The sequence below is a fragment of the Arthrobacter sp. TMN-50 genome, assembly GCF_054511125.1.
In genome coordinates this window covers 1-56,185 of the sequence record NZ_JBTNDG010000002.1, presented here as the reverse complement: position 1 = coordinate 56,185, position 56,185 = coordinate 1, and the positions used below count along the sequence as shown (strand labels likewise).

Annotated in this window: 57 protein-coding genes, 1 tRNA gene and 1 pseudogene (1 of these 59 cut by a window edge); 16 read left to right on the top strand and 43 right to left on the bottom strand. The window is 60.2% G+C overall.

The window, feature by feature from the left end:
* The 3 genes from ACX80A_RS04130 to ACX80A_RS04120 all read left to right on the top strand — a co-directional run.
* Window positions 1-520 carry the 3' portion of a hydroxypyruvate isomerase family protein gene (locus ACX80A_RS04130; protein WP_459258410.1) on the top strand. 275 nt of this gene lie to the left of the window's left edge, so 520 of the gene's 795 nt are visible here — the last part of the coding sequence; its start codon lies beyond the left edge, outside the window; the stop codon is at window positions 518-520.
* A gap of 120 nt (window positions 521-640) precedes the next feature.
* Window positions 641-1,795 (top strand): glycerate kinase, encoded by a 1,155-nt coding sequence (locus ACX80A_RS04125; RefSeq protein WP_459258409.1) that lies wholly within the window; start codon window positions 641-643, stop codon window positions 1,793-1,795.
* Between the two features lie 92 nt (window positions 1,796-1,887).
* Window positions 1,888-2,733, top strand: a complete 846-nt coding sequence (locus ACX80A_RS04120) for an HpcH/HpaI aldolase/citrate lyase family protein (RefSeq protein WP_459258408.1) — start codon at window positions 1,888-1,890, stop codon at window positions 2,731-2,733.
* Between the two features lie 18 nt (window positions 2,734-2,751).
* On the opposite strand, the gene ACX80A_RS04115 is transcribed toward ACX80A_RS04120, so the two are convergent.
* The 11 genes from ACX80A_RS04115 to ACX80A_RS04065 all read right to left on the bottom strand — a co-directional run bounded on the left by ACX80A_RS04115 (window position 2,752) and on the right by ACX80A_RS04065 (window position 13,907).
* Window positions 2,752-3,756, bottom strand: coding sequence for a 2-hydroxyacid dehydrogenase (locus ACX80A_RS04115; RefSeq protein WP_459258407.1), 1,005 nt, complete (start codon window positions 3,754-3,756; stop codon window positions 2,752-2,754).
* On the bottom strand, window positions 3,749-4,915 hold the full coding sequence (locus ACX80A_RS04110) for a mandelate racemase/muconate lactonizing enzyme family protein (protein WP_459258406.1): 1,167 nt from the start codon (window positions 4,913-4,915) through the stop codon (window positions 3,749-3,751). The genes ACX80A_RS04115 and ACX80A_RS04110 overlap by 8 nt, the downstream gene beginning before the upstream one ends.
* Entirely contained in the window at window positions 4,912-6,003 is a 1,092-nt protein-coding gene (locus tag ACX80A_RS04105) for a tartrate dehydrogenase (RefSeq protein ID WP_459258405.1), read from the bottom strand. Before ACX80A_RS04105 ends, ACX80A_RS04110 begins: the two co-directional genes overlap by 4 nt.
* Window positions 6,004-6,022: 19 nt before the next feature.
* On the bottom strand, window positions 6,023-6,460 hold the full coding sequence (locus ACX80A_RS04100) for a tripartite tricarboxylate transporter TctB family protein (RefSeq protein ID WP_459258404.1): 438 nt from the start codon (window positions 6,458-6,460) through the stop codon (window positions 6,023-6,025).
* Between the two features lies 1 nt (window position 6,461).
* On the bottom strand, window positions 6,462-8,009 hold the full coding sequence (locus tag ACX80A_RS04095; RefSeq protein WP_459258403.1) for a tripartite tricarboxylate transporter permease: 1,548 nt from the start codon (window positions 8,007-8,009) through the stop codon (window positions 6,462-6,464).
* Window positions 8,009-8,986 carry a tripartite tricarboxylate transporter substrate binding protein gene (locus ACX80A_RS04090; protein ID WP_459258402.1) on the bottom strand — a complete coding sequence of 326 codons (978 nt, stop codon included), beginning with the start codon at window positions 8,984-8,986 and terminating at the stop codon, window positions 8,009-8,011. Before ACX80A_RS04090 ends, ACX80A_RS04095 begins: the two co-directional genes overlap by 1 nt.
* A gap of 39 nt (window positions 8,987-9,025) precedes the next feature.
* Window positions 9,026-10,132 (bottom strand): tartrate dehydrogenase, encoded by a 1,107-nt coding sequence (locus ACX80A_RS04085; RefSeq protein WP_459258401.1) that lies wholly within the window; start codon window positions 10,130-10,132, stop codon window positions 9,026-9,028.
* A 70-nt stretch (window positions 10,133-10,202) separates the two neighbouring features.
* A complete protein-coding gene (locus ACX80A_RS04080; RefSeq protein WP_459258400.1) occupies window positions 10,203-11,099 on the bottom strand; it encodes a LysR family transcriptional regulator in 897 nt (298 codons plus the stop codon).
* A 76-nt stretch (window positions 11,100-11,175) separates the two neighbouring features.
* On the bottom strand, window positions 11,176-12,258 hold the full coding sequence (locus tag ACX80A_RS04075) for a fatty acid desaturase family protein (RefSeq protein ID WP_459258399.1): 1,083 nt from the start codon (window positions 12,256-12,258) through the stop codon (window positions 11,176-11,178).
* A 182-nt stretch (window positions 12,259-12,440) separates the two neighbouring features.
* Window positions 12,441-13,055 carry a flavin reductase family protein gene (locus ACX80A_RS04070; protein ID WP_459258398.1) on the bottom strand — a complete coding sequence of 205 codons (615 nt, stop codon included), beginning with the start codon at window positions 13,053-13,055 and terminating at the stop codon, window positions 12,441-12,443.
* A 9-nt stretch (window positions 13,056-13,064) separates the two neighbouring features.
* Window positions 13,065-13,907, bottom strand: coding sequence for an SDR family oxidoreductase (locus ACX80A_RS04065; RefSeq protein ID WP_459258397.1), 843 nt, complete (start codon window positions 13,905-13,907; stop codon window positions 13,065-13,067).
* A 365-nt stretch (window positions 13,908-14,272) separates the two neighbouring features.
* Between ACX80A_RS04065 and ACX80A_RS04060 the strand changes: the two genes are divergently transcribed.
* Window positions 14,273-15,184: an SDR family oxidoreductase gene (locus tag ACX80A_RS04060; protein WP_459258396.1), complete on the top strand. Its 912-nt coding sequence runs from the start codon at window positions 14,273-14,275 to the stop codon at window positions 15,182-15,184.
* A 162-nt stretch (window positions 15,185-15,346) separates the two neighbouring features.
* Here ACX80A_RS04060 and ACX80A_RS04055 read toward each other — a convergent pair whose 3' ends face one another.
* Window positions 15,347-15,940 carry a vitamin K epoxide reductase family protein gene (locus tag ACX80A_RS04055; RefSeq protein ID WP_459258395.1) on the bottom strand — a complete coding sequence of 198 codons (594 nt, stop codon included), beginning with the start codon at window positions 15,938-15,940 and terminating at the stop codon, window positions 15,347-15,349.
* A gap of 134 nt (window positions 15,941-16,074) precedes the next feature.
* Window positions 16,075-17,034: a TIGR04086 family membrane protein gene (locus ACX80A_RS04050; RefSeq protein ID WP_459258394.1), complete on the bottom strand. Its 960-nt coding sequence runs from the start codon at window positions 17,032-17,034 to the stop codon at window positions 16,075-16,077.
* Between the two features lie 111 nt (window positions 17,035-17,145).
* On the opposite strand from ACX80A_RS04050, the gene ACX80A_RS04045 reads away from it, so the two are divergent.
* Window positions 17,146-17,646 (top strand): DUF456 domain-containing protein, encoded by a 501-nt coding sequence (locus ACX80A_RS04045; RefSeq protein ID WP_459258393.1) that lies wholly within the window; start codon window positions 17,146-17,148, stop codon window positions 17,644-17,646.
* 36 nt (window positions 17,647-17,682) lie between these two features.
* Window positions 17,683-19,323 (top strand): amidohydrolase, encoded by a 1,641-nt coding sequence (locus ACX80A_RS04040; RefSeq protein ID WP_459258392.1) that lies wholly within the window; start codon window positions 17,683-17,685, stop codon window positions 19,321-19,323.
* A gap of 12 nt (window positions 19,324-19,335) precedes the next feature.
* Here the strand turns inward: ACX80A_RS04040 and ACX80A_RS04035 are convergent, their stop codons facing one another.
* The 4 genes from ACX80A_RS04035 to ACX80A_RS04020 all read right to left on the bottom strand — a co-directional run bounded on the left by ACX80A_RS04035 (window position 19,336) and on the right by ACX80A_RS04020 (window position 23,803).
* Window positions 19,336-21,126 (bottom strand): glycoside hydrolase family 15 protein, encoded by a 1,791-nt coding sequence (locus ACX80A_RS04035; RefSeq protein WP_459258391.1) that lies wholly within the window; start codon window positions 21,124-21,126, stop codon window positions 19,336-19,338.
* Window positions 21,127-21,135: 9 nt separating this feature from the next.
* A complete protein-coding gene (locus ACX80A_RS04030; protein WP_459258390.1) occupies window positions 21,136-21,264 on the bottom strand; it encodes a hypothetical protein in 129 nt (42 codons plus the stop codon).
* Window positions 21,265-21,483: 219 nt separating this feature from the next.
* Complete coding sequence (locus tag ACX80A_RS04025; protein WP_459258389.1) at window positions 21,484-22,065, bottom strand: hypothetical protein; 582 nt, start codon at window positions 22,063-22,065, stop codon at window positions 21,484-21,486.
* Window positions 22,066-22,270: 205 nt separating this feature from the next.
* Complete coding sequence (locus ACX80A_RS04020) at window positions 22,271-23,803, bottom strand: DHA2 family efflux MFS transporter permease subunit (protein ID WP_459258388.1); 1,533 nt, start codon at window positions 23,801-23,803, stop codon at window positions 22,271-22,273.
* Window positions 23,804-25,039: 1,236 nt separating this feature from the next.
* On the opposite strand from ACX80A_RS04020, the gene ACX80A_RS04015 reads away from it, so the two are divergent.
* Entirely contained in the window at window positions 25,040-25,936 is an 897-nt protein-coding gene (locus ACX80A_RS04015) for a hypothetical protein (RefSeq protein ID WP_459258386.1), read from the top strand.
* A gap of 226 nt (window positions 25,937-26,162) precedes the next feature.
* Window positions 26,163-26,627, top strand: a complete 465-nt coding sequence (locus tag ACX80A_RS04010) for a hypothetical protein (RefSeq protein ID WP_459258385.1) — start codon at window positions 26,163-26,165, stop codon at window positions 26,625-26,627.
* A 40-nt stretch (window positions 26,628-26,667) separates the two neighbouring features.
* On the opposite strand, the gene ACX80A_RS04005 is transcribed toward ACX80A_RS04010, so the two are convergent.
* Window positions 26,668-26,832 (bottom strand): hypothetical protein, encoded by a 165-nt coding sequence (locus tag ACX80A_RS04005; protein WP_459258384.1) that lies wholly within the window; start codon window positions 26,830-26,832, stop codon window positions 26,668-26,670.
* A complete protein-coding gene (locus ACX80A_RS04000) occupies window positions 26,829-27,047 on the bottom strand; it encodes a hypothetical protein (protein ID WP_459258383.1) in 219 nt (72 codons plus the stop codon). Before ACX80A_RS04000 ends, ACX80A_RS04005 begins: the two co-directional genes overlap by 4 nt.
* 200 nt (window positions 27,048-27,247) lie before the next feature.
* Here ACX80A_RS04000 and ACX80A_RS03995 point away from each other — a divergent pair, with 200 nt between their 5' ends.
* A complete protein-coding gene (locus ACX80A_RS03995; RefSeq protein ID WP_459258382.1) occupies window positions 27,248-29,305 on the top strand; it encodes an N-6 DNA methylase in 2,058 nt (685 codons plus the stop codon).
* A 1,101-nt stretch (window positions 29,306-30,406) separates the two neighbouring features.
* Here ACX80A_RS03995 and ACX80A_RS03990 read toward each other — a convergent pair.
* The 7 genes from ACX80A_RS03990 to ACX80A_RS03960 form a co-directional block, all read right to left on the bottom strand.
* Window positions 30,407-30,727 (bottom strand): histone-like nucleoid-structuring protein Lsr2, encoded by a 321-nt coding sequence (locus ACX80A_RS03990; RefSeq protein WP_459258381.1) that lies wholly within the window; start codon window positions 30,725-30,727, stop codon window positions 30,407-30,409.
* 585 nt (window positions 30,728-31,312) lie between these two features.
* A complete protein-coding gene (locus ACX80A_RS03985; RefSeq protein ID WP_459258380.1) occupies window positions 31,313-31,441 on the bottom strand; it encodes a hypothetical protein in 129 nt (42 codons plus the stop codon).
* 233 nt (window positions 31,442-31,674) lie between these two features.
* Window positions 31,675-32,685, bottom strand: coding sequence for a hypothetical protein (locus ACX80A_RS03980; RefSeq protein ID WP_459258379.1), 1,011 nt, complete (start codon window positions 32,683-32,685; stop codon window positions 31,675-31,677).
* Between the two features lie 2 nt (window positions 32,686-32,687).
* Entirely contained in the window at window positions 32,688-32,963 is a 276-nt protein-coding gene (locus tag ACX80A_RS03975; protein WP_459258378.1) for a hypothetical protein, read from the bottom strand.
* A gap of 326 nt (window positions 32,964-33,289) precedes the next feature.
* Window positions 33,290-33,445, bottom strand: coding sequence for a hypothetical protein (locus tag ACX80A_RS03970; protein ID WP_459258377.1), 156 nt, complete (start codon window positions 33,443-33,445; stop codon window positions 33,290-33,292).
* Window positions 33,438-34,592 carry an AAA family ATPase gene (locus ACX80A_RS03965; protein ID WP_459258376.1) on the bottom strand — a complete coding sequence of 385 codons (1,155 nt, stop codon included), beginning with the start codon at window positions 34,590-34,592 and terminating at the stop codon, window positions 33,438-33,440. The genes ACX80A_RS03970 and ACX80A_RS03965 overlap by 8 nt, the downstream gene beginning before the upstream one ends.
* Window positions 34,585-35,406, bottom strand: coding sequence for a bifunctional DNA primase/polymerase (locus tag ACX80A_RS03960; protein ID WP_459258375.1), 822 nt, complete (start codon window positions 35,404-35,406; stop codon window positions 34,585-34,587). The genes ACX80A_RS03965 and ACX80A_RS03960 overlap by 8 nt, the downstream gene beginning before the upstream one ends.
* A 430-nt stretch (window positions 35,407-35,836) precedes the next feature.
* On the opposite strand from ACX80A_RS03960, the gene ACX80A_RS03955 reads away from it, so the two are divergent.
* The 3 genes from ACX80A_RS03955 (at window position 35,837) to ACX80A_RS03945 (ending at window position 37,789) form a co-directional block, all read left to right on the top strand.
* The gene (locus ACX80A_RS03955; protein WP_459258374.1) at window positions 35,837-36,379 is read left to right on the top strand and encodes a hypothetical protein; all 543 of its coding nucleotides are present in this window, start codon (window positions 35,837-35,839) and stop codon (window positions 36,377-36,379) included.
* A 178-nt stretch (window positions 36,380-36,557) separates the two neighbouring features.
* The gene (locus ACX80A_RS03950) at window positions 36,558-37,646 is read left to right on the top strand and encodes a tyrosine-type recombinase/integrase (RefSeq protein ID WP_459258373.1); all 1,089 of its coding nucleotides are present in this window, start codon (window positions 36,558-36,560) and stop codon (window positions 37,644-37,646) included.
* Between the two features lie 70 nt (window positions 37,647-37,716).
* Window positions 37,717-37,789: transfer RNA gene (locus tag ACX80A_RS03945), tRNA-Ala, on the top strand.
* 160 nt (window positions 37,790-37,949) lie between these two features.
* Here the strand turns inward: ACX80A_RS03945 and ACX80A_RS03940 are convergent.
* The 13 genes from ACX80A_RS03940 to ACX80A_RS03880 all read right to left on the bottom strand — a co-directional run bounded on the left by ACX80A_RS03940 (window position 37,950) and on the right by ACX80A_RS03880 (window position 49,242).
* Window positions 37,950-39,146, bottom strand: coding sequence for a tyrosine-type recombinase/integrase (locus ACX80A_RS03940; RefSeq protein WP_459258372.1), 1,197 nt, complete (start codon window positions 39,144-39,146; stop codon window positions 37,950-37,952).
* The gene (locus tag ACX80A_RS03935; protein ID WP_459258371.1) at window positions 39,147-39,362 is read right to left on the bottom strand and encodes a helix-turn-helix domain-containing protein; all 216 of its coding nucleotides are present in this window, start codon (window positions 39,360-39,362) and stop codon (window positions 39,147-39,149) included. It lies immediately after the preceding gene.
* Window positions 39,363-39,797: 435 nt separating this feature from the next.
* Complete coding sequence (locus ACX80A_RS03930; RefSeq protein ID WP_459258821.1) at window positions 39,798-40,307, bottom strand: GNAT family N-acetyltransferase; 510 nt, start codon at window positions 40,305-40,307, stop codon at window positions 39,798-39,800.
* Window positions 40,308-40,443: 136 nt separating this feature from the next.
* Window positions 40,444-40,662 carry a hypothetical protein gene (locus ACX80A_RS03925; protein ID WP_459258370.1) on the bottom strand — a complete coding sequence of 73 codons (219 nt, stop codon included), beginning with the start codon at window positions 40,660-40,662 and terminating at the stop codon, window positions 40,444-40,446.
* Between the two features lie 76 nt (window positions 40,663-40,738).
* Window positions 40,739-41,188, bottom strand: a complete 450-nt coding sequence (locus ACX80A_RS03920) for a class I SAM-dependent methyltransferase (protein ID WP_459258369.1) — start codon at window positions 41,186-41,188, stop codon at window positions 40,739-40,741.
* A gap of 15 nt (window positions 41,189-41,203) precedes the next feature.
* Complete coding sequence (locus tag ACX80A_RS03915; protein ID WP_459258368.1) at window positions 41,204-41,461, bottom strand: MFS transporter; 258 nt, start codon at window positions 41,459-41,461, stop codon at window positions 41,204-41,206.
* 175 nt (window positions 41,462-41,636) lie between these two features.
* A complete protein-coding gene (locus tag ACX80A_RS03910) occupies window positions 41,637-41,933 on the bottom strand; it encodes a GNAT family N-acetyltransferase (RefSeq protein ID WP_459258820.1) in 297 nt (98 codons plus the stop codon).
* A 707-nt stretch (window positions 41,934-42,640) separates the two neighbouring features.
* Window positions 42,641-44,419: a PDDEXK nuclease domain-containing protein gene (locus ACX80A_RS03905; RefSeq protein WP_459258367.1), complete on the bottom strand. Its 1,779-nt coding sequence runs from the start codon at window positions 44,417-44,419 to the stop codon at window positions 42,641-42,643.
* Window positions 44,420-44,508: 89 nt separating this feature from the next.
* The gene (locus ACX80A_RS03900) at window positions 44,509-45,570 is read right to left on the bottom strand and encodes a hypothetical protein (RefSeq protein WP_459258366.1); all 1,062 of its coding nucleotides are present in this window, start codon (window positions 45,568-45,570) and stop codon (window positions 44,509-44,511) included.
* Between the two features lie 450 nt (window positions 45,571-46,020).
* Window positions 46,021-46,194 carry a CsbD family protein gene (locus ACX80A_RS03895; protein ID WP_459258365.1) on the bottom strand — a complete coding sequence of 58 codons (174 nt, stop codon included), beginning with the start codon at window positions 46,192-46,194 and terminating at the stop codon, window positions 46,021-46,023.
* A gap of 150 nt (window positions 46,195-46,344) precedes the next feature.
* Window positions 46,345-46,605: a GlsB/YeaQ/YmgE family stress response membrane protein gene (locus ACX80A_RS03890; RefSeq protein ID WP_459258364.1), complete on the bottom strand. Its 261-nt coding sequence runs from the start codon at window positions 46,603-46,605 to the stop codon at window positions 46,345-46,347.
* Window positions 46,606-46,756: 151 nt separating this feature from the next.
* A complete protein-coding gene (locus ACX80A_RS03885) occupies window positions 46,757-47,788 on the bottom strand; it encodes a CNNM domain-containing protein (protein WP_459258363.1) in 1,032 nt (343 codons plus the stop codon).
* A complete protein-coding gene (locus tag ACX80A_RS03880; RefSeq protein ID WP_459258362.1) occupies window positions 47,785-49,242 on the bottom strand; it encodes a hemolysin family protein in 1,458 nt (485 codons plus the stop codon). The genes ACX80A_RS03885 and ACX80A_RS03880 overlap by 4 nt, the downstream gene beginning before the upstream one ends.
* Before the next feature lie 213 nt (window positions 49,243-49,455).
* Here ACX80A_RS03880 and ACX80A_RS03875 point away from each other — a divergent pair, with 213 nt between their 5' ends.
* Window positions 49,456-50,499, top strand: coding sequence for an App1 family protein (locus ACX80A_RS03875; RefSeq protein WP_459258361.1), 1,044 nt, complete (start codon window positions 49,456-49,458; stop codon window positions 50,497-50,499).
* A 510-nt stretch (window positions 50,500-51,009) separates the two neighbouring features.
* Window positions 51,010-51,426, top strand: a complete 417-nt coding sequence (locus ACX80A_RS03870; RefSeq protein ID WP_459258819.1) for a DUF7793 family protein — start codon at window positions 51,010-51,012, stop codon at window positions 51,424-51,426.
* A 768-nt stretch (window positions 51,427-52,194) separates the two neighbouring features.
* On the opposite strand, the gene ACX80A_RS03865 is transcribed toward ACX80A_RS03870, so the two are convergent.
* The 3 genes from ACX80A_RS03865 to ACX80A_RS03855 form a co-directional block, all read right to left on the bottom strand.
* The gene (locus ACX80A_RS03865) at window positions 52,195-52,605 is read right to left on the bottom strand and encodes a restriction endonuclease (protein WP_459258818.1); all 411 of its coding nucleotides are present in this window, start codon (window positions 52,603-52,605) and stop codon (window positions 52,195-52,197) included.
* A gap of 122 nt (window positions 52,606-52,727) precedes the next feature.
* Complete coding sequence (locus ACX80A_RS03860) at window positions 52,728-53,123, bottom strand: hypothetical protein (protein ID WP_459258360.1); 396 nt, start codon at window positions 53,121-53,123, stop codon at window positions 52,728-52,730.
* A gap of 435 nt (window positions 53,124-53,558) precedes the next feature.
* A complete protein-coding gene (locus ACX80A_RS03855) occupies window positions 53,559-54,107 on the bottom strand; it encodes a maleylpyruvate isomerase family mycothiol-dependent enzyme (protein WP_459258359.1) in 549 nt (182 codons plus the stop codon).
* Between the two features lie 155 nt (window positions 54,108-54,262).
* On the opposite strand from ACX80A_RS03855, the gene ACX80A_RS03850 reads away from it, so the two are divergent.
* Window positions 54,263-54,436 carry a hypothetical protein gene (locus ACX80A_RS03850; protein WP_459258842.1) on the top strand — a complete coding sequence of 58 codons (174 nt, stop codon included), beginning with the start codon at window positions 54,263-54,265 and terminating at the stop codon, window positions 54,434-54,436.
* A 116-nt stretch (window positions 54,437-54,552) separates the two neighbouring features.
* Here ACX80A_RS03850 and ACX80A_RS03845 read toward each other — a convergent pair.
* Window positions 54,553-54,663: pseudogene (locus tag ACX80A_RS03845) on the bottom strand (DUF6444 domain-containing protein); the annotation flags it as partial.
* Window positions 54,664-54,819: 156 nt separating this feature from the next.
* On the opposite strand from ACX80A_RS03845, the gene ACX80A_RS03840 reads away from it, so the two are divergent.
* Window positions 54,820-55,821 (top strand): hypothetical protein, encoded by a 1,002-nt coding sequence (locus ACX80A_RS03840; protein WP_459258358.1) that lies wholly within the window; start codon window positions 54,820-54,822, stop codon window positions 55,819-55,821.
* Window positions 55,822-56,185 lie beyond the last annotated feature (364 nt).

Below are 56,185 nucleotides of genomic sequence, written 5' to 3'. Positions count from 1 at the left end.
GCCGGTGGTCGTCGGCATCGGTCAACGACTGGGCTGCAGACACTTCAATGCCCTTTACGGCAACCGGATCGACGGCGTGAGCGCCGAGGAACAGGACGCACTGGCCATCGACAACCTTGTTCTTGCCGCCAACGCTGTCGCCAAGATCGGCGGGACCGTCCTCCTTGAGCCGATCAGCGGAGCCGACCGGTACCCGCTGAAGACCGCGCAGGATGCCTTGGACGTGATCGCGGAAGTGCATGCCCGGGGCGCCGCCAATATTCAACTTCTCGCCGATTTTTACCACCTGTCAGCGAACGGGGACGACGTCGGCGCGGTAATCGAGGCCCACGCCCAGGACTTCGGACACCTCCAGATCGCCGACGCTCCCGGTCGTGGGGTCCCCGGCAGCGGAGACCTGCCACTGGCCGACTGGATTGAGCGCAGCCGGGCCCTCGGCTACCAGGGTCCGGTTGGTCTCGAGTACAAGACCCCCGCAGCAGAGGCATTCGTCTGGGTCACCACCGCACGCGTCACGTAAGGATCAGGTGACGCTCCCGAAGCCGTGCGTGCCAAGGCTTTCCGCCCTGATCAGCGTCATACGGGAGCCGTTGACCCGCCCCAGCCGCCCGAGGGGCACCACCAGTGATGTAATGACCGTATGCGCATAGTAATTGCACCGGACAAGTTCAAGGGGTCGCTGTCCGCCCCCGAGGTTGCCGACGCCGTGGCCGTCGGGCTGCGCGCGGCAGCGGGCCCCGATGCTCTCCTGTCGATCGAACAGGTGCCAGCAGCCGACGGCGGTGAGGGGACTCTCGACGCCGCCGTCGCTGCCGGGTTCTCCCTTCACAGCACCACAGTGACCGGGCCAACCGGCGAGCCCCTGGAGGCGCCCATCGCGATCCGTGGCACGCAGGCCGTCATCGAAATGGCGCTCGCATCCGGCCTCGCCGTGTTGCCCGGCGGCATCCTCAATGCCCGCGGCGCCACCAGTCGTGGAACCGGCGATCTCATTCGCTTCGCCCTCGACCGTGGCTGCACTGACATTGTCCTCGGGGTCGGCGGCAGCGCCAGCACCGACGGAGGGGCAGGCGTGCTGACTGGTCTGGGGGCCAGGCTGCTCGACGACGAGGGCCGCAACCTTCCGCCCGGCGGTGCAGCGCTCGCGTCCCTCGCCCGGATCGATTTGACCGGCCTGGACCCACGCCTGCCAGCCGCCTCGATCACCCTGGCGTCCGACGTCGACAACCCGCTTCTGGGAGCCACCGGTGCGGCAGCGGTGTTCGGACCGCAGAAGGGAGCCACACCTACCGATGTCGAGGAACTCGATGCGGCCCTGGCCCGTTTCGTCAGCATTCTCGGCGCAGTGGCGGGTCCAATGGTCGATGAGATGGTCACTGCCCCGGGCGCCGGAGCGGCAGGAGGAGTCGGGTTTGCGGCGCTCGCCATCCTCAACGCGCGGCGCCGGCCGGGAATCGACGTCGTACTGGAGTTGGCCGGGTTGGCCGGAAAGTTACGCGGCGCCGACCTGGTGATCACCGGCGAAGGAAGCCTTGATGAACAGAGCCTCGGAGGTAAGACCCCGCTGGGGGTCGCTAATGCCGCAGCGGCGGCCCGCGTCAGGGCTATCGCGGTGTGCGGCAGGACCGTGCTGACCCCCGAGCAGTTGGTATCCGCTGGGTTCGAGCGCACGTTCGCGCTGACAGACCTGGAGCCGGACGTCGACCTGTGCATTGCGAACGCAACACCACTACTACAGCAGGTTGGGCGGGAAATCGCTGCCCACCTCGGGCTGACCCTGGAGCGCACTCAGTAGCCGCCGGTTCTCCAAGACTTTTGTTCGTAGTGTTTGCGACGACTACGGTGCTGCGGTGGATTATGACTCCAACGGTTCAGTAGTGTTCTGGTATGGCTTCCTTACGAAACAGCCGCGCTGCTGCGCTCCCCGCCAAGCTTTCCCGGTCCTGGCTCCTAGCCTCTGCGGCATCCGAGGCCAACTTTGCGCCCGCTCTGACCTCCGAGGCGGATTCGGTGGTGTTCGATATGGAAGATGCGGTGCCTGCCGATGGTAAAGCGGAGGCGCGTGAGCGCGTAGTCGAGGCGCTCTCCACTGGGATGACCGCGTGGGTCAGGGTCAACGGCATCGAAACCGACTTCTGGGCTGACGATCTAGCGGCGCTGTCCAAAGCCCCCGGGTTGCGCGGCGTGATGCTCGCCATGACCGAGAAGCCCGAGCAGGTCACCCACACCGCGATGCGGCTTCAGGCCGGCACTCCGGTGCTCGCCCTGGTCGAATCGGCCCTGGGAATCGAGAACGCAACGGCGATCGCCAGCGCACCCGGCACCTTCCGGTTGGCATTCGGTGTCGGCGACTTCCGCCGGGACACGGGAGCTTCGGACGAGCCAATGGCCCTGGCCTACGCACGCGCCAAGCTGGTGGTGGCCTCCCGGGTGGGACAGCTTCCCGGCCCCATCGACGGGCCAACGGTCGGTGCGTTGGGCGACACCCTGCTGGAAGCCTGTAAAGTGACGGCGTCCATGGGAATGACCGGGAAGTTGTGCCTTTTGCCTGACGCCACGGACACGATCAACAAGGGACTGTCCCCGAGCGAGTCCGAAATTGTGTGGGCCCATGAACTCCTCAGCGCTCACGCCGCTGGCGCGGTGGTAGGGGATGGGTCCTACCTGCCCCGACTGGCCCGCGCACAGAAGATTTCCTCCCTGGCCGATTCCTACGGACTGTGGAACGCCTAGATCAGCTACGGCGGCGCGTCAGCCGGTGATTCGTCCGGCTGCAACACACTCCGGTACCGGCGTCAGTGCTGGCTGACCGTTGAGGACGCTGATGATATTGGCCACGGCTAGGTCCACCATTTTTTCCCGCGTCGCCTCGGTTGCCGAGCCTACATGCGGCAATGAAACTATCCGTGGATGACGCAGCACCGGCTCGGACGGATCACGCAGCGGCTCCGTTTCGAAAACGTCGAGTCCGGCTGAATGGAGGGCCCCGCGGTCGAGCGCTTCGATCAGGGCAGCAGTATCGACGATTGGCCCGCGTGCGGTATTCACCAGGGTCGCGGTTGGCTTCATCGCGGCAAGTTCCGCCCGGCCGATCAGGCCCCTGGTTTCAGGGGTCAGGGGTACGTGCAGCGACAGCACGTCCGAACGCTCAAGCAACTCATCCCACGAAACCGCTGTCGACAGTTCGTTGGTGCCGGTCCGGGACAGACTGTGCAGCACGTTCATGCCGAACCCCGCGGCACGGCGGGCCACTGCCTGCCCGATCTGGCCGAACCCAGCCAGTCCAAGCGTTGCCCCAGACACGTCCAGGCCGAGATGCTCGTCCAGGCCCGTTCGCTTCCAGTTTCCGGCCCGCAGGTCATCGGAGGCGAACACCAGCCGCCTCCGGGCCAGAAGAATCAGCGCAAACGCAGTATCCGCTGTCGTCTCGTGCAACACCCCGGGGGTGTTGGTAATGACGACGCCGTGATCCACCGCGGCCTCGACGTTGATTGCGTCATATCCGGCATTCGGCAGCGCCACCACCAGGAGGTTCGGAGCCGCTTCGAAAAAGGCGCGGTCCACTCTGGCGAAGGACCCCAGCAGACCATCCGCGTGGGCGGCGAACTTCCGCAGTCGCTCCCCGAACGGAACGACGTCGTCGTCGTGCCACACGATCACATCGGCATGCTCGCGAAGCCGGTTCAGCCCATTACCCGGCAGGGTGGACCGGGTGACCGCGACGAGCGGACGGCGACCACCCGGGCGGTCAGTCACTGAGCGCCCGCATCACAACGTAAAGGTCGGCCTTCCCTTCGAACCCGATGCCGGGAAGGTCGGGCATGGTGATGTGGCCATCCACCACTTCCACGCCGTCGGGGAAGCCGCCAAAGGGTTGGAACAGGTCGGGATACGACTCGTTGCCGCCCAGTCCCAACCCAGCCGCGATGTTGAGCGACATCTGGTGGCCACCATGTGGAACGCAGCGCGAGCGGGACCAGCCGTGTTCATCAATCATCGAGAGGGTCCGCAGGTACTCGACCAGGCCGTAACTGAGGGCGCAGTCGAACTGTAGCCAGTCCTTCTCCGGGCGCAGGCCGCCGTACCGGAGGAGGTTGCGTGCGTCCTGCATCGAGAACAGGTTCTCCCCGGTGGCGAGGGGCTTCGCATACACGGCGGCAACCTCTGCCTGTGCGTCGAAGTCCAGCGGATCCACCGGTTCCTCGTACCAAAAGAGATTGTAGGCGGACAAGGCTTCGGCATAGACCACTGCTGTCTTCCGGTCGAACCTTCCATTGGCGTCCACGGCCAGGCGCTGATGGGGCTCGAGCATCCCGAGAACCGCCTCAATCCGTTTCAGGTCCTCCGCCAGCGGGGCGCCACCAATCTTCGCCTTCACCACCGTGTAGCCGCGGTCCAGGTAGCTGCGCATCTCGTCCAGGAGCCCCTGAACTCCACGTCCCGGCTGATAGTAACCACCGGCCGCATACACGAATACCTTCGGATCGGGGGTGCCGGTTCCGTGCCGTTCAGCCAATAAGTGGAACAGGGGTTTCTGCTCGACTTTGGCCACTGCGTCCCACACCGCCATGTCCAGCGCGCCAACGGCCACGGACCGCTCGCCGTGGCCACCGGGTTTCTCATTGGACATCATCACATCCCAGATTCGGCTGGGGTCCAGGTTGTCGCCGGTGTTATCCAGCAAGTCGACGGGGTCGGCTTCCATGATCCGGGGGATGAACCGTTCCCTCATCATCGCGCCCTGCCCGTACCGGCCATTCGAATTGAACCCGTATCCCACTACGGGGCGTCCATCCTGCACCACATCGGTGATGACGGCTACCAGGCTCAGCGTCATTTTGCTGAAGTCAATGAACGCGTTGCGGATGGAGGAGCTGATGGGGAGGGTCTGCTCCCGGATTTCGACTATTCTCATCCGTTCACTCCCGCCGGTGACAGGGTTTGTAACGCTTTCGCCAGGGCTTCGGAGACCTCTTCCGTAGTTGCCGAGCCGCCGAGGTCTGGTGTCCGTATGTCGGTTTCCTCAAGCACCTGGCCCATCGCGGTCAGCAAAGCGGCCCCTGCATCCTCATGGCCCAGGTGGTCGAGCATCATCGACGCCGCCCAGACTTGGCCCAGCGGATTCGCTTTGCCCTGCCCTGCAATGTCAGGGGCGGAGCCGTGCACGGGCTCGAACATGGAGGGAAAATCCCCTTCCGGGTTGAGGTTCGCCGACGGGGCTATGCCGATGCTTCCAATGATTGCTGCACCCAGGTCCGTCAGAATGTCTCCGAATAGATTGGATGCGACGACGACGTCGAACCGTGCCGGGTCCAGCACGAAGAGCGCCGCCAGCGCATCAATGTGGTATTCGAAGATTTTCAGCTGTGGATGCTCCGCGCCGAGTTCGCGGAGAATCTCGTCCCAGAACGGCATGGTGTGGATGATCCCGTTCGACTTGGTGGCGGATGCCAACTGTCCCTTGCGCTGTTCCGCGAGGCCGATCGCGTAGCGCATGGCACGTTCCACCCCGAACCGGGTGAACACGGACTCCTGGATGGCGAGTTCCTGGGGGGTACCCCGGTATAGCCGGCCGCCGCTTTCGGAATACTCTCCCTCGTTGTTTTCCCTCACCACCAGGAAGTCAATGCCACCGGCGGGCACCTTGCGCAGCGGAGACTCGATGCCAGGGAGCAGCTTCACCGGACGCAGGTTGATGTACTGCTGGAAGGCCCGCCGGATCGGAATCAGCAGTCCCCATAGGGATACGTGGTCGGGTACGCCGGGGAACCCCACCGCGCCCAGAAGGATCTGGTCGCATTCAGCCAGTTGGGCCAGACCGTTCTCCGGCATCATTTGCCCCGTGCGGGAATAGTATTCGCAGCCCCAGTCGAATTCCTCCCACTCGAAGGAGAAGCCAAACTGCTTCCCGGCTAGTTCCAGCAGACGCTGGGCCGGAGGCATTACTTCGGTGCCGATGCCATCGCCCGCAATGACGGCCACATGGTACTTCGGAAGTGTCATAGTCAGTTGTCTTTCAGTGTCAAAGGGATAGTTCCGGCAGTTTTACATAGAGCACCTGCGTGAACGCGAGGTAGAAGGCTCCAACCACGACGATTGCCACGGCCAGATCGAGCAGGACGTTTTTCCAGGTTGGACGGGAGGTGCGCATGAAGACTGCCATGAGAGTAAAGAAAATCACTCCGCCCACCAGATAACCCAGAATTGGCAGCGAGGCGACCCAGGCGACAAGGAGCAGGATGGCACGCCCGAGTCCTCCGAGCTTAAGGCGTCCGGTCCAGTCCCATCCCGAGTCCTGGCGCCACAGCAGGCCGCGCGCCACGAGGATTACGCTGAGCACCGCGAGCGTCACCATGACGGCGTCGGGGAAAATACCCCCGTAGTCGCTGGAATAGTCGCGTTGCAGCCAGAAGATCAAGCAGATCAGGAGCATGGCGAATCCGCCGATAACGTTGCCCATATCAGTCCTTTCCTGCCTGGTCCACCGGCAGCAGGTCGCCAACAGCCTTGTTGGACCCGCGGTCGCGCCGCTTCTGGATGATGGGCCACAGCGCTGACAGCACGCACATCGCGATCAGCACCAGGCTGATGGGGCGGGTGAAGAATGTAGTCCACGCCATGTCGGCACCGGAGGAGGTCAGGATGCCCTGCACCAGCCCGGTTTCAGCGATGACCCCGAGCACTAGCCCGAGCACAATCGGCGCAGCACCAATACCCACCAGCGCCATCAGGTACACCGCCGCGCCGAGGGCGAGCATGATGAAGACGTCGACCACGGAGCTGCGGATGGCGTACGCGCCGATGATCGCCAGCACCGTGATGCCCGGGGCCAGGTATCGCACCGGAACCGCCATCACTCCCCGCTGCAGTCCGCGACCCGCGATGAGGCCAACGGGCACCATCATCACTGCGGAAACTGCCAGGGCAATGATGAAGGTGTAAACCAGTTCACCCGACGATTCGAACAGCTGGGCGCCGGGGCGCAAGCCATGCAGCAGGAGGACCCCCAGAATGATGGCGTCGGGCGGTGTGCCGGGTACGCCGAGGGTGAGGGTGGGGATGAAGCCGCCGCCCACTGTGGCGTTGTTGGCCGACTCGGACGCCACCACCCCATCGATCTCGCCCTTGCCGAAGGTTTCCGGATGCTTCGAGGCCCGTTTCGCTTCGTTGTAGGCAACAAGGTTGGCCACACTTCCACCAGCGCCGGGAAGGATTCCGACGGCGGTACCGATCAGTGAAGATCTCAGCAGATTCATCGGGCGGCTGAAAATGTCCTTCACCATCCCCAAGACGCTGGCCTTCTTCTGGTCTGCGTCAGCCATCTGCGCGTCCCGCGTACGGAGCGCCACGAGCCGGATGACTTCCGGGATGGTGAAGAGACCGATCAGTGCCGGCACCAGCGGGATCCCTCCCTGCAACGTCGATTCGCCGAATGTGAACCGCACATCACCTCCCACCGGCGCGATCCCGATGGTTGCCAGGAGCAGGCCCACCAGCCCGCCGATGAGGCCCTTGAGCAGCGACCCGGAGGCCAGGCTGGCGATAATCGTCAACCCGAAGATTGCCACCCAGAAGTACTCCTGAGGCCCGAAGCGCAGGGCGAACTGTGCCAGGGGTGGGGCAAGGAAGATCAGGGCAATGACCCCGACGATGCCGCCCACGAAGGACCCCATCGTGGCGCCGACAATGGCGTACTCGCTTTTCCCCTTCTTGGTCAGGGGATAACCGTCCAGAGCGGTGGCAATGGACGATGGAGTACCTGGGGCATTGATGAGGATCGCTGTGAAGGCGCCTCCGTAGATTGCTCCCATATAGAAGGCGCCGAGCAACACCAGGCCCGAGGTGGGATCCATGGCGAAGGTGAAGGGCACCAACAACGCAACACCCATGGTGGCGCTGAGCCCCGGCATCGCCCCAAGCGTCATGCCGGCCAGGGTGCCGATCAGCACCAGGAGCAGCATGGAGGGGGCCAGGTTGGCAAGCAGCCCCTGGCCGAGCATCTCGAACATTAGGGGACCAGCTCAAGTCTGGTCAGCAGCTCCTCGTACACGGCTGTGCGCTCTTCGGTAAGCTCCAGGGCTTCCTCCGGTCCGTAATTCTCCAGCACGAACGCCTGTTCCTCGAAGGACGCGATCAACTCGGGGTCCTCGTTGACCTCCGCGAAGGCGTCCGCAAGGGTCTGGACTATCTCGTCAGGGGTCTCCGACGGCACCGAGATGCCGCGGTAGGCGCCGTCAACCAGGTCGTACCCCTGTTCGGCGAACGTAGGGACATCCGGCAGGCTTGGCATCCGCTCGTCGGTCGCGACCGCAATCGCCCTGACCTGGTCGCCCAGCTGGCTGATCTGTGGGGAGTAGGACATCAGCGCGTCCACGTGATTGCCCAGGAGCGCCGGCACGGCCGTTCCGGTGCCGGAGAAAGGAGTGTAGGTGACGTCGATCCCGGCTAAATCGCCGAGCATCAAGGTACCCAGGTGGTTGGCGGTGAAGTCGCCGCTTCCCCCAATCGACATGGCCCCTGGATCAGCCTCGGCTGCCGCAATGAAGTCATCCAGATCCTGGATATCGCTGTCTGCAGGGACCAGAAGCGCGTTGGGGGTGCTTTGGAAGATGTAGACCTGTTTGAGGTCCTCGGTTTCGTAGCCGGCATCGTCGCGGAGCATCGGCTGCAGGATGATGTGGGGCAGGTTGCTGCCCATGACGGTGTAGCCGTCTCCTTCGGTGCGTGTCAGTTCGGACCACCCCAGGGCACCGCCCCCGCCGGGCTTGTAGGAGACGCTGACATCCTGGCCTAGGGCTTCGGAGAGTGCCTCCTGCTGCAGCCGGGCGGTGATGTCGGATTCGCCCCCGGCGTCGAACGGCAGTACGTAGTCGATACGCTGCTGCGGGAAGTCAGCACCCGACTCGGCTTCTCCACCACAGCCGGTAGCGGCCAAACCGATGGCCATCATTGACACAACTGAACCTAGTACGCGACGGTTTTTCATCGTTACCTCCATTGGTAAGATATGGTGCGGATTTTGGGTCTAGCGCGCGGTCCTGACCTGAGCCGGGGTCCGTGAAAGGGCGTTGATAATCGCCTGGGTCAACTCTGCCGTGGTGCTCGTACCGCCGAGGTCCTGCGGCAGCAGTCCGGCGGTGGTGACGCTGTTAATGGCGGCGCTGATCCTTGACGCATCCTCGGCTAGCCCAAAGTGTTGGAGCATTAGGGCCGCGCTGGCGATAGCGCCGATAGGATTGGCGACGCCGGTGCCTGCGATGTCCGGAGCGGTTCCATGCACTGGCTCAAACATGCTGGGGAACCGGCCTTCAGGATTGAGGTTGGCACTGCTGGCCAGGCCCAGACTTCCGGCCAGGGCGCTACCGAGATCAGAAAGGATGTCGGCGTTCAGGTTGGAAGCCACCACCACGGAGAGCTCCTCTGGCTTCAGGACAAATTTGGCCGCCATGGCATCCACCAGAACGCTCTCCGTCTCAACGTCCGGGTAATCCAGTGACACCCGTTTGAAGACGTCATCCCACAACACCATGCCGTACTGCTGTGCGTTGCTTTTGGTGACGCTCGAGACCTTCACATGGTCGCGGGTGCGTGCCAGTTCGAAGGCAAACCGCATGATCCGTTCGCAGCCAACCTCGGTGAAGAGCGCGCTTTGAACGGCAACTTCCCCGCCAGCGCCGCGGGCGGAAAAGTTGCGGCCACCCACGCCAGCGTACTCGCCTTCGCTGTTTTCCCGCACCACGATCCAGTCCAGGGAAACATCATCGGCTTTGCGTAACGGGCTCTGAATTCCAGGCAGGAAGTGGACAGGACGGATGTTGGCCCATTGGTCAAATCCTTGACATATGGCCAGACGGAGCCCCCACAGGCTGATATGGTCTGGCACTGTCGGCCAGCCAACGGCGCCGAAGTAGATTGCATCGAAGCCTTTCAGCTGATCGAGACCATCCGCAGGCATCATCCGGTCGTTCTCCGCGTAGTAGTCCGACCCCCACGGAAACTCGGTCCATTCAAAGGAAATCTCCTCGGCCGAGGTGCGCGAGACTTCGTCGAGGACCTGCCGGCCGGCGGCAACAACTTCTTTGCCAATGCCGTCGGCGGGAATAACAGCGATGCGAAAACGTAGGGGAGCCATAACCGCGACTCTAGACCGCGGATGTGGCGACTGTCCTAGACTTGTATCAGATGCTACCCATAGGCTTTGGCTATCGATCCATGTCAGAGGCGTATTGTCGGATGACATCCGCGAAGGCGAGAGAGGCCGGAGTCAAGGGGTGGCCCTCGCGGTAGGCCAGGGCCACCGTCAGGGTTTCAGTCGGTGTGAGGGTCATCACGGCCGCGCCGCTCTGCCGGGCGAAGCCGCTCCACGCTGCAGCGATGACGGCGAGTCCACCGCCAGCCAGCACGAGCGGCAGGATGGAGGCCCGGTGGGCGACCTCTACGGCCAGATCGACCTTGACTCCCGATGCGATGATGTTATCCACCACCCGTCGCATCACGCTGCCGGCCGGTGAGGAGATAAGACGTTGGCCTTCCAGGTCCTCATGCCGCACCACGGCGCCGTCACGGAAGGGCTTCCCCGGCCGGCCCAGGAGCACCATGTCCTGTTCCTGGATTTTCAGGATCCCGATCCCGGGTGGGGGCAGGAACTCGGTGCTGCCCAGAAGCCCGAGCTCGCACACACCGGTCTTGACGAGATTGACGACCTCGTCACCCGTATAAGCAGCGTGGGCGCTGATCATTACCCCGGGGTAGAGGTTGCCAAAACGGACGGCCACGGTGCTGAAAGGTTCAATGCCCTGAGACGGCATGAGCGCAAGGTCCACCTGGCCAACAAGCCGGCCCTTAAGCGATTCAACCATGGTCCAGACCGCTTCCAGCTCCCGGACTGCCCGCCGGGCAGGTTCGATCAGCGCCAGGCCCGGTTCGCTCACCACCACACGGCGCCCGGTGCGGTGGAAGAGTTCGACGCCGAGTTCCCGTTCCAGGGCAGCCACAGCCTGGGAGAGTGAAGGCTGCGCCACGTGGAGGTAGGCCGCAGCCCGCCCGAAACCGCCGTGGTCCACAACCCCGAGAAAGTACTTCAGGTGACGGACATCCATGCAGTGATCCTGTCACAACTGGCGGCGGCGGCCCCACCAATCGGTGCGGACCGCCGCCGTTACCGAGGCTATGGATTCACTGGTGCCGGTATTTGTTGACCATGGGGCAGTCGAACGGGTCGCGTGCGGCGAGCCCCACCCGGTTGAGGTAGGAGACCACTGCACCGTAGGACGCGGCGACTCCGACTTCGGTGTACGGCACCTTAAGGCGTTCGCAATGCTCACGGACGATGAGCGCGGCCTTGCGCAGGTGCGGGCGTGGCATGTCCGGGAACAGGTGGTGTTCAATCTGGAAGTTCAGCCCGCCGAAAGCGTTGTTGACGAAGGACCCGCCTTTGATGTTTCGTGAGGTCAGGACCTGCTTCTGGAAGAAATCGAGCTTGCTGTTCTTTGGGATGATTGGCATGCCTTTGTGGTTGGGGGCGAAGGATGCCCCCATATAGATGCCGAACACGGCCATTTGCACGCCGATGAAGGCAAACGCCATGCCGGCGGGCAGGAACCAGAACAGGATGCCGAGGTAGGCGCCGAACCGGACCGCGAGGAGCGCGAGTTCGATCCAGCGGCCCTGGACGGTTCCGGGGCGGAAGAGGGTGGCGATGGACTTGGCGTGCAGGTTCAGTCCCTCGAGGGTGAGGAGGGGGAAGAAGAGGTAGCCTTGGCGGCGGGTGATCCAGGCGTGGAATCCGGTGGCCTTCGCGGCGTCTTCCTCGGTGAAGGAAATGGTGTCGATTTCGATGTCGGGGTCCTTGCCCACCACGTTGGGGTCGTTGTGGTGGCGGGTGTGTTTGTTCATCCACCACTGGTAGCTGATGCCGACGACGCCGGCCGCCAGGATCCGCCCTGACCAGTCGTTGGCGCCGCGGGTCTTGAAGATCTGCCGGTGGGACGCCTCGTGGGCCAGGAACGCGATCTGGGTGAAGACAATGCCGAGCACCGCGGCGATCAGTAACTGGAACCAGGTGTCGCCCAGCAGGGCGAACCCCGTCCAGGCCGCGCCCATGGTCACCGCGAGTGCAGCGAAGACCGAGGCGTAGAAGCGGCGGCGACGGTTCAGCAGACCCTCCTTGCGCACCTGCTTGAGCAGGATGGAATAGGAGGCGACCAGGTCGTTCGGCTTCGAAACGCGGACGCTGCGGCCGGAAGTAGCAATGCTCATGGGGTCCCTGCGTTGGGTTCTGCTCCACAGCAGACGGAGGGATTGCTAAACCCGTGGATTGGAGCCAGTTTACGGGTTATAGCTGGATGCATCCTGTAAGTATGCGCCGCTCGGCATAACTAGAGGTGGCGCCGTAGGCCCCGACTCCGCTGCCCTTTACGGGTTGGTTTCAGCATCACCATTTAGCCGCGGAAGTGGCCTGGCCACTCATTGACGGGGATGCGGTTGATGGTCTGTACCTGACCAGTGGTGCCCCACTCGTTGCGGCCCAGCCGTGACAGAGGCCTGAGACGCTCCATCAGCGGATGAGTGCCCTCCAGGACGTCCTCAGCAATTGCTGCATGGCTGACCTCGCCGAAGACGACGAAGGAATCACCAATGGGCTGCACCAGATGCAACGTGCATTCCAGGGCGACCGGGGACTCAAGCACTCGCTGCGCTGCGACGGTCCGGCTCGGCTCGCGGGTCAGGTGCGCGGCGTCGAACTCGCTCACCTCCCGGGCGAAATTGGTGCCCGTGGCGTTGATCTGTTCGAAGAGCGGCTCGGGTGCAAAGTTCACCACGAACTCGCCGGTTTCCTCGATGTTCCGCAGGGTATCCTTTCGGCCCACTGAGGTGAACGCGACGATCGGCGGGTGCACCGACGCGACAGTAAAAAACGAGTGCGGGGCGAGGTTGTCGTTACCTGCCGCAGATCGGGATGACACCCAGGCGATGGGACGTGGCACCACAGTCGCCGTGAGCAGACGGTAAAAATCCCCCGCTGGCGTGTCGTCCCTGCTGAAGTCTCTGCGCATGTCCCGAGCCTATCGGGCGTCGCGAAGGACGTCGGTAAGGCTCAACGCCCGCCGGCCGGTGAGGTCCTGTACCGTCGTCGTCGTCGTGGCCATGTCCCCGGCGGCGATGGCGGTGTACGTGCTGACCCAGGCCTCGAGCTGCCAGCCGGGCACACCGAAGTGCTGCCGGGAGGCATATGCTTCCTCGATCGTTTCGGGTTTGTACCTGATGGTCCTGCCGGTTTCGGCGGTGATGATCGCCGCGGCATCTTCAAGGGTCAACGCCTCGGGCCCGGTCAGCTCGTAGGTCTGGCCCGCGTGTGCTGATGGGTCCTGGAGAACGACGGCGGCTACTCGCGCAACGTCGGCCCGGGCGACTCCCGCTACCCGGCCGTCGGCGGCTGGACCGCGGATGGCTCCACCATCGTCTGCCAGGAACGGCAGGATGTCCAGGTAAAGGTTGTCGCGGAGGAACGTGTAGTCCAGCTCCGAGCGCCGGATGTGCTCTTCAGTGGCCCAGTGGTCCCGACCGAGGGTGAAGGTAGCGTCCGCGGCCGCCCCGGAAAACGAGGTGTACACGATGTGCCGGACGCCGGCTTCCCTGGCGGCGTCGACGAAGGTCAGGTGCTGGTCGACCCGGTCCTGGGCCTCGCTTGCTGACACCATGAAGAGGGTGTGGACGCCGTCGAGCGCGGCAGTGGCCGCTGCACGATCCGCGTAGCTGCAGCGAGCCGCCGTCGCACCGGCCAGCACCGGTGCGCGGTCAAAGTCCCGGACCGGTAGCCGAAGGGAGAGCCCGGCCGCCGAAAGGCTGCGGGCAACGGCGCGGCCGACGGCTCCGGTGGATCCCGTAACTGCAACTGGTTTGTCCATAACCGGTCCAGCGTTGTGGCGCCGTGAATTATTTCCGCTGGCGGAGGGGTCCTGCATCGCTCGCCTAGACTGGGGGATTATGCGCTTCATCAATAAATATCGTGTGCCCATCGTCTGGCTTTTGATCGTTGCCCTCGTGGCGAGCATTGGCGCCGGTTTCTTCGCCCAGATCCTTTAGCCTCCACGCCCGCTAAGAGCGCAGGAGATCCTATCTGGGACTCAACCTTGCTGATTGCCTTGTCTTGGGTACCACCCGCCACCTAAGATAGTCAGTAGGCTTAGCTTTAGGGGAAGCGGTATCAGATCTGCTTCCCCGCTGGCCTGCACAGACCGGCTCGTTCCTACGCACGGCTAGTGAGGATTCCATGACTGACACGACTTCAGGGACCGACCAGTACACCTTCCAGGATCCCGTCACCCGATTCCCGAGCATCTCGCCGCCCAAGCAGGATCAACCCGAGCCGGGGCTGGACCGTGATCTGGAACCGCAGACCGACCGGGGGGAAACCTCCTACCGGGGGACTGGGCGACTCCAGGGTCGCAAAGCCCTCATTACGGGAGCGGATTCCGGTATTGGCGCCGCGGTGGCCATCGCCTTCGCACGGGAGGGCGCCGATGTGGCCCTGTCATACCTCCCACAGGAGGAGCCGGATGCGGTGGAGATTGCCCGCATCATCGAAGAGTGCGGCCAAAAGGCCGTCAAGCTTCCCGGTGACCTGACCGATGCAGCCTTCTGCCGGTCCCTGGTTACCGACGCCGTCGAGCAGTTGGGCGGCCTGGACATCCTGGTCAATAACGCCGGTAAGCAGATCGCCGTCGAACGCCTCGAGGATCTGACCGACGAGCAACTGGATGAAACCTTCAAGACCAACATCTACTCCTTCTTCTGGATCACCCGGGAGGCGCTGAAGCACCTGAAGCCGGGTTCGAGCATTGTGAACTCGACTTCGATTCAGGCCTACACTCCGTCATCCACGCTGCTGGACTACGCGAGCACCAAGGCTGCGATCAACAACTTCACCAAGGGACTCGCTGAGCAGCTGGCGCCGCGTGGCATCAGGGTCAACGCGGTGGCGCCGGGCCCGATCTGGACTCCGTTGCAGGTTTCGGATGGGCAGCCGAAGGACAAGTTGCCCGAGTTTGGCAAGGACACCCCACTGGGCCGTGCCGGTCAGCCCACGGAACTGGCCCCCGCGTATGTCTTCCTGGCATCGTCCGAGTCGAGCTATGTGGTGGGCGAAACCCTGAACGTCAATGGTGGCAAGCCGTCACCCTAGTCACCATGGCCGGATTTCCCTGACATCTCCCCTGCTGGAGGCTACTTCGGCCAGCCATCCGGCAGGGGAGCGCTGCGTGGGTGCTGGGGTTAGACGACCAAGGTTCGCCTGGGTGCGCCGCACCCAGTCCTCAGGAGACTCGCCACGGTCCGGTGGGTTCAGTCAGTCCACAAACACGCCGATAAACCTGAAGAACACGCTGGCCGCCGTCGCAACCAGCAGCAGCACCGCCGTCGTGCCCGTCCAGCCGCTGAGGAACGCCCGTGCTCTTTGTCCTCCCGGAAGAGCGCCGCGGAGCACATTGCGTGAGGTCAGGAATATGGTGAGCACGATCATCGCAGCCCAGACCACCATGCAGTAGGTGCAGAGGATCCCGATGGCGAAGAGGGCCTGGCTCCACAGCCAGATGGTGAATACCATCCCCAGACTCACTCCCACCTGCAGGGAGCGCCAGTACCATTTCGCCACGGTCGCCCCCGCAAGAAGCATCGCTCCGGTTGTGATGACAACGCTGAACGCAACAATGCCAAGCAGCGGATTGGGAAACCCCAGCAGGCTGGCCTGCCAGGTTTTGAAGACCTCCCCACAGGAGACAAACGCGTTGATGTCGCAAGTGGTGACGTAGTTCGGGTCGGCATAGACAGCCAGCCGTTCGAGCACCAGCTGGCCAGCTGCCAGCCATCCCACCAGCCCGGTGATCACCATCAGCAGCCCGAAGGGCCTGTCGTGAGCGAAGAGTGGTGCAGGGCTGTCCATGGTTACATCCTCGACCGATGGGCGGACGGGTGCAAAATGTGGCGCCCGCCCGGGCCGCGGGCACACCACTGCGCCCCGCTGGTTAGCTCACCAGCGGGGCGCAGTTGATAAAGGCTGTTGGCGAAGACTCGGGTCTAGCGACCGGTGTTGTCGTAGTCTGCCCGGTCGATGCGGCGGTGGTATCGCATTCCGATCAGGCCACCAAGGACCGCACCCGCAAGCGCCGCGACCAGGGCCACGATGACGGCCACGATGCCAGCCGTCGTCAGATTGCCCTCATTCAGGGGGATGCGGGGGAAGCTGTTGAGGTTCGCCAGAATGTCGAACTGCCTGCCGAAGATCAACCCGAGCACCGCTATCAGCACCGCGATAATGATCGCCCACAGCCAGACGGCGACGCCCTGCTTTGCCCCGTTGAATCGGGCCATCCGCCCGGCGACATAACCGCCAGCGAAGTAGGAGAGGAGCAGGATCACCAGCAAAATGATCGCCCCGGTGATTCCGACGGTCTGCGGGTCGGCCGCCACCTGATCGGCTGCATCGTTGAGGTCAGTGTTGGTCGAGAGTCCAAAGACGGCCCCCGCAGCAGCGACCAATGCCGTCAGCAAGACGGCCATGCCCGTCGCGGTGAGCCAGCCGAAGAACGCCGACCCAAACTTCATCCCGCCGAAGGTGTCCTTTTCGTGCTGCAGGAGTGCTGCACGCTGGGCCGGTGCCGGGAGGGCGGGGCGCTCATCCTCGGCGTCCTCGTAGCGAAAGTCATCGGGGGCAGCCGTGTGGCTTACCGGCTGCGCAGTGACCGGTTGGGCGCGCGTCGCCGGCGAGGCCGACGACGCCCCTGCCCCTGCCCCGGCGCCAGCTGCAACTGCGCCTGCCGTGCCGTCGGTGGGTATCTGGTGTTGGCGGGTAGGGGTGGCATCGGTAGTGCGGTGCACTTCGGTAGGCAGCGAATCGCCGTAACTGTGCGCCTGGGTGGGGGCGCCGTCGTCGGCGGTTGAATCAGGCCGATCTGGCGTGCCCTCAGCGTGCTTGGGGGCGGACTCGCGCGGGGTGTTGTGCTCTGACGGATCGTTCCCTGTTCCTGGCGTGCTCATGGTGCCTCCTGCTATAGGGTGCTCGTTAGGCTTTGTCAGCAACCTTAGTGTTGCCGCCGGGCGGGAACAAGCGTGGCAGGATCGGCGGCGGAGCAGTGAGAGACTTTCCCTATGGAATTTCAGATCCTGATGACCGTACTGTGCGGCCTGCTGATCGTGGTCGGCGTCGCCGGAGTCATTGTGCCAATCCTCCCGGGCAGCATCCTCATCATCGGCTCACTCCTGATGTGGGCGCTGGTAATGTCCAGTACCGCCGGATGGGTGGCATTCGGCGTGGGAACGGTACTGGCCGTTGCCGGTTTACTCGCTGGCGCTGTGCTGACCGGACGGAAGCTGCAACAGCGTCAGATTCCAGGCCGGTCCGTGGTGGTGGGTGTGATTACCGGGGTGATGGGGATGTTCCTGATCCCGGTGGTCGGGTTGTTCGTCGGCTTTGCGGGTGGTCTATTCGCCAGCGAATTTGCGCGACAGCGGGAGTTTAAGCCAGCCCTATCGTCCAGCGGGGCAGCGCTGAAGGCGACGGGCGTCGGCATCCTGGTAGAGCTCGGCCTGGCGTTGCTTGCGGGCAGCGTGTGGGTCATTGGGGTGTGGGTGCACTTCGCCACCGTCTAGGACCTATCGAACCTTTCTGCCGCTCGGAAGCGAACCATGCAACTGGATCTCATCCTCACCAACGCCCGCATCATCACCATGGACCCGGCCCGTCCCACAGCGAACAGCCTCGGCATCCTCCACGGGGTGATTGTTGGCCTCGACGACGACCTCGCGGGACTCGCAGCCAAGGACATCATCGACCTGCATCGCCGGGTGCTGATCCCTGGCTTCAACGACGCCCACTGCCACACCGCCTGGTTTGGACTCACTCTGGGCGAGGTGGATCTTTCCGCCTTCACCGATCTGGACCAGGTCTACGCCCGGCTGCATGCGGCAGCCCAGGCCTTGCCGGCGTCTCATCACGACGACGGCGGCTGGCTGGTTGCGAGCGGCTTTGACCACCACCGGTTCGGGGGAAGATTCCCCGACCGGGCCGCCCTGGACCGGGTGTCGGCTGGGCGGCCGCTCTTCATCCGGCGCACGTCAGGGCACGGCGGGATCGCCAACACCGAGGCCTTGCACCGCGCGGGGGTGCTCAAAGCAGGCTTCCCCGACCCGGTCGGCGGAAGAATCGTCCGGGATGAGGCAGGAGAACCGACCGGGCTGCTGCAGGAGACAGCGCAAGCACTGGTCCTGGACCTGCTGCGACCGTACCCTCGCAACACCCTGGTCGCTGCGATCGAACGTGCGACAGCCCGATATGCGCGTGAGGGGATTACCAGTTTCACCGATGCAGGTATTGGCGGCGGCTGGATTGGCCACGCCCCGGACGAGCTCGGCGCCTTCCAGGACGCCCGGGCGGCGGGAAAACTCCACGCACGAGCGCAACTGATGCCGGCCATCGAGACCGTACAGACCGCTGGCGAAGACACCTTGGGTAGCGGCCTCGGATTGGGGATGTACAGCGGCTTCGGTGATCACCTGCTGTCGCTGGGCCCGGCGAAGATTTTCCTGGATGGCGCGCTGTCCAGTGAGACGGCTGCCCAGACCGTGCCGTACAACACGGGCGCCGCGAACCAGGGGTACCTGCTGCACGAACCGGAATTCCTGCAGCAGCAGATGGCTGACGCGCACCGGGCCGGTTGGTCCATCGCCGCCCACGCCATCGGCGACGCCGCAATCGATCTCGCCATCGACACCTTCACCTCATTCCGGGAAGGTGGCATCGAGCAGCGTAAACTGCCGCACCGGATTGAGCATGCAGCGGTGGTGCGGCCGGACCAGTTGGCGGCGCTCGCCGGGCTGAGGGTGGCGGTGGCGCCACAGGCTTCCTTCTTCCAGCCCATCGGAGACGCGATGGCTCATTCATTGGGAGAGCGGCGGGCGGCGTTCACTTACCGGGCCAAGTCATTCCTCGACGCTGGAGTAGCGCTCGCGGGAAGTTCGGACCGGCCGTGCGCCGACGGGACGGCGCTGCGCTCCATCCAGGCGTACGTTGACCGGCTGACGTCCAGCGGCCGTGTCTTCGGAGCCGATAGCGAGCGGCTCAGTGCCGAGGAGGCACTGCGAATCTATACGGTCGGATCCGCCGAGGCCTCCGGGTGCGCCACGGTCAAGGGCCAGCTCGCCGCCGGGATGCTTGCCGACTGCGTGGTCCTGGACGTGTCCCCACTGGACGTTCCGACCGCCGACATCGCCGATATTCCCGTGCTGGCCACCCTGGTGGGCGGCCGGTTCACCCATCACCAGCTGTGACGGGACCGCCGGCTACGCTTCGTCGGACAGGGACAGTGCGGCGGTAATGAGGGCCAGGTGGCTCAACCCCTGCGGCAGGTTGCCCATGAACTCGTGCCGGTCGTCGCCGTCGATCATCTCCGCCAACAGCCCGACGTCGTTCGCCAGGGGCAGCAACGCCTCCATCTGCGACCGTGCCTCGTCCTTGCGTCCCACGTGAGCCAAAGCCGCCACCATCCAGTAGGCACACGCGACAAAGGTGGATTCCTCGTCCTGCATCCCGCTGTAGCGGTAGAGGAGCGGACCGGCCCCCAGCTCGGCGCGCAGGGCATCGATGGTGGAGGACATTCGCGGGCCGCGTTCGTAGCCAGTGATCGCGTGGAGCAGGATCGAGGCGTCCAATTCCTGGCTGCCTGGATACCAGACGTAGCTCTGACGTTCGGTCGACCAGCAGTTGTTCTCGACCCAGTCCCGGATTCGGTCCCGCTCGGCCCGCCAACGCTCCGCCGGGCGTTGCAGCTGGCCCGCCTCCGAAAGTTTCACCGCACTATCAAGGGCGTGCCAGCACCCCAGCTTCGAAGTGGTGTAGTGCCGCTCCTCGGGCAGTTCCCACATGCCGGCGTCGCGCTGTTGCCAGGTATCGCAGGCAAGGTCAGCCAGATCGGCCAGCTGGCGGGATGTGGCGGGGTCAAGGACGTGGCCGGCCTCAACATAGAGCCGCACAATGTCGAAAAGGTCACCGAAGACACCCAACTGCAGCTGACCCGCAGCAGGGTTCCCATCGACGACAGGGCCGATCCCCCGCCAGCCGGGGAGGTCTGGGGTGCGCGTCCCTTGGGGAGTGTCGCCATTAAGCCGGGTGAAGACCTGCAAATTGTCGCCCTGGGTGCGGAGGTTCTTGAGCATCCAGGAGACCGCGGCGTGAACTTCCTCCCGCAGGCCCGCACGGATCAACGCGTGCAACGTGTAGGCAGTATCCCGCAGCCAGGCATACCGGTAGTCCCAATTTTTCCCTCCCGCCCTACTCTCCGGCAGGGAGGTGGTCGCGGCAGCAGCGACCGATCCGGATGGGCTGTGGATCAGCAGCTTCAGGGCGAGAGCACTGCGGAGGACCTGATCGGCGTAGGGTCCGTCGTAACTGAATTCCCTGGACCAGGTTTGCCAGTTCTTGATGGTCCGGTCAATGCCGGCGTCCACCGAGCGGGGATCCGGGAGCGGAAGGGGCTCATCGTGGGTGGAGACGATGGCCACCAGGTGTCGCGATCCGGGTTCGGTGGTGAGAAGCCCGGAAATGGCCTGACCCTCGATCGACAGGTCCCCCTCGTTGATGCCGCGGACGCCCAGCGCCGTGCCGTTGACCCTGAGGACGGCGCCGTGGTCGGTGGACTGGACCCACGGGGAAGCGGTCTGAAAACAGTTTCCCGGGCGGATGGCCCAGCGCATTGGCACACTCCCGGTGAGGCCCTCGATTCGTCGGGCCAGCTCACCCCACGGGAGCCTGCCAGCCACCCCGGTGTTCAGGGAATCGGTGACCCGTACGGTGCCCGCGTCGGTGGTGTACGTGGTGGTGAGAACGTTGGTGCCCTCAACATAGGCCCGTTGCGTGCGGAACGGTGCCGCCGGGCACAATTCCAGCGCGCCGCCGTTGTTGGCGTCCAACAACCGGGCGAACGGCGGAGCGGAGTCGAGATCCGGAGTGGGGTACCAGTCGATTGACCCGTCGTGAGCGATCAGCGCCACCGTCCTGCCATCGCCGATGGCAGCGTAGGAGCGCAGGTCGACGTAGCCGTCTCGACGAGCGGCAACGTCGTTGGGACCAGTCATACGGTCTGGCTAGCGGCCGTGCTTCTTGTCGTACCTCGTCTTGTTGGCGCGGGTGTTCTCTGCGTTGCCACGTCGGTTGCGGAGCAGCTTGGAGGCGATGACGGGGACCAATGTCCACAGGATTCTCTTGAGCAGCACGACGTGTTCCTTATCTATCTAGGGCCCGCGGGGTCCCGCGGAAACCCTAAGCTTACTTAGAGTTTGTCGGAAAGAAAACCCGAGGTCTTCAGTTGGTCGGAGTCACAAACTCCTTCAACGCAGCCAGTTGAGCCAGCCGACACTTAAGCTTGAGGTACATCATATGCCCGGCCTCGTGATGATGGTGGGTGAATCGGGCCCTCATTTGATCGGTTAGATTCATATGCGCAAATACGTATTCGGCGGCGAAGTGAGGGGTAGCGCCGTCCTGATAGCCGTAGTCCACGTGTCGCGAAGAGCGGGGTTGTGGACCAGGAGGCGTTCAAGGGTTTGGCTGACATCGACGGGAGCGCCTTCGAACGTCTTATAGCTCCATGGAGGCACCCGGGCCGTCAGCACCTCATAAGAGAGGTCGTTTTCGTAGCCAAGCTCCGTCCGGACGTAGTGGTTCGTGGCTGCCGCATAGGGGCCGGTGATGGCACGGATACTCGGGTCATCGGGCATGGCCGAATCCTGCCGATTCGCGGGCTGCGCCGTAAAGCGGCCATCAATCCGGCCAATGATAAGCCCGTCCGCACGCAACAGTTCGACGGCGAACCCGCCGTATTGCCAACGGAGATTGGTCCGGCGAATGCTCGCTTCGTCGAGGGTGGTGATTGCGGCGAGTCGGGCGACGACGTCGTCGTACTCCGCGGTGGTCAGCCTGCTGCCCTGCGTGAGCGCGTACCCGTAGCCCCTGGCGGCGAAGTCTTCGGCTTCCCTGACGACGTCGGCCATGGGATCTACGGTGTCAGCAGCCATGAGTAGAGCGTGCAAGTAGCTAAAAGAGGCAATCAATCAAGGTCGTTGTCGTCCCGGGGGCGCCTGGCTCGCCGTCGTCGCCGGCCCGGTTGTCAACCTAGACATTCGAGCGCGATATATCGGTTGACGATGTCCAGATTGACCCGCTGCGACGTGTTAGCTCACCGCAGTGAGTGTTGGCGTAGGGCACCCGGCCCCATGGCAGCTAACCTGACGTTGGTGGTCCACTACTTGCCGAGGCAGGAACACTCGACGGTGTTTCGTCGCCAGCCCAGCCGGTCCGGCGCTGTGGTCGGGCGAAGAACAGGGCTGCGCCCAGCCCGATGAGGATCGCAGTGGCGGGCAGGAACAGTGACTGACCCATCGCTGCGGCGTAACCAGCCTGCAGGGACTCCGGAAGTTGCTGCCCGGGCACCGCTTCGGTACCGCCGTCGCCGATGGTGGCAGTCAGACGGGACAGCATCATCGCGGCGATCGCCGAACTGCCCAGCACCGCCCCCACCTGGCGGGTGGTGTTGTAGACGCCGGACCCCGCTCCCGCCGAGGACCGCGGCAGGTTCCGTGTGGCCGTGAGTGAAACCGGCGCCCAGATGCCGGCGCTCGCGAGCCCTAGCAGCGAGATGGGTAGGAGCAACGCCCAGACCGGCGCCTCGGGGGTCAGGATGGCGCCCAGCCAGAACAGGGACACGGACATGGCCGAGAATCCGAAGACCGCCATGTATTTGGGATTACTGCGCTGGACCATCCGCCCCACCAGCGGAGCGAGGGACCCTGAGATGATCGCCATCGGGTTGAGCAGCAAGGCCCCTTCGGTGGGAGAGAAGCCGCGAACGTTCTGCGCGTAGAGCATCAGGGGGATGGCGACGGTGGTGATGGCGAAACCCATCGCGAAGATCGAGGCGTTGCCCAGTGAGAAGTTACGGTCCTTAAACAGGTCCAGAGGAACGAGCGGTTCCTTGCGGTTATACCGCTGCCAGAGGATGAAAGCAGTCAACAGGACCAGCCCGCTGATGATGAGCAACCAGACTGAGATGGGACCGGCAATAGTGCCCCAGTTATAGGTTTCGCCTTCCTGAATGCCGAAGACCAGGCAGAACATGCCCGCGGCGCTTAAGGCGACACCAAGATAATCGAAACTGTGGCTATTAGTGGGTAGCCGTGGAACCAGTCGGTAGGCGAGGATTAGCCCGACGACGCCGACCGGTGCGTTGACGAAGAAGATCCATTCCCAGCCGAGTGAGTCGACAAGCAGGCCACCAAGGACCGGCCCCACTAAGGTTGCGACGCCGGCTACCGAACCCCACAGCCCCATTGCGGCGCCGCGGCGATCCGGTGGGAAGATGCGCGTGATGACTGCCATGGTCTGCGGTGTCATCAGCGCGGCCCCCAATCCCTGCAGGACCCGGGCGAGAATGAGCATCTCCACCGAACCGGCAAGTCCACACCACACGCTGGCCAGGGTGAACACCGTCAGCCCCGCGAGGTAAATGCGGCGCGGACCGAAGCGGTCACCAAGCCGACCGGTGATCAGCAGCGGCACAGCGAACGCCAGCAGATAGGCGCTGTTGACCCACACCACACTGTCCAGATCCGCGCCCAGCCCGTTCATGATCGCCGGGATGGCTACCGAGACGATGGTCGAATCCACAAGGATCATGAAGAACCCGATTACCAGCGCCCAGAGGGCAGGCCAGGCGTTGATCTCGGTCTGCGCCTCAGCGGAACCCTGTGTGGTCATTCTCCGAGGTTACTCCGCGGTGGACGCCGGTTTGCTACAGTAATTTTTGCGGGGCTTTAGCTCAGTTGGTAGAGCGTTTCGTTCGCAATGAAAATTCGACGCTCCCTACTTACCGCTGCAACAGACAAAATCGTTGTAAGTACGCGCTTTTTGGGTCACTACGAGTCACTACGGAATCGTCTCAATCACAGAAAAATGTGATCATTTTGTGTTCGCGAGGCGTCAGATTGCCGCCCGTTTGCCACTCTCAGACACCCCATTCGGTCGAACTTTTCGAGGCGCTCCACGGCTGCTCAAAAGCGTCGAAGTGGTGCGGGTGTTTTGAAGTGATTCGCCAGTGTTTTAAACCACCCATGACCTGTGCGTGTAGTAGTGATTTGAGTGGCACCTTTAGGTGCACTCATATCACCCACTCGCCATACCTCAGATATCAGGTACCGAAGTGATTCGTCGGATAGCGGTGATTCAGGTGCTGCTCAGACGGGAACGCTCTGCTGGTGTCCGGCGACTCGCCTTCAAAGCACCTCATAGACGACTGTCCTTTCTATGGATACTCGTCGCTTGCATCGTCGTGGCGTGGGTAGCGGGATCTGCGGGCATCGAGCGGCCTATTGGCAGGTTGGCGGGTCAGCGAATCAATCGACGTGCCGTTGCTGATGTTTTGGCGCCGACTCTCCCGCTCGAGGCCTCGGTTAATATGGCGTGCCAACTGAGAATTCGCCTGGGGCTCGACTTCAGGACGGACGGTGAAGCTTTGACGAGCGCCACATCGCACTGCTCAGGGCTCGTCGGCTGTTTAGTAGGGGAGAACATTCGATTTCCTCGTACCCGTACATTTTTTGTTCACCCGAACGCACCGGGACGATGTGCGTGTGCGGGGGAGGGGGTGTCCCACGGGGGTGTGCAAACGTCACGACAGACGTTCGATGTCGTTCGACGAACAATCACACGCGACATGCATCAGTCGGTCACGACAGACGACAGCAGACGCGCACAGATGTGTATCGCACGCAATGTGCACGCGTCACGGTGTCGTGTCATCGAGCAAGCATCGATGTGAAGCAGACGGCAAGCGTTCGGCATCGTGTGCACACAGCAATGTTGGCAGGGTCAGCGATGGTGGGGTGATGGCGTGGTCAGCGCAACAGGCACGGAGGTACACATTGCAGTAAATCATCGAGTGCGAGGTTGGCGAACAGTCGCGATATTGCATCAATTAGACGCCCAAGACTCAGAATGTCGGCCGAACATGGTTCACTGATCGTTCCAGTACCAATCAATCACCCGGGGGCACCATTGAAGACCGTCAAGCTTTTAGTCACGTCAGCGCTACTAATCAGCGTCAGCGCCTGTTCATCAGGTGCAACACAGACAGGCGGCGGTCAGTCGACAGCGGACGGTAGCGGCGCACCAACCACTGAAGCGGCGGAGACCACTGGGGCGGCCGAAACTACGGAAGCAGTCGAAACAACGGAAGCTGCAGAGGCCGTTCCTATGACGGTGACCGACGTTGTGGCCGAAGGGTGGCTCGCTGGAACCGCTGAGCCGGAGTTTGATCTGGGGAGTGACGGCAATGTTGATGTCGTCACTAGTGGCCCGATCAATAGTTCACCGGGCGGTACGAAAGTGCCGATTGCTATCCGCAATAACAGCGGAGACACCATCACAGGCATCGATGTCACTGGCGCGGCGAAGGATGCTGCCGGAACAATTATCGGATCGGGACAGAGTCAGGGAGTGAACCCGGCAAACGTTCCTCCAGGCGGCATCGCGCTTGGGTTCGTCTACTACCAGAGTGAAATCCCCGCAGACGCGGCCATTGACTTCACGGTTGCCTCGACGCCATTAGAAGGCGAGCCGTACTTCCGTGATCTTCAGATGGATCAAGCAAATCTTGTTGGTGAATCTATTACCGGGCAGGCCACCAATACGTCCGACGACACGATCAACGGTCCGTATGGCGTAAGTGTGTATTGCTTTAGTGAGGCGGGTGAACTGTTGAGCACGCAGGGTGGGTACGCATCACCTGATGCTGATCTTGGCGCCGGTCAGAGTGTCACCTTTGAAATCCCGTTGTTCGGGGCCGAATGCCCCACATTCCTCGTTGGCGCTTCCGGTTACGGTCCACTCTAGGGATTACACATTGCAGTAATTCAGCGTCAGCGAGCGTGTGAGACCGTGGCGTAACGAAGCGCAGTGATCACGCAGTGAACGTCCGTTGGACGCCCAGTGCAGCAACAGCGGACGTGTCAGAGACACGAACAATGCCAACCGGGAATGACGCGACTTGCCTATCAAAGATGGAAGGTTAGTTAGCTTCAAGCCTCAACTTACCAATTCCATGGGGGAATCGAAATTTATGAAGCAGGCATCTTATTACGGCTGGTTGACGCTGGGCGGCTTGGCTATAGCAGTGATTCTGCTTGGTGTAGCGCAAACGCAAGTAACCACTACATGGATCTGCACCGGTCCTGCAGTGGAATGTGCGTCCTCGGAGTCGACGCCGATGGCGGGGTTTTTGTATGTGGTGGTGATCGTTCTAATGTTTGCGGCGGTTCGGAACTTTTTTCGTTGGGTTGGAACAAAGGCACAGAATTTGCCTAACACTGTCCTATCGGTTGAAGATGCCGAGCGCCGACATGCTCAGGACCAAGCGGCGATAACGTTGGCGCGAGATCGGGATGAGGGAAAGTGCAGACGTTGCGACGCGCCCCACGATATCGAGGTCTACTTCTTGAAAGAGCCAACCTATGAAGAGGCCTTCGATCCAAGCCAGATGGCATCATTGTGTCCCGTTTGCGCCAAGATCATGGGCCTTGTCTAACTGCCACTCAAATGCCCGGAACGAATGCCCGGGCAAAGAGTCAGTCGATGATGGTGAAGGTGCGCACCGTTTCGTCTGGGTTGAACGTAATGGCCGCTTCAAGCACGATGTGGGGCAGGGTCACGTAGGCCGATCCGTCGTCCTCAATTTCGATCTCGACGCGGTCCACGTTGAATGTATGGCACACCCATTCTTCGAGCATCATGCCTTCGCCTCGGCGGCTGCACGTTCACGGCGGCACGTAGCCCGGGCAGCTTTGCCTTCTCGCCCGATCTTGGCGTGTGTGCAGTCAGTGTGCGAGGGGCGGATGGTTTCCTTCGTGGCAGGCTCGGTGGTCTTCTTTGCAGTGGTCGCCTTTGACGCGGTGGCTTTGGCGGTAGTGGCCTTCGGAACGGTCTTCACGGTTGGGGTCGTGGTCATGTCGATTCCTTCGTTTGTCGTTTGCGTCGTCCTCTAGGGCGACATGAGAAACGTAGGATACTTTGCCCGCCAGTCCGTAGGTGGTGTATGGAACCTGCCGTGCCAACCGGGGTAACGCCGGTCGGCGCTCTAGCTAAACAGATGCACTGTCTGCGTGTCGTTCATATATAACTGCATGCAGAGAGTGCTAGTTTTATTGCATGCTTAGTTTCGACGCCCAAATGCGCTCAATCCACGACCATCTGTACTCTTCGGCGAACATTCGTGTCCCGGAAGGCCTTCAGCTTGAAGTTGCCAAGGTGATTCAAGCTATCACTTGGCTCTCAGTTGTAGATGCGCTTTCCCCTCTGCCGGAGCAAGTTCGAGCTCTAGCCGCGAGCGGTGATACAGAGGCGGTTACGGAAATCGCCAGATCCCTTCGGAAAGGGTTCAGTGCCTACAATTCTGCAATGTCCCGTTATCCCCGGGGAGAAGCGATTCTTCGGCTGGACGATAAGAGTCTGGCCTATATAAGGGCTGCGCTGTCTGACGTTGACATGTCGGACGCTGACCGGGATTGGCTCGGTGACGCATTGGAGGTTTTTCGGTCGACGGCAGCTAAGAGGCTTGGTGGCCAGTTCTTTACCGACCAAAAGATTACAAATCTTGCCGTCGAGCTTCTGAACTACGATCCTGAAGAGCACGATCTCGTGGACATTTGCGCTGGTACCGGCGGCTTTCTTCTCGCGGGTGCAAGGGTGGCGCGGCTGAAGGGTATGAAGGGCGCTCCTAGGCTAATCGGTGTTGAAGTTGATGGAAGTCTTGCCCACCTAGCGAACAGCACTGTTCGACAATTGGGTGGGCTCCCAGCTGACCCCGTATTCAATGCAGATTCCTTCCGCGCCGCAGATCAGTGGCCGGTGCAGCTCCGGAGGACCGTGATTCCCGGCACCCACATGCGATTGGCTACCAACCCCCCATTCGGTCAAAAAATTACGGTAAAAGACCCTGAAACCCTTCGCCGCTTCGACTTGGGTCATATATGGAGCAAAAAAAGTGGCGAATGGGTCAAGTCGAAGAAAGTGTCTCCTACACCTCCGGACATCCTGTTCGTGGAACGCAACGTCGAGCTAGCCGTGCCGGGGGAAGGCAGGCTCTCAATCGTCCTTCCCTACCAAATACTGTCCGGTCCAAAGTTAGGCTACGTGCGGGAGTGGCTACTTCGACACACCAAAATACTTTCGGTAGTTGATCTTCCCGAGGACGCTTTCCAGCCGTGGACTGGGACAAAGACCATACTCCTAACGGCAGAAAGGCGAACCAAGCCGCTAGATAAATGGGAGCCAGAGGACTACCCAGTCTTCATGTCCGTAGCCTCTGAAATTGGTCATGATCGACGGGGTAATCCCATTGTTGACGTCGAAGGCAAAATTGTTACTGATCTTCCAGGAATCGAGAAAGATCACGCGGATTATTTGAAAGCTGGGCGAAGCTATTCGGGATCTGCGAAGTCCTTTGTTGTCTCTGCCAATTCATTTACGAAGGAAGCTGACCTACGACTGAATGCGGCGTATTACATGCCCACCAGAGTGGGAGCCAGAAACCATTTCGACAACCTTGAGGATAGCGACTTCGAGGTCCGCACGTTGGGTGAAGTTACGCGTCGAATCTTTTTCCCTGGTAGGTTCAAAAGAAATTATGTCACTAACCCTGCTGACGGTGTGCCGTTCTACGGCGGAACCAATATCACTCAGCTTCGCCCCACAAATCGGAAGTATCTCTCCAACTTGGATCGAAAGCTCCCAGACTTCCTCGTTCAAGAAGGGTGGGTGTTGGTCACTCGAAGCGGATCTACTGGCATTGTCTCTTCCGTTCCGAAGTCATGGGAGGGACACGCGATGTCAGAGCACGTGATCAGAATCGAGCCCGACCATGATCTACTGCCTGGTGACTACATTGAGGCATACCTTCGAGGGCCTGTTGGTCAAAAGCTTCTTGCTCAGGGTATTTTCGGAAGTGTCATCGATGAGATCACGCCAGAGCACATCGCTTCACTTCCTATCCCGGTACCGCGGGACAAGAAGGTGCTTAGGAATATTTCGTCCCTCCAGAAGGCGTCCAACGACAATCGGGAACTAGCCATCCGTCAGAGTCTCGCTGCCGATGCGGCTCTCGAGGAACTCATTGGTGGGCACTTTGCTGGCATCGGGGAATACGCCGATACCACCCTGCCGAGTCTGGATGTCAGCGATAAGCGCCAGAAACTCATCGAAAGTTAAGTCATTCTGCATTGTGTTGGAGCGGGCGAGCATGAGGTACGTATTGCCGGGTTCATGCCGCCCGCCTCTCGCTAGCGGGTTTAGGTGGCCGGATGTGATGACCTTCGGGCTGAGTAGAAATTCCTTAAACCCTATAGGGCGAAGCAAGATTGGGTCGCGGTATTCCCCAGGTTTGATTTCATGGCCGAGCAGCCACCAGAAGGCATTTTCGAATTCGGGTTGTTCGAATGTAGGGGCCCCATCCATAGACAAAGCTTGCAGGTAATATCTAATTTCTACTTGCTCCGCCTCCCTTTTCAACGCATGGTACTTATGGCCGCTAGGCAATAACCAACGAAGAGTGCGGTTGCCGTCGGCACCGGATTGTGGGCGCCCCGGAAGGATTGACGAGAACTGCTTTGTGGGAGGAGTTCGTCTTCCTGCATCACGAAACTTGCTAACGATGGCGTCAACTGATCTCCGGCTGTATCCGGCATTTGCCGCCACCGAGCGGAAAATCTTAGGCATCAACTCCATGAGTGACGTGACGTCTTCGTCAGTCATCGCATCGCCGCGCTGGCCCAACGATGCCGCGTTTTCAATCAAAATGGTCGTCGCTTGTTCAAGTTCCACGAAAGCCCCCTCGCCGAAAGCATAGTACAAAGTCTGGTGTGTTCACCGCGCGATTCGGAAGAGATCCCACTACAGTTCACCTTTGAGGACACACGAGTACGGTGAGCTGATCGGATTTTGATGGCCTTTCGCCCGCATGCCCCGACACTCAGGCCGGTGGCAGCTGTCCCTCCTGCATAGCGCGGTTGCACTTCCGAATCGATGAAACTAGTCAGATTTGAATCGACAAAGTAGAAATAGGCTAGCTGCGACGTGCAATGCGAACGGCTTCGGTTGATACCCTCGGATAAAGATGTCCCCGCTGAATACACGCGAGCAGGAAATGAGCTTCCGAGCCTCCAACTCGTGCAAAAGAACCATTCGATACATCTCTGGGCAGGCGTGATTCGGCGCTAAGCGTCCTACACAGGCTTCTGGAGCGTATTCGCAACAGGCGAGACAGCACACCCAGCGCACGCTGCGCCCGGCGGAACGCAGCGTGGCATCCTCTTACCGCTGGGCGGCCCGGTACGCCTGAACGATTACGGTGTTCACGCGGCCGCGCGTCGAGACGTTGTAACCATTGGCACGCGCCCACTCCCGCACCAGTGCGGGTTCGGGGTTACGGCCCGGCGTGGCAACGCGCGCCTTCACCGGGGCGCTGCGGCGTGCACCGGAAACGTAATTACTCAAAGCCGACCGAAGCTCTTTCGCATGGGTTTTGGAAAGATCTATTTCATACTGCACACCATCGAGACCAAACCGCACAGTTTCATCTGCTTCCCCACCGTCGAGGTCATCAATCAGGAGGATTTTCAGTTCTTGCGCCACGGTTAGCTCCTGCGTTTTGTGGTGAATCGATATGTAAGCCTAATTATGTGCTTGGCACGCAGTGACCGTCAAAGCATCGTGGAAATTATCTTTTAACGGCTTCAGTCGAAATGGGTAGGTATAGATCATCGGGAAGCGCTGGGGTCTTCTGGATCGGTCGCCGCTGCCGGAGCCTCCTGCTGCGTCTGGGCTTGTTGCTCCTCGGCCCAAGTCATTGCCCGTGTTCGGTCCGATTCGGCGAAGCGATTAACCGCATAACAATGTAGAAAATTGTTCAACCGCTATCGAGGGCAGCAATACTGCAACATACTTAAGCATGGCTATCTCCAACCGGTTTCAGAATGAGAAAAAGTAGGGTTTTCCGATACCCCCCCCGGGTTGCAGCGGAGGACTGGGATTTGTCGGTAGTCGACACCTTGGGGTGAGGCTCGTACCGGGCACGCGACCCTTCAGGATTTTATGGCGTGCGCCACCGAGAGTTTATGGCCTGGATGGGGCCGGTTCCGGCGCTCAAGCCTCATGTCCTTCTAATGTGATGTCATCCTCGAATATTCGATCGTTCAGGGACTCACCTGCTCAAATTCCCTACTGATCGACCCACGCTTCGGCGCCATTCTCGCGTAGTTTCGTGGCGAAGGGAATCACGAAGTTATCCTCGTTCTCGGGGCATGGCTGATAGATACTCTGGGTGGCGAGGTTATGATCTTGGGCCACTGGGACGCTCCGACAGTTCGATTTGGGGCATCCTGCACCCGTTCTGTAAAGCGTCCAGAATTGTTCATGATTAATCACTCACGGGCACCTGTTGTGTAGTCTGACGGAGCGGTGCTAGGCGCTGTCGACGACGACGCCGTGAGTGACTGCAATGTATTGACCAGCGTGTTTCCGCTATCCGCCACAAAACCCCCGCAGCGTGAATCTGCGGAGGTATCGCGGTTGATAGAGAGTTACGACATGAGTGCTCGACGGGCGGCGTCCCCGAACGATGGCTTCTTTTGGGCGGGCGGCTGGGCCTTCCTTCCACTAGTTGATCGGGTGAACTCAGTGGTAGGCGTTGATTCAGTGATCTTGTAGTACTTGTCTCGTGCGTCTTCAGTTGCGCTGATGCTCCAGGAATCGACGGGTTGGACTGCTAGGTGAGCAGCTTCCCAGGACGTCAGCAGTTGGCCCACCGTCGGCACCCACAGGTCGAGTTCGGTGCAGACGTGGATCAGGTACGCCTTCTCCTGATCCGAAGCAACGGGCATAACATTCGCCTTGTACGGATACATCGCCCGCGGGTATTCGTCCAGCCACTTGTTGTAGTTCCCTACATGCCCGTCCTGACCGTCTCGCGCCCTCGTGGTGTACGACTCCGAGCGCTTCTTCTGCCAGAACTCGGAATGGTCAAGCGAGTTTCGGATCAGCCCGACTTCATACAGCTTGTGAATGTCGCCTGATTCGACGCATGCACGAACTATCGATAGCTGCACACCCCGCAACTCCTTATAGGTTGCGACGAGTTTTGCAAGATCATGCCACGCGCGCCTTTCTTCGGGATCGTCCCGTTCGAGGACCGACGCAGCGTCTAGCGCACCCTTCATGGCTGACGAGCATTTCCCGACCTTCGCAACTACCTTTTGCAGTTCGTTGTGTAGGAACACCAGAGCGGCGTCCGAGTGGTCTTGCACCGCTTCTACTTGCTGGTGGAACAATGCCTTTCTGGCGCGATCCAGCATGTCCCTTCGCAAAGCGAAGTTCCTTCTCGCTCGGTCCAGGGATTCCTGACCACTCACAACATCATCGGGAAACGCCTCACCGGACATCGCGCTGTCTACAAAATGCTCGGCGGTGATGACGACAGCGACTTTCGGCGACCGTTTCTGGTGTTCTCGTAGTTCCTCGGTCACTCTGGCGATGGCATCGGAAGCGTCTTCGTAGCCTTTGATCTTGGCGTGTGCCTTGCTTGAGATTGACATGGTTATTTGCCTTCCTTGTTGTGGAACTCGTTGTACAGGTCTGTACCGCGTTTGATTCCGCCTGATCGGCGTTGACTCGCCTTTGCACGTTGCTCGGCTGTCGCACGTGTCTTGGCGTCAAAGGTACCGTCCCTGACCGCCTCTGCTGCCTCGGTTACGGTGAGCGCGTTGCGAGGTTCTCGTTGCCTTCTCGCAGCATCCGCTTTCAGGCGGCTATCGATGAAGGCATTGATGGTGCCATTCCGAGTTGCGGCGATGGCATCAGTTACTCTTCCCATTGGTTTCCTTTTCTTGTTGGATCAGGTCGGCGATCTGGTTCGCTAACCCGAGGGCTTGGTCATGAGTGAGGGTTTGGATCGGGCGGTTCCTGATCAGAATCTTGATCATCGGTTCTGGCAGTCCTCCGTCGTCACACCACCGGACACGGGCCGCTCGAATGGTGCCTGCCCGGGAACGCTGTGATGGGTGGATGTAATCGAAGCGAACAACTGCGGTCCCATCGGTCGAGCCATCCGTAACGTCGGGTTGCGGGACCATCTGAACCTCGTTTGGTGGCGAGGGCATCTCAGTTCCTTTCGTAGATGTACTGCAATGTTGTGGTTGGTCAGTAGTCACGGCGGGCGGTTCGCTTCCGGTAGAACGGGCAGGTGTCGTCGTGGTGGATGCAAATGCGGTAGATCCCGTCATCGAGCGTGACTGTTTGGTAGGCGTTGCAGTCGTCGCACCCGCCCGGTACACGAGCAGGCAGATTGCTAAGCATCTTCCTCGGCCCCCCATTGCTTGGCAGACTCGATGAACCCGGTACCCATGCGTGTCACGGCGAACGTTCCAGACTTACCCAGGCTTTCCGGTGGCGTAAGTTTCAAGAGCCGTTCCGTCTCGCACAGTTTGATTGCCTTTTTCACCGTTTCGATTGGCCACGAGTTGTTCTGCTCTCGGACGGCGTCGACTATTGCGCGCTGTGAAAGGGCTCGTCGAGTCGAGTCTTTCTTGGCGGACAGATTCTCCCGGTTTATGAATCCCAGGATGGCTAGTCGAAGTTCGTCGGTGATGGTGCGAGGCCCGGCGGCTTGCTCCTCGAATGGTTCAAGCGTGTAAGTGATGCTGCCGGTTTGGGTGGAATCAATGACGGCGATGGCGATCGGCTGCGTACGGTCGCTTTTGCGAAAGTCACCGGATCGAGGGCGAACCCCACCCGGGCGGTCCTTCGCAACACGAAGTGAAATACGCCCAAGCATGCCGATTCCAAGAGGGTCCAAGACCTCAACCGTGAACGATGCGCCCGTGAGGTAAGACATCTTTGCTTGCGCACCCATGGCGAACCTTCCGCGCGATTCACGGTCCTTAGTGACATGGTCGACCACAGCTACTGCAGCACCCGTTCGCTTTGCGATTTGCCTTGGTACTCGTCTGCCCCATTTCGTCACGTCATCGTTGTCCATTGAACTGACGCCGAAGACCGAGAAGGCTTCAGTTACTCCATCAATGACTGCCAGGTGAAATGAACGCTCAAGGATGTCCTCCCACAGTTCGTGGTCGATCGATTTCTCGTCGAGAGGGTTGGTATCCGGATTGATGTAGTAGAGGTACTTGATGATCGCCCTCGGGGGAGCGCCAAGTTGAATAAGCCTATTCACGACGGTCGCGCGATCCGACTCGAAATCAATCAACAGCACTGATTTGCGGGCTTTCAAGGCGAGGGCTATTTCCGCATGCAGAACCATCGACTTGCCCGATTCAGACTCGCCGTGAAACGAGTGCACCATTCCCGGGTACATCATGAACGCCCCGTCTGATCGGCGCATGACTGAGGGTGCGAGGGCTTTGAATGTGCCGCTGACCACGCTGGTCAGGTCAATCCGTGCCCAGGTCGATACGTCCTCTAGTTCATCAATTGGATTAGCCACGGTTGGCCCCCAACGCTGAAGCGACGGTCTGGTCGATTTCCCAATCCTTTAGACCGAGCTCCTGAGCGACTAGCCGTGTATTCCAGATGGCGGCACGTTGTTTCTGGGATGGTAGCTCTGAGATGCGGCATAGAGCCCAATGCAGAGTGCTGTTGCGTTGGCCTTCCTGCGCACCGGACAGAGTCGCAAGGATCCCCGCGACGTTGTGCTTGGCAGAGCCGCCGGCGGTTGCCTGCCTTTTGGGCAGTTCAACAACCGTTAGAAGCTGGTGGAGCAGTACAGGTAAAGGCTGTATCGGTTCGTCCCGAAGGATTTTGTAGTCAGGGGTCGGGGGCGCAACGGCGATGCCACCTCTTCCTCGAATGTCGACCCCTGGGGCAAGCTTTCCAGCGCTGCACCCAATTAAATGGTGAGGAAGTTGCCAGAAGTAGAGGTGAATTCCTCCACGAGGAGTCCGCACGACGAAAGTACGGGGGAGCTTGATCCCGTGTTCACGGAGTAGCTTCTTGAGGTTGGAACGCCCGTCAACGCCAGCAGCATGGTTCATATCGACGTCTACGAGGACTAACCCGTTTTCCCCCGATTTGTTGCAGTCAACAATCGTGCTGTCGCTCAGTCCGAATTTCTTGAGAATTTCTGGTTCCGTCGAAGCTTCTGCTCGGGACTTTTTGTTGGCGTGCTTCTTCCCTTGGAGGCCGTCAGTGATCGCAAGATTGTGGGCTTGAAGTCGCGCTCGTTCCTCAGTCTGGGCGGCCCGTAACGCTTTCTGAGCCTTTGAGCGAGAGCCGGGACGCCGTTGTTGTTGCTCGTACATGGTGCTTCCTTTCAAATGATGTGTCGGACAAGGGCGTCGTTTATTAGGGTCCTGCGTTTGGGTGGGTGTTACTTGCCGCGTTCCGTGATCGTGCGCTCGCTCTCGTTGAGCCAACTGTCTAGGTCGGACTGGCGGTAGAGCACCAGGTTCGGTGAAGGTTTGAGGAACTTAGGGGGGAGCCCCCGGTATCGCCTGTTACGCAGCGTTCCACAGGGAATTCCCGTGTAAGTCGAAGCTTCGTCTTCCCGAAGAGTGGGATCGGTCTGAGATGGAATGGTGCGGTTGGTGGATGATCTTTTCGATGGCACGTTGCCTCCTGGTGGTTTAGTGCTGTGACACAACCATAAACCATGTGATGCAAACGTGCTCTCCAGTACACCAAGTACATCTGCGCGATTGATAGCCTCCTCAGTCTGATAGATTGAGGAGCATGACTGACGAAGTTCACATCAAGCCCGATTTGGTATTCCCCCGTGTAGTCGAAGGGAGGACTGAGCCCCAAACATTCCAGTGGGATGTCGAGATAAGAGCTGTATGGAACGACCAGAAGCTCGGCTATGAGACTGACCGCCTGACCCTCGAAAGGCACAGCGAAGATCCCAATGTAAGCCCGGTGATCACGAGTAAATGGATCAGAGCCCTGCCAATCCAGGCCGTTTTTCGCGAGATCATCAATCGCGAGGTGAAGCTCACCGACGGGTCTAGTTACGTTCTGCCAATACTGACCGAGATGAAAGTAACCAACGGAAAGGTGACCTGGGAGCCGGACGCCAATGCTGTAGTTATCCGAGACATGCCTATGGATCGGGCGAAAGCTAATGAGGTTCGGCTCCGGGAAGCGAGCAGAATTTACGCTATCGCCAGAGCCTTCGGCGAGTCCCCTATCAAGCTAGTGGCAGCAATGTTTGGAATGACACCGACCGGCGCATCGAAGCTCATGGCGAGGGCAAAGGAAGCGGGACTGAGCGAATGATCAGGGCGCCGCAACCCCAAAAAAGCTGTTACTCGTACATGATGCGACAGCAACCTTCGCTCGCACACGCGACGACAGACGCCACATCACGCCTACAGACGTACTGCAATGTATTGAGCGGTGTTCATGCGCGCGGGTATCGGCGGCGTCTGACAGACGCGTACAGGACGTGTGCGTAATGGCATCGATCGATAGCTACCAAACGTCTAAAGGGAAGCTGTGGCGCGTCAGGTACAGGACTCCCGATCACACGCAATCCATGAAGCGGGGGTTCACGACCAAACGCGACGCCCAGCATTGGTTGTCGTCAATGGAGGTCGCCAAGGCTAACGGCGAATACGTAGGCGTAGCCGCCGGGAAGATCACCGTCGCCCAAGTCGCCGACCAATGGTTCGATGCCCAGGTGCAGGTCAAGCAGACCACCCGCTCGAACTACAAACAGGCTCTGGAAAAGTACGTGAAGCCGACCTGGGGGAATCGTCAGCTGGGCAGCATCACCCACGGTGAGGTTCAGGCGTGGATCACGAAACTTTCCCGCTCGCTATCGCCGTCCTCGATACGACCGCCCTACGGCGTGCTGTCCAGCATCTTTAAGTACGCGGTGCAGGACGGGCGAGTGTCGAAGAACCCCTGCATCGGCGTAAAGCTTCCCCGAATGACCAGGGACAAACATGGCTACCTGACTCACGAACAAGTGAACAGGCTGGCAGCGGAATGCGGGGACTACGGAGACGTGGTCCTTTTTCTTTCCTACACCGGGCTGCGATTCGGTGAAATGGCCGGGCTTCGAGTCAGAAGCCTGAATATGCTGAAGCGGCGGGTCGCCGTTGACGAGGCTGTGTCGGATGTACGCGGCAAGCTCGTATGGGATACGCCGAAGAATCATGAACGACGAAGCGTCCCATTCCCCGCCTTCCTTTCAGAACTGCTTGCCCAACGCTGCGAAGGTAAAGCACGAGACGACTTCGTGTTCACGGGCCCCGACGGAGGGGTGATGCGGGGAAACAACTTCCGGATGCGGTTTTTCAACGCGGCGGTCGCTCGATGCACGGAGGCCGACGACACCATGCCTCGGGTCACGCCACACGACCTCAGGCACACAGCCGCCAGCCTCGCGATATCTGCCCGCGCAAACGTGAAGTCGGTGCAACGCATGCTTGGACACAAGGACGCGACGATGACGCTGAACACCTACGCCGACTTGTTCGATGATGATCTCGACTCTGTTGCGCTCGCGCTCGACGCTGCTCATCGAAAATCTTTGTGATCACGGCGTGCTCACGCATAGAATCAGACAACCCTTACAAGGGTGCAATTACGCGCAAACACGCGTATCCGGGGCTTTAGCTCAGTTGGTAGAGCGTTTCGTTCGCAATGAAAAGGTCAGGGGTTCGATTCCCCTAAGCTCCACTGTGAAGGCCCTCTGACCTGCGGAAACGTTGGGTGGGAGGGCCTCATTTCTGTCCTGCGACGGCTCAACCACACGGAAACCACACGCTTTCGGATGATTCGGGATCAGCCTTGGGTGTTGCATTCCGTCCGTCTGGGCCTCAGCGACGATGGGTGGTATTCACATAGACATGCCCTCCGGACGGGATAGTGATGCGGTCCCAAACTTTTGGAGGACCGCTGTGAGGTCCGGTGACTGGGTTGCCTTGGCAATGTAGTGCTTCTCTGTGATTGCAGTTCCAGAGTGACCCAGCTGCGCGGCGGCTTGCTTGGAACTGTATTCCTGGTCGATGAGAGTGGCAACGGATTTCCGGAAAACATGCGGGGTTACCCATCCAAAGGGTGATCCAGCGCGGGCGTCCCGCCATTGCCTGCGGAAGTTGTGCGGGCTGCGTACGGTTCCTGTGGAAGACGGGAACAGCATGTCTTCGGGTTTGGGCTGCTCGGCTGAATACCTGCGCTGGAGTGTTTGCACGGCAAACGGCGGCACCTTCATCGTGCGGAAGCCGGCTTTTGTCTTCGGGTGGGCTTGCCGGTAGGCACCGCGGCCTTTCTCCATCACGACGGTTCCCGAGATTGTGATGGTCGGCGGTTCCGCTCTCAGGTTGACGTCCTTCCAACGTATGGCCAGGACTTCACCAATTCGGGCGCCCGTGGCGAGGAAAATGTCGAGAACATCCAGTAGGTCCGGCGCGCGTGGCCGTCCCTGGTGTGTGGGGTCCTCCTGCCACCGGGCAATGACAGATCGGAGTTGTTGAACATCTTTGACGGAGAGCGCCTTGACGTCTTTCGTGGCGGACTTGATAGGTCCAACATCCCGTACTGGATTGGTGCGCAGGGCATCATGCCGAACCGCGAGACCGACCATGCCGGTCAGAACAATTTTGGAATGACGTGCGGTGGCGGGGTGGTCTGCGGCGACGTCTTTGAGGAACCGGTCGATACGGCCGGTGCTCAACTCGTGCAGTCGGAGTCCCGCCAACGCGGGTTCGATGACACGTCGGTAGGTGTCACGGTAGCCATCGATGGTCCTTCGGCCTGCGCGACCATTGTTCTCGATTTCGTCGAACCACAGATCGCTGAGCTCGGATAGCCGGGTGTCTCTGGAAATATCACTTGAGGCAGGGGCTCGACGGTCTTGGAACGAAGTGACAAGGTTTCGCTCGGCGGCGGCTCCACTGGTTCCCCATGCTTCAGCGGTGCGGGTGATGCCGTCGGTGTCACGGTATCTTGTCGTTGCACGCCAGCGGCCAGTTTGGTGTTTTCTACGGCTGATCTTCCCCCATGTTCCAAGCGGTAGCGGGGGTCGTGGTGACATTTAGGTGTCCAATCGAGAGGATAACCAGGAGTCGTAGTCGGTGCGGCTGATTCGCAAATGCCTACCGATTCGATACGCGCGGGGCCCGAGGTGTCTGACTCGCCACTGGTAGAACGTTTGCTCTGGAATCTGTAGCTGAGTGCAAATGTCCTTCGGGGTCAGCCATTGATAGTCGGCAGCTTTCGCGGTGTCGCTGCTTTCTAGGGTGGTGGCCATGAAATTCTCTCCATCCTTGTTGCCGACCCAAGGGCAAGGTTTGTTCCAGTTCATGGGTGCAAGGCGTTTGGACTGCATGACGGACGATCGAAAGCTTGCCGCCCGTGGCCCTACCTTGGCCTTACAGGCGCTCGGGAAGAGGAGTTGTCTAACCTGCGACACGACTGGACGTGAGTGGGCGCTCACGGTGATTACCTTTGATGCCAGAGGTGTGGAGTGGTTGGTGCGCTCGAACCGAATGCGTCATTTGGCCCAAGTTAGGGCTGCAGGAATGGGGGCTGACTTGCCGGTCCAGGCTGCGGCAAATGACCTCATGTACTGCAGATTACGGTACGAAAGTCCGGTAATGTCAGGGAACTTCTGGGCTGACGTATCAGGGTGTTATCGGCGTTTCACTGAAAGCGGGGCTATATCTACGGGGTCGGTTCGGTGGTTTTAGTCACCGGTGAGAACCGGGCGCTGTTTGCTTGTGAGGTCGTGAACCAGCCAGAGGGTGTCCCCGTGCTCAGCATCCTTGGTGCTGTCTGAGAAGCCGAGTCGGGAGAGCACCCTAAATGATGGAGCATTCCAATCGCGTACGGTGGCCCAGAGCCGGGTTCGGCCAGTTGCCCGTGCGGCGTCAATAACTGCAGTCCCTGCCTCTGTCGCGAACCCACACCTTTGGTGAGACTTGAACAGTTCAAAGGCAATCTCCGGTTCTGCATATGAGCTGGCACCGATGGTTAGTCCGCAGTAACCCAAGATTCCTGAACCGGGTGTTTTCTCCATCGCAAGGAGAAATAGGCCAGAGCTTTCGAATTCGGCTAGCTGTGCCACGATGCGCTGGCGTATCTGCTCAACTGTTGGGTTGCCTCGGTGATCGATCCGCCGGGGTACTCGCGGGTCTCGTTCTGCCCACAGTTCTCGAATGGCTTGGCTGTCTTCGCCCTGCATCCGGCGAAGCATTAAGCGCTCCGTTGTGAGTTCAGTGATCATTGGGGTGAATTCAGTCGTGCTCATTAAGGAAACCTATATCCAGTCGATCATTCGTGACACCGGGTGGCGGGAAGGAGGTGGTGCATGGGGCGGGAGCGGGCTGGGTTTAGCGGGTGGTGGGGCTGGCTTCAATGACCATTAAAGGTTCCGCGGCGGTATGTGTGAAAGGTGTGCGTTTCCAGTCTCCCCAGACGTTCGACACGGTGAGACCAGCACGATGCAGGTCTGCCGTAATTTGCTTGAGGGTACGAAACTGGAGCCTTTGTTCGACATCGACTACACGGTTTGCATCGATGAACTCGTTGTGGCAATGCATGGTGACCATTCCATCAGCATCGGGGACAGTGATGATTGTCGACTCGCGTAGCCGTCCAACGATGGTGCTCCGCTCGGACCCGGGATCATTCCACTGTTCCCATGCCAGCGGCCTGGGGGTTGCGCGTTTCGAAAGCTAATACGCCCCCGGATTTTAGCCCCCGCGCGATGTTGTCCAGGGTGGCCTGCCAGTCGCTACCAAGGATGTGCATGGCGACGTTGCCAGTCATGATGATCAGGTCGTTGGCTTCGACATCGATCAAGGTCGAAGTGCCGAGCCGCCATTCGACTGCATCCTCGGAAGGCCGGGCTGCCGCTCGGGCGAGCATGGCAGCTGCCGGATCGATACCGACGACGGTCCGCCCTGGTCCAGCAAGTGTGACGGTGAGGATCCCTGTCCCGCATCCAAGATCCGTTATGTGAGTGGCCTTAAGGCGCTCGGCTAGCGCTCGGTAGTAATCATGATCTTCACCGTCAGGGTTGTCGTCGTCGTATATTGCTGCCAGCAGGTCGTCGTTGTATTCGTCGTAGTCCATTACGCTCTCCATGGTTCAGTCGGTTTCGCTGTGTCGCAAAACCAATGCGAGGGGTAGTACGAGCAGCGCGGTAGCGATTCCGAGGACGATGAATGCGCTTTGCAGGCTGAACGTCGTTGCGACGATGCCGCCCAGGAGGGCACCCAAGGGCCGGCCTCCGCGGGTGATGGTCCGGTAGACGGCGGTGACCCGGCCTAGCAGTTTCTGGGGGACCGTGGACTGCCACAAGGTCACTAAAGCCGACAGCACCCGCCGCCGAGATAATCCGATCAATCAGTTTCATGCCCGGTCCCCCTCCGGAATGGTGACTGAGAGTCGTCCCCCAAATGAACAAACCCATATCTGACACTACGGGAAGTGATTGACACATCCGAACCAGTATTGGTCCTAATGCTTCTTGAATGATGGTTCAGGGGAGGCCTTCGATGAATCGCGAAGCGTAAAAGGGTTAGGGGAGCGTTCGTTCGAAGATCACGTTGACCGGAGTGAAGCCCTGAGATTCAAAGAAACCATGGGCTCGATCGTTGAACTGCCATGAATCTAGACGGATAGCCGCTGCGCCATTGTCCTGGGCCATCTTTACTGCGGCGTTCATCAGCAACTTCCCAACACCCTTGTGCTGGGCGGTAGCTGCCACCGCGATGTGGTGAACATAAACGGATGAGGACGATCGCCGAAATGGATTGGCCGGTCTTGTTGTGTGTTCAGCGAGTAAATAGCCGAGGGACTGCCCGCCCCTTGGCATGGAGCGCCTGAATGCCAATACCTAACTCGACCAAATCATTGAGATCATCCCGCGTGGCATCACGAACGGTTGGAGCGGTCGACATCGACAGGCACATACCCAAAATATAGTCGACTCGCCCTCTTCCCGATGACGTGACGCTTGACCGCAAACGATGGTTTGAGCCACATGGTCGGGGATCATGGTCTGATGCAGACTTTAATGACCGACCGTCTATTGCTTCCGCCGTGGGAGCCCGAGGATGCCGGTTTTGTCTACGACCTCTACTCACGCTGGGAGGTTCAACGTTTCATTGGGCTGGTTCCACGAGTGATGGAGAATCGCTCCGAGGCTGAAAGGCTGATCCAGAGTGGATCCAGCAAAACAAGGGACAACGGCCGACCGGTCCTGCGGGATATCCGCCTGCGGGCGGGTGGAGTTCGAAGGATTGAGCTCAAGGCCGTACACCTGTGGGTGAGTCGCCAGCACCCAGCTTTCAAGCGGTCCGGCACAACCCCTGCTACCGCGCCGAGCCAAGCGAGTTCTCCGTCTGGTGTACCAATTGCGGAGACACATTCGAGGACGCACAAGAGGGTATTCACCCTAATGCTCGTCGCGCCTTATTGAGCGGTTGAAGTAAATACCCTGACACCGCTGTGGAACTTTCACCGGCACGGTACCTACCGGTAGGGAACCCTTGCAAGATCGTAGTGGGAAACTTCGATGTCCTAGGGTGCTGGTGTGAATTTCTGTGCTGCAGCGGTCATGACCTGCAGGATCTGGTCCCGCTGGGCCGGCCTAGTGTTGAGGTTGGTAGCACTGGGGTGGGGGACAGCTTCCCACGGGATGGTTGCGATCTTTGGGGAACGGAACCGAAGGAGTTCCCACCCATGGCGTGCGAGTGTGCCCATGGGTATGACGAGCTGCAAATGTGGAAAAAGGTCGAGAACGGTTTCGAGGTCAGTCGTCGCTTCCACTACGTCCGCCATTCTGGTCGTGCGGGTGCGGTTTCCGTCGGGAAGGTACCAGGGAACGATATTCCAGCTAGCAAAAGCTTCCCTGGGTAGGGCTGCCTGCTGTGTGAGGGTGAACCAGTTCGCGGCCGTTCCATCATTGTTATCGATGGAGATGATTCCAGACCCGCGGGATGCCGAGGATCTGCTGCCGGGGGCTTCGAGTAGGAAGAGGACGCGGGCGTTGATCCCGGCTCCGCTGGGATCAAACCAGGGAACCACGGATTCAGATGCTGAGGTGGCGCGGGCCCGGTTCAGGTCGCGTACCCAATCGTTGAGCGGCTTAACGTGTGCCTCATCAAGCAGGGACAGCTTCCGCTCCACCTCGGCCCGGTTGCGGTGGGCACGGGGAGCCTGCGGCCACTCCGGCAATTGATGCGCAGTTTCAGACTCGGAACGCCGCAACCGGACAGCGTTTTCGTTGTTATCGGAGGATTCGGTATCCGCTGCGCTTTCGGCATTCTCTACTGGCAGCAGAGACAAAGCGGCCGCGAGACCCTCAGCGTCAGGCAGGGCCTGTTGTTCAGCTGGCGGCAGTGTCTCGTAGGTGTAGGTGGATATTGCCATGGGACTGCCTGACTGGTTGAGCGCATACCGAACGGTGTGATCGTTCCGGCTGCCACAAATCAAAATGCCTACCGTGGGTGCGTGAGCTGGCCGACGGAGTTTGTCATCGACCAACGCGATATAGAACTGAAGCTTGCCCGCGTACTCGGGTTGGAAGCGCCCAGTCTTTAGTTCAATGACGACGTAGCGCAGCTGGTCTACATGGAAGAACAACAGGTCGAGGTAGAAGTCATCGCCGCTGACGTCAAAGTGGACTTGGCGCCCTACGAAAGCGAAGCCCGGTCCGAGCTCTCGTAGCGTCTCCACGATCCGGTCCATCAGCGCTTGCTCCAGCTCACGTTCAGCCACATCCCCGGTCAGGCCAAGGAATTCCAGTGCGTAAGGGTCTTTGGCCATCTGCTGCGCGAGTTCTGAATCCGGTGCCGGGAGATGCTCGCTGAAATTTGAAGGCGCGGCGCCGGAACGCTCGAGGGTTTTGTTCATGATCATGTTCATCAACACGTTCCTGGACCAGCCGTGTTCGACCGCCGCCGCAGCGTATTCGTCTCGGCTTTCAGGGCTGAGGTTTTTATCGATGAGCACCCGGATGTGTCCCCACGGTAAATGTCCCACAGGGTGTGGGACATTTACATCCCAGCCCGGCCACGCGGCAGCGAAGCTGCGCATGTACTGCAGATTGCTGCGCGAGAGCCCAGTCATGTCCGGGAATTCCCGGCGCAGATCCGCTGCGAGCCGGCCGATAACGGCGCTTCCCCACCCTTGACGTTTCTGTTCCGCCAGGATTCGATCCCCAATAGTCCAGTACAAGCCGACCAGGGCTGTGTTCACGCTCCGCTGCGCCTGCACACGAGCCGAAGACACTCGAGCCTTCAGATCCTTCAGGAACAGGGCATAGCCGACGGGCACTACTGCATCAGATTCGGACATGACATCCAGCCTAAGCCGAGCCCATAGCTACTACTCACGCAACCACACCGTCGCCAATCCTCGTGGCCCGGTCGAGCTGGGGTGAAGGTTTACCGTGCTGGAGAATTTCCTGGTGCCGAACGGTGCGCAGCGAACGCCAAGATGACCGGTTCAAGACCGTGTAGTAGAAATAGATCTGCCGGGCACCCCTTAATTTCAGAGTTGTATGCCTGAAGCCATTCCTTTGCCTGATCCAAAGAGAACACAGTAAGAAGCTCGGACCGTAGTGACGCTTCATCCCCTTCGACCGACGGATCGAGAATGCGTTCAACGACCCACTGCCGCCTGACTTTTGACGCAGGAGGCAGCGGGTCGTCTGAGGCCGGCGTCCCGGCTGCTGCGGCCTGAAGCCTACCGAAATCCTCCGGGTACAAGTGTGGAAGATGAGTGATTTTCCCCGCTTGACTGCCAGCCTGGCCGTGCCACAGAAAACAGACCAGTCGCTGCTTCCCGCCAATGTCCATAACAAAGATGTTCTGCGCCGGGTCGGGCCTGCCATCGGGTTCGTCGGTGCCGAAACGTGGACGATCGATGAAGACAGATGGGTACGCCGCCATGAATGCCTGACGGGCCTTTACCCCTACAACAACAACCAGCCCAGCCGAGGTCGCACTAAGGATCCGCCCCATATGCAGAGAGGAACAGTGAATTGCAGCCTCCGACACGCCTTCTTCTTTATTGGATTTGCAATGTACGACTTCGGTCATCACAGCGTCCTCATGCCAAATGGAATCCTGACCGAGCAGCGCTTGAGTTTGGCGCATGATCCAACCCCAATAAGTTTCCTGGCGGCCTCTGGAACCATCCACTTTCAAGTGGCGGCGGTCAAGAACCCATTCCCGCTCCGAAGTGAAACGCCGGATCATGAAATCTGCGGTATCTTCCTCCGGCCACTCAACCGTTGGATACTTTTCCGCAATACGTTTGCTAGGCAACTTGGCTTCGGGCCGGCCCTCACTGATAGCCGGGTTCGAAGAGACGAACACGACCTTTGCAGTCTCGAGATTCCCGGCCCACGCCTCCGGTACCTGGAAAGGGCCAGGATGGTCGTCCTGAGCATGGACCACCTTGTGGCAGGGATGAAGCCGCCCGTCCGCTTGAGGCTCATCCACTTGTCCAACCTCGGGACATTGAGCAACACTTAGCGCCAACTCCCGTAAATGCACAGGCACAACCAAACCCCCAAAGTCGTCCAACAGTAGAGAACCCAAGCTAACACTGCCCGCCGACATCGGCGCATAACGTATCAGGGTGTTATCGGCGTAATCGGGCGGGGCATGACACTCTGCGTGAGTCTCTGAAATCCCGCTGTACCAGCACACCGTGCTCCTGCCAGCGCCAGAGCTATAACGAGAAAGCCACTCATGCGTGAATACTCACAGCAGCCTGTTCAGTACGCATTGATTCATTGTCTGGACAGCCCACTGATCCCAGTTAGCTGGTCTTCTTCCGAAGCCTGTGTACTGCCTGTCTCAGGTTCCTTTGGGCGTGGAAGGGTTGCCCGACCAATGACAAGGGGTGGTACGACCTGAGTCGTACCACCCCTTTGCAGGATCTAGCAGTTACTTTTTGAAGGCGTCCTTGACGTTTTCGCCGGCGCTCTTGAGGTCTGCCTTTGACTGGTCTTTCTGACCGTCAGCTTTCAGGCTCTCGTCGCCGGTTGCTTCGCCGTGGCCTTCTTTGGCCTTACCGGTAACCTTTTCCGCGGCGTTCTTGATTTTGTCATCCAAACCCATGACTGCTCCTTACGCTTAAAGTCAACACCGGCCGGTTGCCGGGGCATCTACCCACCCTAACGAACGGGCCAGATAATCTGTCCCGTCGTCACTGCCCGCTGAAGCATATTCGGGATGTGAAAGGGGCGTTCCGGCGCATCTGCACTTCGATTAGTGAGTGGTTTTCTTGCGACCGGTCAGGGCTTCTGCGGTCCCGATCAGGACGACGGCTGCGATGACGGCCACGACAAAGCCGAGGATGTTCAGTTCGAAGATATCGCCGGTGCCGAGCAGGTTCGCGATCACCCCGCCGATCACAGATCCAACCAAACCAAGCAAGAGCGTGGCAATCCAGCCAAGGTTCTGTTTGCCCGGCTTAATCAGCCGAGCCAACGCGCCGATGATCAATCCAGCGATAATGAATCCGATCACAACATTGCTCCCTACTAGATAGTGGAGCGCGTGCCAGGCGGCAACCGCTTCCAGGTCGTTCTTAAAGCCTATCCTGCGAACTGCAAACAGGTGTGCTCGTTTCCGAGTCGTTCAGCGATCGACCCGGTACGGTACGAAGGCCCATCCAGTGTTACGCCATGGGGACAGGTTGATTTTCAGGATCCGCCGAGCCTGGCAGCACTTCTCGCAGTAGATCGTCGAGGGTGACCACGCCGAGGAGCTGGTCGGCGTCAACCACCGTGGCCAGCTGGACGTGGCCCCGCCGCATCTGGGCTAAAGCGTCATACGCCGATACGTCCGGGGCTAGTGTGAGGGCTGCTCGGGCGATGTCCACGGCTGGGGTTTGCCCGTCAACGGCGAGAGTGTCGCGAACGTGCGCGACCTGGCAGTCCACGCCGGTTCCGACAAGAACACGCAGGTGCCCCGACGACGCGGCGACCGCCTGGATATCCGCCGCGGTAGCCGTCACTGGCACCGAAGTGGGTACGCGGTCGGTGCGGACAATATCGCCGACAGTGAGTGTCCCCAACGTGATGGCACGATCGATCGGCCCGGAGAATTCGGCGTCGAGCACACCAGCGTCACGGGAATGCGCCACAAGCTTCCGGATGGTGTCGGCGTCTTGACCGCCGGCGGCCGCCTTCTCGACGGGCTCCACTCCGGAGGCTTTGACTAGCCGGTTGGCGAGGTGGTTGATCCAGAGCAGGAACGGTCGCAGCGGCCAGGTGAGGGCGCGCGCTGAGATGCCGGTGGCTTTAGCAGCCGTTTCGGGGTGGGCAATCGCCCATGATTTCGGTGCCATCTCGCCGATGACGAGGTGCAGGAACGTGACAACGATCAGGGCGAGCATGAACGCGGTAACCCCGGCGAAGGCGGTAGGTAAGCCCCACTGTTCGAACACTGGTGAGAGCGCGTAGTCGATAGCTGGCTTCGTCACGGCGCCCAGCAGGAAGGTACACGCGGTGATGCCCAGTTGGGCGAAGGCCAGCATGACCGTGAGCTCGTTCAGACCCCGCAGCGCAGCTCGTGCTGAGGCACTACGTTCGGCTTCCTCTTCGAGCCGGTATCGGCGTGCAGCCAGGAGAGCGAACTCGACGATGACGAAGAACGCACTCGCCAGGATGAGGATTACCGTGATGATTGTGACCATCCACCAACTCATCGGGTCACCTCCTTGCTGTTCTGGTCCGAAAGAACGGACGAATCGTTGTTGTCACCGGAGTTGCTGTGAGCGTCGGTGTCGGTGGACGGAGTGTCTTCAGCGTCCAGATCGCGTTCGTGCAACCTCACGATGAGTTGAGAGGGGACGTGGCGGTCCACTTCGGTGACTTCCACGTCGAGCCAACGCTCCATGCGGAGATCCTGTACCGTTTCCGATGGCTTCTCGGGGAGGTCGATTCGCACCACTGAGCCAACCGGTGGCAGGTCGCCGTGTTCGCTGATGATGAGGCCTGCGATGGTTTCGGCTTCGTTGTGGGTCAGGTCATGGCCGATGAGGCGTTCCACCTCGTCGAGGTGAACGTCTCCGGGCAGACTCCAGTGAGCTTCTCCGACATTGACTGTTTCGTTGATGTGGAGGTCGTGTTCATCGGAGATTTCGCCGATGACTTCTTCGGTGAGGTCTTCGATGGTGAGGATGCCATCGAAGTTGCCGTATTCGTCAACGACGCAGGCCAGCTCGTTTCGTGTTTGCCTCATCCGCTCAAGCGCTAGAGGCAGTTGCATGGTCGTGGGGAGGACGACGGCGTCGCGCATCACCGTGGATACCGGTGCGTCGTGATCGTGCGCACCGCGCAAGAGATCGATTAGTTCGACGATGCCTACGGGGTCGTCTTCGTCGCCGATGACCGGGTACCTGGTGTGTCCGGTAGACATCAGTGCCAGTACTTCCCCGACTGTGGTGTCCGGGGAGATCGAATCGACCTTGGAGCGGGACCTCATGGCGTGCTCAACGTCGCGCTGCGGGAAGTCCAGGATCCGGTCAATGATCATCGACAGGTCATCGGGGAGGTCCCCGCTGACCCGTGAGTCCCTGATGATTGATTCGAGGTCGCGAGCCGTCGCACTTTCATCGACGTCTTCCAAGGGCTCGATACGGAGCAATTTGAGCAGCAGGTTTGCTGCCACATCAAAGATGGTGATGAGCCAGCCGAACGCCAGCAGATAAATGCGTGTGGGCATGGCTAGCGCCCTGGCCAGCGGTTCAGGGTTGGCGATGGCGAGGTTCTTTGGGTATAGCTCACCAAAGATCATGGTGACCACCATGGCCAGCAACAGGGCGCCGATCGTTCCGATTGCCACCGAGATGGCGGGGTCTATGCCCACGCCGCCCAGGAGTGTTCCGACGGACTGTCCGATGAGGGGCTCGGCGACGTAGCCGATGAGCAATCCGGTGACGGTGATGCCGAGTTGAGCGCCCGAGAGCATGAACGATGTGCGCTTCGTGATCGCCAGAACACGCTTCGCTTGGGCGTCGCCCTTTTCAGCCAGTGCCGCCATGCGGGAACGGTCCACCGACATGTAGGCGAATTCTTGGGCAACAAAGAATCCACACGCGGCGATAATGGCCAGCGTCAGCAGAATACCTACGAGCAGAGTCAGTACTGCTTCAATCATCTAACTTCACCCCCTCCTACACTGAGGGGGTTCGAAGATCGACCCTCCGGATCAGGGGCAGAACGATGATGTTTCACAAGAAAATCTCTTCCGTTGGTGAAGGCAAGTGGCTTCTACACTACCGGGAGACCCACGGCTACTGAGATTCCTTCCCAACAACGGCGGCTACATCAGGGGGAGGAACTAGCTTGGGTTAGGGGGTATCATGTGCTGATGCCTTCGCCTAAAGCTGCAGTGAGTAAATCACGTCAAACTGCGGTTGCCGTCGCGTACCGCACTGAGACCGGCATCCGGGACCAGCTGGCCCGTCGAGCGACTCGCAGGGGTTGGACACCTGCGATCATTCCGTATTCCGGCTATGCCAGTGGCGATAATGCTCGGGTTCTGGGACGGGTGGTTCTCGCACCAGCATCGGTCAACCCCGCTGAGCGGCGTGGGATTTCGGGGTGGCGGCGCCTCCTCACTTTGGAAAGTCCCGGAACTGAGGTATCGATTGAACTCGGCGGCACCACAACCGTGGTCATCAGCGACGAGGCCGGGATCATCGACGCGCGGCTGAAATTAGATACCCCTCTCGAGCCCGGCACGGCCACCGCTCGTCTCACGTCGGAGGGCCGCGACCAGGTTCCAGCGGATGTTCACGTCGTTAGCCCTGATCCATCTCGAGGGGTCGTCTGCGACATCGACGACACCGCATGGGTGACCGGCATATCCCATCCAGCTCGAGCTGCTTGGCGCACTTTACGCGGGTCCAGCGCCACCCGGAAAATGGTGCCCGGCATGGCCCGCCTACTTCAAACCGCCGTCGAGGATCAGAGCGGTCCGGGGGTCGTGTATTTGAGTAACGGACCATGGAATTTTGTGGGCCCAGTGACGCGGTTCCTAAACAAAAACGGCTTCCCAGCTGGTGCCGTCTTGATGACCGATTGGGGTATCACCCCCCACCGGTGGTTCCGGGACGGCCAGGAACACAAATCCTCATCCCTTGCCCGCTTGCTGGAAGATCTACCAAACATCACCTGGGTGCTCGTCGGCGACGACGGCGAACACGACCCGGACCTCTACCAAGACCTTGCCAAAACGCATCCCGACCGCATCGCCGCCATCGCGCTACGCAAGGTCCAGCCATCAGTGTCAACCAAACAAGACGGAACCTCAGAGACCGTCAACGGGGTACCCGTTTTCCGCGGCAGCGACGGAGACGTGCTATTGCCGCTCCTCCGCGACGCACTCCGCAATCACCCGACCAGTAACTGATCATCAGACGAAAACTCACTGAACCTGCAACCAGCACAGGACACGGCAACAACCCTAAAACGGACGGTGTGGCCCCGCGCCAGACGGCCCCATAGCCGACGCTGCCCCGCCCGCGAGACCCCGTGGGGATAACGGATCGTCCAGTGGAACAATCTCCAGTGCCTGCCTCCACTGAGCCGATTTACCTCTGCGAAACCACCCGAACGGTTAGTCGCGTTCGACAATGTCCAGCAAGGTGCAGACATTCTCGATGCTGTTAGCCCTACACAGCCGGCACGTCCCAGGGAGAATGCTCTGCAGTACCGCGAGGGTGTCTGGGCCGGGCCCATCGACGCCGATGTCCGCCCTAGCCTCTATCGCTCTCCGCCCTTTTCAACGCTCCGATACCTCCTTCTTTGCCGGCATGGCCGGCGATGACCGGGTGACGCGTTTCGTCGGTGACAGGCAACCATGACTGCACAGTCTCATCGAGGCCCGCGTCAATGCTGCTCCTGAGGCTTTGGATCGCATCTGCGGGCTGTTGCCAAGAGGTTCGTCCTAAGTACTGAGCCAGATTTCAACCGGAGCAGGTGGGCTCCTGGTGTGACCATGACCGGTAGCGATGTCCGGAAGACCATTGGAGCTGTTGACGCTGTCTCTAGCGCAGGAAAAAAGCCACTACTAGTCCATATTGGTTCGGTCGAACAGATCACACGGGAAGCCCGCGAACTTCTGATCGAAGATACCTGTTCGTCAAAGACAGCGGTGCTGGGAATGGACCAGGTGAGTATGGTCATGACCGCCTTCGCTTACACTTCGGCAACTCCCACCCAGTTCTTCACCGACGAGGCAGAAGCCATTGCGTGGCTTCTTGAGCCATCCCCTAATTCATGCCGTCCAAACTTGCGATTGAGCACCGTTCACAGGCAACGAAGTGCTCGTTCCTGAAGCTTGGTGACGTAATAGAACGTTATCGGCGCTTCGGAGACACATGAAAGATCCGCGTCGAGATTCCGCGTTGACGGCATGGTGCTTGTTCTGCGCCCTCGGACAGTATGAGCCAGGGCCGTCAATCGGACACCTCCATGCATAGCTACCTGGTGACCAACCGGATGAGTTCAACGATGATCGGGGATATCGCCGCTACGGTCAACGCGACTGTCTGCACCCACAGACGAAGTGGTTCAACCTGTCGCCTTTCAGCAGGACGTTGCTCCACGCCAATCACCTCCCAGCTGCTTTGAAACGAGCGCTGAAGGCGGCTAAAGAATTAACCCGCCCCTTCGCGTCTTTCCCGAAGGGCTCTTGAAGGGTGTAGTGCCGCTGCTGGTAGGTTCCCTCGGCGCGATTGTAGTCGTTTGGTCTCATCGACGTAGTCCAGCAGGTCGTGTGCGCGAAGCTCCTCAACGCCCGCGAAGAACGTGTCGTTTGAGATGCCCATCCAACGCTTGACCAAGCGCCCGGGAAGGTAGAAGCCGGGCTGCAGTGAGCTTGCGATCAGGAGGGCAGCCTTCGCCGCGAGAACAAAAATTGTGGTTGATAGGCCAACCGAGGGTCTGATGGCTGACATACAGACGGGTTGGTTACCAGCCATAGCCTTAGACCAAAGCAATGTGCTCGGCAACCCGGGCGACGTACCAGGGGGGGGGCGCATGGACGATGTGGGAAATCCAGATTGGCAACTGCGATACTCCCCTAAAGAACCCTGCCCCAGTCTCAGCTGTTAAGTATTTCCCATGCAGTGAAAAGGATGTTTCCCGTTTCTGAGGCGTGGCGTTTTTTTCGTATGATCAGCTCCGGTAGTGAAATGTGGTGCTCAAGGATAGCCATCAAGTCCCCGCCGTCCATAAGGAGAACAGAATGTCTGCCTGATCTGCCTACGAGATCGGGCACCGATCGCTGGAAGCCGCTCATGGAGAGGAACAGGCCGAGGGTGTTGTCCAATCGGCGTGTCACCTTACCCACGAAATTGGTGACTTCTTCGCCAGCAATGGGTTTAGCCTTCCACTTTGCTTCAACGATATAGTCGGTGCCGTCCAAGCTGAAGGCGCCATCGATTTGTTCAGCGTAGGCGGTGAAGGGAGCCCGTGCTTCGAGCTCGAATATGTGGAAAAGCTCGTTCAGAATCTTCTCTAAAGCGTATCCTCGCGGTTGTGGCGCAAGCTTCTCGGACTCAAGAAATCTTGCTTTTAGTTCCGTGATGGCCTGGTGGGTTTGCTGCCGGAGTGCATTTAACTCTCGTGTGGTCGTTAACCTCGTTGTAGCTCATCAAGCTCCGTTTGTTCCTTCCGGTATGGCGCTACCAAAGGACGGAGGACGTTGATTGATTCGATAGCTATGTTGTACTTGGCTTGGCCATCTTCAAGGCGCTTCAGCTGAACTGGATCAGGCATATCCGCCGCTGCCAGTACAAGTCGCACGAGCACGTCCCTGTGCTTGTGCTGGTCCTCGGCTAAGGAGTGAACCAGCGCACGTGCAATGTCCCGCTTTGAGACGGTTTTGTCTTCCCAAGCGTACTGCGCGACCAGACTCCGATCCTTTGTCGCAACAGTCAAGAAGTCCCTGAGATCGCTCTTGTACCAGAACGCGGTCGACAGGACACTGATCAGTGGAGCCAACAGCGTCGGGTTCACGTTCTGCATCATGAATCCATACTAGTTTTCCCTATACGATCACTGAGCATTGAGCCAGGATGAATAGGTTTCAGCGAATGATCCTGCCGCCTTGGTGAGGATACGCAGTTGCGGTCAACTGGCTACCGGCAGACCGCCCGGCTTCGCTTTAGTTCCAGAGTTTCTCGTATTCCCAAACGTCGGGGCAGCCCATCTCCACCGGTTTATGAGGCTTCGGCAGCGCTGCTAGCTGCTCACGGAGACGTATGCACCATTCAGCATCGCCGGAGACGGTCCGGATCAAGCCGCGGGTCTGGCCTCGCCACCACACAGTCGGGGTGTGCCCGGGATGAACTTACGAATCAGGTGTTATCGGCGTAAGTGGAACAGGGAAAGGCGTCAAGCAAACCTTCAGCAGTCCCGATCCCCTATCTGAGGCGACTTTGGCGGCTCATTCTGCTTGTCTGATTACAGGGTGGCGCGGCCGAGTCGACCTAGGAGTCGAGTCTGCCGGTCGGCGTCCGCAGCAACGGGTACAGCGGGTCCGCAGATCCCGTCCATGTGTAAGGCGCTTCCGAAGCTGTCGTCGCCGGCTTCGATGCGGTCGATCTCGTCAGGGGTGAATACTTCAATCCCTCCTGTGGCTCGAGCAATGTCCCAGCGGTGTACGAGCATGTCCCACACGTAGAACTGCTCCAGGGTCGCTCCAACGGTGGTGGGTCCGAAGAACCCGTCATAGCTGGCATCGGCCGCCTCATTGCTGCTCATCAAGCTGAGCACTCGCTCTGCATGATCTCGGAACCCGGTGGCAGGGTCAGTCAGGTCAGGGGCCGACTCGAGGTCGTGCCCATGCGCCGTGAGCAGGTTGCGCTGAGTGTCGACCATGTGCGCGACAACCTCACGCGCGGTCCATTCGGTACACGGGGAAGGGTTGGCCCATGCATCGGTTGGAACAGTGCTGAGAAGGAGGGAAAGAGGGCGCAGGGCGGTTTCGTAAGCAGCTGAGGTGAAATTCATGTGCTCCATGGTGCCGGGTGCGGCATTCTGGGTCTTGATGGAACCCGACACAGCACCGCATGCTCTGAACGAAATGCGCGCAGGTCAACAACACGCACAGGGACAGGGCCCGGGGCCCGATCCGCGGCGGCGACCCCGGCGGGGCCACCCCTTGGGTGTTCGCATCCTCGGCGCCGTCCCAGTCCGAGGTGTTCACCGCCCCGCAGCACGGGCAGGTCTGGCAGAGCAGTTGGTACTCGGTGACCACCGGGGCGGGCACCGGCGCCAGGCCCACGACCTGCCGCCGTTCGGACACGGTGGACGCCGCACCGGCCAAGGAACCCCGGTAGCCGGAACAGCGCTCTGCGGCGATGCCGACCATGGCGTCAGGACGCTCCGACAAGGAACGGGAAACCCCGGGATCACCGGGCTGCTCGCCGGGCTTGCGCCCCGAGCGCTCCCGCGAGGACCGCGCCTTCGCGGGCTTCTCCGTGTACGGGGAGTCCGAGGACGGCGGTCGCGACGAGTTCGACGAATCCAACCCCAGACGACGTTCCAACTCAGCGATCCTAGCCATCAGCCAGCCGATCAACTCGGCCTGCGAAGCGATCAACTCGCGAAGCTGCGCCTTAGTGTCCTCCGTCACGCCTCAACGCCCCCCATCACGGTGCCGACACGCCGACACCCCAGGTGAATAGCTACCCGCGGCGCGGTCCGGAAGTAAGCTAGGCCCGTGGTTATTCCGGAGAAAACCCTCGGTGAACCACCTGCATCCGTTGAGCCGGAGAGTTTCTCAGCCTTCGGCGCTCGGGTTCTCAATCAACTTAGCCTGAGTGCCTGGTTACCGGGCGCCTTCTTCATCGTTAGCGGCGCTTTACTGGCTTGGTTCAGTGCGAAAAAGGCGATCACCCTTAGCGGCATAGATTCATATGTTGAAGACAACTGGGTTCCAATTCTCGTTTTGGCTGTGCCAGCGTTAGTGATCACAACCCTTATTACTCAGGCATTTTCCTTCGAGGCCATACGGTCGCTCGAGGGGTATTGGCGCAGGCGAGGACCAGCGTCGTGGTGGAGGAGCTTCTGCATCTGGTGCAAACTCCGCCACAAAGAATCCTTAACGAAACGCTTCCAAGTGGCGCAGGTCCGAGCACTCCATGGAGCGCGTCCTACGCTGCTGAAGCTCAGAGTTAACGCATTTGTCTTGCTTGCGGTTGAAGCTAACGTTGCTAACGTGGATCCGCCGCCGGGAATCTCGTCGAATCAGCTGGCCGAGGCCGATAATCTGGAGTGGTGGAAATATTGCAGGCCTTGGGACTCAGCGAGGCTACTACGCCTAGATCGAGATTTGGACGAGTTCCCGGAGGACTTCCGAATCATGCCAACGAAGCTGGGCAACATTCTTCGGGCCGCTGAGGACCAACTCCGCAACGCGGGCGGAGATATAGAAGGCTTCGTCATGCGGCACAGGCATCTCGTGCCGCCACGGGTACTCGCGCACCACGATCAATTTCGTACCCGTTTGGACATGTACTGCACCCTTGTATTCGTAGCGGCCACAGTTGCTTTAACGTCAGTTCCCACCCTGTGGGACCTGCCCGCTCTCGGTCGTATCGTTGTACCACTGGTGCTGCTCGTGATCTCATGCGCTAGCTATGGGGCGGCCCTTTCAAGTGCTCGCGGCTACACGACGGCACTCAGGCAAATCGATAAGTCAGTGGGAGATGCACACAACTAAGCTGTATCTTTGTCTCCCTTAGACACCATCGCTACATCGCACTCGGTGCACGGAACCGAACGAAGCAGATTCCTAGAGCGTCCGCATACTGGGCATCGAAAGGGCTTGGCTGTCAAGCCGCCCAGCCCTGGACCCCGGTCATCCACCATAAGCTCGATGATCCTCGCACCGTTTCTGCCCGTCAAGTATCCGCGTTGCGTGGAGCCTGCGCGGTCTACACGCGAATCGGATTCGTTCCCAACAACTTGGGCTCTGGACTGCTGCGGAGATTTAGGACGGTGGGCCCTCTTAAAATGGGGGTTCTACTGAAAGAGAGACCAGCAGCATGTCTGCATCGAGATCACGTCGTTCGTATACCCAGGAT

Bases quoted from the DNA above. Each gene is read 5' to 3' on its own strand.
- ACX80A_RS04125 (WP_459258409.1), top strand. From the start codon at position 641: ATGCGCATAGTAATTGCACCGGACAAGTTCAAGGGGTCGCTGTCCGCC.
- ACX80A_RS04120 (WP_459258408.1), top strand. From the start codon at position 1,888: ATGGCTTCCTTACGAAACAGCCGCGCTGCTGCGCTCCCCGCCAAGCTT.
- ACX80A_RS04110 (WP_459258406.1), bottom strand. From the start codon at position 4,915: ATGAGAATAGTCGAAATCCGGGAGCAGACCCTCCCCATCAGCTCCTCC.
- ACX80A_RS04105 (WP_459258405.1), bottom strand. From the start codon at position 6,003: ATGACACTTCCGAAGTACCATGTGGCCGTCATTGCGGGCGATGGCATC.
- ACX80A_RS04100 (WP_459258404.1), bottom strand. From the start codon at position 6,460: ATGGGCAACGTTATCGGCGGATTCGCCATGCTCCTGATCTGCTTGATC.
- ACX80A_RS04095 (WP_459258403.1), bottom strand. From the start codon at position 8,009: ATGTTCGAGATGCTCGGCCAGGGGCTGCTTGCCAACCTGGCCCCCTCC.
- ACX80A_RS04090 (WP_459258402.1), bottom strand. From the start codon at position 8,986: ATGAAAAACCGTCGCGTACTAGGTTCAGTTGTGTCAATGATGGCCATC.
- ACX80A_RS04085 (WP_459258401.1), bottom strand. From the start codon at position 10,132: ATGGCTCCCCTACGTTTTCGCATCGCTGTTATTCCCGCCGACGGCATT.
- ACX80A_RS04080 (WP_459258400.1), bottom strand. From the start codon at position 11,099: ATGGATGTCCGTCACCTGAAGTACTTTCTCGGGGTTGTGGACCACGGC.
- ACX80A_RS04075 (WP_459258399.1), bottom strand. From the start codon at position 12,258: ATGAGCATTGCTACTTCCGGCCGCAGCGTCCGCGTTTCGAAGCCGAAC.
- ACX80A_RS04070 (WP_459258398.1), bottom strand. From the start codon at position 13,055: ATGCGCAGAGACTTCAGCAGGGACGACACGCCAGCGGGGGATTTTTAC.
- ACX80A_RS04065 (WP_459258397.1), bottom strand. From the start codon at position 13,907: ATGGACAAACCAGTTGCAGTTACGGGATCCACCGGAGCCGTCGGCCGC.
- ACX80A_RS04060 (WP_459258396.1), top strand. From the start codon at position 14,273: ATGACTGACACGACTTCAGGGACCGACCAGTACACCTTCCAGGATCCC.
- ACX80A_RS04055 (WP_459258395.1), bottom strand. From the start codon at position 15,940: ATGGACAGCCCTGCACCACTCTTCGCTCACGACAGGCCCTTCGGGCTG.
- ACX80A_RS04050 (WP_459258394.1), bottom strand. From the start codon at position 17,034: ATGAGCACGCCAGGAACAGGGAACGATCCGTCAGAGCACAACACCCCG.
- ACX80A_RS04045 (WP_459258393.1), top strand. From the start codon at position 17,146: ATGGAATTTCAGATCCTGATGACCGTACTGTGCGGCCTGCTGATCGTG.
- ACX80A_RS04040 (WP_459258392.1), top strand. From the start codon at position 17,683: ATGCAACTGGATCTCATCCTCACCAACGCCCGCATCATCACCATGGAC.
- ACX80A_RS04035 (WP_459258391.1), bottom strand. From the start codon at position 21,126: ATGACTGGTCCCAACGACGTTGCCGCTCGTCGAGACGGCTACGTCGAC.
- ACX80A_RS04025 (WP_459258389.1), bottom strand. From the start codon at position 22,065: ATGGCTGCTGACACCGTAGATCCCATGGCCGACGTCGTCAGGGAAGCC.
- ACX80A_RS04020 (WP_459258388.1), bottom strand. From the start codon at position 23,803: ATGACCACACAGGGTTCCGCTGAGGCGCAGACCGAGATCAACGCCTGG.
- ACX80A_RS04015 (WP_459258386.1), top strand. From the start codon at position 25,040: ATGTCGGCCGAACATGGTTCACTGATCGTTCCAGTACCAATCAATCAC.
- ACX80A_RS04010 (WP_459258385.1), top strand. From the start codon at position 26,163: ATGAAGCAGGCATCTTATTACGGCTGGTTGACGCTGGGCGGCTTGGCT.
- ACX80A_RS04005 (WP_459258384.1), bottom strand. From the start codon at position 26,832: ATGATGCTCGAAGAATGGGTGTGCCATACATTCAACGTGGACCGCGTC.
- ACX80A_RS04000 (WP_459258383.1), bottom strand. From the start codon at position 27,047: ATGACCACGACCCCAACCGTGAAGACCGTTCCGAAGGCCACTACCGCC.
- ACX80A_RS03995 (WP_459258382.1), top strand. From the start codon at position 27,248: ATGCTTAGTTTCGACGCCCAAATGCGCTCAATCCACGACCATCTGTAC.
- ACX80A_RS03980 (WP_459258379.1), bottom strand. From the start codon at position 32,685: ATGTCAATCTCAAGCAAGGCACACGCCAAGATCAAAGGCTACGAAGAC.
- ACX80A_RS03975 (WP_459258378.1), bottom strand. From the start codon at position 32,963: ATGGGAAGAGTAACTGATGCCATCGCCGCAACTCGGAATGGCACCATC.
- ACX80A_RS03970 (WP_459258377.1), bottom strand. From the start codon at position 33,445: ATGCTTAGCAATCTGCCTGCTCGTGTACCGGGCGGGTGCGACGACTGC.
- ACX80A_RS03960 (WP_459258375.1), bottom strand. From the start codon at position 35,406: ATGTACGAGCAACAACAACGGCGTCCCGGCTCTCGCTCAAAGGCTCAG.
- ACX80A_RS03955 (WP_459258374.1), top strand. From the start codon at position 35,837: ATGACTGACGAAGTTCACATCAAGCCCGATTTGGTATTCCCCCGTGTA.
- ACX80A_RS03950 (WP_459258373.1), top strand. From the start codon at position 36,558: ATGGCATCGATCGATAGCTACCAAACGTCTAAAGGGAAGCTGTGGCGC.
- ACX80A_RS03940 (WP_459258372.1), bottom strand. From the start codon at position 39,146: ATGTCACCACGACCCCCGCTACCGCTTGGAACATGGGGGAAGATCAGC.
- ACX80A_RS03935 (WP_459258371.1), bottom strand. From the start codon at position 39,362: ATGGCCACCACCCTAGAAAGCAGCGACACCGCGAAAGCTGCCGACTAT.
- ACX80A_RS03930 (WP_459258821.1), bottom strand. From the start codon at position 40,307: ATGCTTCGCCGGATGCAGGGCGAAGACAGCCAAGCCATTCGAGAACTG.
- ACX80A_RS03925 (WP_459258370.1), bottom strand. From the start codon at position 40,662: ATGGTCACCATGCATTGCCACAACGAGTTCATCGATGCAAACCGTGTA.
- ACX80A_RS03920 (WP_459258369.1), bottom strand. From the start codon at position 41,188: ATGGACTACGACGAATACAACGACGACCTGCTGGCAGCAATATACGAC.
- ACX80A_RS03910 (WP_459258820.1), bottom strand. From the start codon at position 41,933: ATGCCAAGGGGCGGGCAGTCCCTCGGCTATTTACTCGCTGAACACACA.
- ACX80A_RS03905 (WP_459258367.1), bottom strand. From the start codon at position 44,419: ATGTCCGAATCTGATGCAGTAGTGCCCGTCGGCTATGCCCTGTTCCTG.
- ACX80A_RS03895 (WP_459258365.1), bottom strand. From the start codon at position 46,194: ATGGGTTTGGATGACAAAATCAAGAACGCCGCGGAAAAGGTTACCGGT.
- ACX80A_RS03885 (WP_459258363.1), bottom strand. From the start codon at position 47,788: ATGAGTTGGTGGATGGTCACAATCATCACGGTAATCCTCATCCTGGCG.
- ACX80A_RS03880 (WP_459258362.1), bottom strand. From the start codon at position 49,242: ATGATTGAAGCAGTACTGACTCTGCTCGTAGGTATTCTGCTGACGCTG.
- ACX80A_RS03875 (WP_459258361.1), top strand. From the start codon at position 49,456: ATGCCTTCGCCTAAAGCTGCAGTGAGTAAATCACGTCAAACTGCGGTT.
- ACX80A_RS03860 (WP_459258360.1), bottom strand. From the start codon at position 53,123: ATGATGCAGAACGTGAACCCGACGCTGTTGGCTCCACTGATCAGTGTC.
- ACX80A_RS03855 (WP_459258359.1), bottom strand. From the start codon at position 54,107: ATGAATTTCACCTCAGCTGCTTACGAAACCGCCCTGCGCCCTCTTTCC.